This window comes from Halomonas sp. AOP13-D3-9 (assembly GCF_052379125.1).
Taxonomy (GTDB): Bacteria; Pseudomonadota; Gammaproteobacteria; order Pseudomonadales; family Halomonadaceae; genus Vreelandella.
Genome location: NZ_JBQSYH010000012.1, coordinates 1 through 56,731, shown reverse-complemented (window position 1 = coordinate 56,731; position 56,731 = coordinate 1). Strand labels below are relative to the sequence as shown.

Genomic DNA, 56,731 nt, shown 5'->3' with positions numbered 1-56,731 from the left:
ACTTATCTCTTAACAGCCCTATATCGGTACTCAGGTGCAGCGTTAGCTCCAAGAACCGATACATTTTGGTGCTCTTGACCGAGAGGTTCTGGAAAGGCTTGGAGGTAAAGTACGTAACGGGCACAATCAAACGCCGCTCGTCCCAGGACCTAAGCCGGATAAAGGTATAAAAGATGCCTTCTACATAGCACCACTCGCCTTCAAAGATCACCAGATCGCCAATGCGAATGGGCTTGGCAAACGACAGCTGAAACGACGAGAGAATATTGCCAAGCACCGTTTGTCCCGCCACACCGACTAAGACGGCTAATACGCTGGCAGAAGCCAGAATGGACAAGCCTAGCGTTTCGAAGAGCTGCACCTGACTTAATATGTAGATTGATACACCGGTCACGGTGATCAGAATAATGGCTCGACGCAACGCGTAGAGTGACGTCAGTAGCCTGCGCTCATCTCTGGGCTTAGTGTCGTCGATTTCGCCCACAATACGCCGCGTCAAACGCAGCATAATGGTATCCACTAAGCGCAGCGCAATCGTACCGACCCCCCAGGCTAAAATACTGATTAACAACACCCGGAAAGTGGTCGTGGCGACCGCCGAAAACGACACCACATAATCCAGCAACATTTGGGTGACTAACGACATCGCAATCAGCGCTGCGGGCATGCCGATTTGACTGGCAAAAATGCTCGACACGCCTGACGGCAGCCATTTCGACATCAAACCAATTAAACAGTGAACCCCCCACCCCACACCGCCAATGAATACCAGGAAGAGCGGAATAGCAATCCACTCCCAAATCCGCAGAATGCCAAACGACGCTTGAAAACGTTCGGGGATATAGCGCTCCAGCATCGAGGGGCCGTACTGCTCATAAAGCACCGGGATGTACGACACGCTGATCGGCATGATGAGCCAGACAGGCTCCTCTTCACCTACGCGGTAACGGCCCAGCCGAATATCGTAGGTTTCCCCATCGGCTTTCATGGATGATACTTCAATATTACGGCGCGTCTCGCCGACGAGGGGATTTTGGCCTGAGGGGTCTTCAATAACAGCGTCTTCGCGGCCTGGTAAATCCGAAATATTTAACCACTCACCGCGCTGGAGAATCTCGGCCAGTTGCCGAGCCAGTTCACGCCCCTGCTCGCGCTGCTCCGCTTCCGAAAATTCGGAGAGGTTGAGCACATGGGCAGCGGCTGCATACTCCTCCTGATCCGTCAGCTCCAGAAAACTCCTGATCGCCTCTCGCGGAGTTACCCGGTTCACCTCTTCGGGGGGATCACCAAGCCCAGTATTTAACGCATCGACAGTAAACCACCGATCATTTTCGCTCTCTCCTCCTTGAGTTTGCGCCGCGCACAGGCTGGAAAATGTTAGCGCCACTACCAACATTAGCCACGCGGGCCACGAGCCGTTTGCTTTCATATATGCCTTATTCAGTAAAATGGACCAATTTGCTTACCACTGACAGACTCATTGCCGAGCCAGCCCAGCGTTATCACTGGACTATCCATGTCAATAGAGGGACAAAGTACAGCCTACCTTGCTTGAAGGTGCAAGATGTAGCGGCGTTATGGTAGGTAAAGAACTAACAGTAAACCGTGAAAACCAGGCATTACTTAGCTATTTCGCCTAACTGGTTAAGCTCATCATCGTACATAGCCACCAGCAGCGGCTCGCTCTGGTCATTCACCCTAAACTGCCCATAACGGGCGGCCTCGTAGCGTTCGCCATGCCCCTCCTGGAAGAAGAACGCATCGGTGGCGAAGCGCACTTGGCCACTGCGCAGGCGGTATTTCAGCCGCCGTTCGTCATTGGCTAACGCGCTCCCATCATCCAAGTGTTGAAAGTGCGCGATACGCTGTTCGTCCAAGCGTACAACCACATAGCCATTGCTTGCTTTCTGAGGCTCATCTTGCAGAGCATCGTCTTGTCGAAACAGCGCGCGGTGAATTTGGTTGGCGAGTGCGAAGTTGAGTGCCATATAGTCGCCCTGCATTAACGAACGCGGGTCGACTGGAGCAAGCTCCAGGTAAACGATTTCACCCTCCGCCAAGTGATGCTCCTTCTGCCAAATCGCACCGTTCACCACCGCCAGCACGACAACGGTGGCTAAGAGCACGATCCAGCGACTGTGCTTGGCTTTCAGCCTCATTGTCCGTGCCCTCCCTCAGCAGGCGACGGCATACTTTCCCCTATGCTCAACCATTTGTGTAGCGCTAAACGCAGCGTAAGCAGCACGCCACCGATAATCAGCAGGGTTAGCGCCTTGGTTAACAGCGTCGCGTCCAGCCAGTAGGAATAGCTGCCAATGCCCATCAGCAGCGACAATACCCCAAGCCCCATCACCAGGCGATGGCCCATCGCAAACCCTAACAACACAACGACCAGGCCCTGGCCGACACCAGGCGCAAAGAAACTGATCAACAGCATCGCGATTGGGCTTAGATAGAGCGCCCAATGGGGTTTGGATTGCGCAACGTTATACAACAGCAGCGCCAAAGAGAGCGCTACCAGCACGGCGTTCAAGGGGGCGGACCATGCCAAACTGCTGGGGCTATGGACGTCAAACCAGAAGACGAACGACGGGTGGCTATGCGCTAATCCTTGCATCACCAACAGGCCTAATAACAACCCATAGCCCCACGCCTGTACGACCCGAATACGCCCAGGGCAACGCAACTCATTTAGCCAGAGTAACGTCATCGCCAACAACACGAGCCCACTCGCCACTAACGCCATCGCGCTCATCGCTAGCGCCATATAAAGCGCCAAGCTGGCGGCAGAGGCGGAAAACGTGCGGTGCAGCAGGCTCGGCATTACCAGCGCCAGAGCACTCTGCAAACCAAATAGCGACCACGCCACCAGCGCCCATAATGAAGCCGCAGATTCCCCCCAAAACGCTACCGCGGCCCAAGCGATTAGTAATTGCCCGGCCAAGCTAACCGCCAGCGCCAGGTGTTCAAGCACATCACTGCGTGCGTTGCGAAATAGCCCATAAGCCGCGCCGATCATCGCCAGCCCCAAGCCTAACGACGCCGCCGGGCTCTCCACCACAAACACCACGCCCATGGCGATAAAGCCGAGCAGAAACAGCGCCGCCAACCAGCCGGAAAACGCCTGCAGCACGCGCACAAACCAGGGGGGTTGCAGCGGCGCAGGGGTTACTGGCGCGTTTAACACAATGCCCGCTTGGCTCAGCCTGGCTTTTAAATCGTTAATGCTGTTCATGACTGGGACATCTCCTGATGCAACCGCTTCAGCCAAACCACCGCTCCCGCGCCCATCGCCAGCACCGCGATGGCGATCAGCATCAGACTTCCCTCCTGCCAATCACCCTCCCAGAGCAACAGCCTGGCAAGCAGTAGCGTGGCCACGGTTAATAGCGAAATACAGCCCCCTGCGATCATAAACAGATCAGGCCGCCAGTAACGATAAACGCCATACAGCACTGCCAACCAGATTGGGTAAATCGCCAGCACAGGCGACCACGAGAGACCTACATCAACGATCAACGTCATCATTAACAGCGTTATCGGCACCCCGCTCCCTAGTGCCAGCAAGCGTACGGCCCACTGCCATGGCCAGTCCCGGTAATGAGCGCCCCACTCCCAGACTGCCAAGACCAGGGTATTGAGTGCAAACAGCCCCCATTGAGCGGCCTCACTACTGGCCAAAACGCCAAATGGCCCGCCCCAAGTACGGAAATAGAGCCCAATGGCCAGGTTCAGCAACCCCAGCCACAGCACCCAGAGCAGCTCAAAACGCGCCACCCACACCCAGGGCAGCGTAAGCACCGCCCAGCTAAAAAACAGCTGCCAGGGGTCAGCCCCGGTTTGATACACCTGGCCAAATAGCGCCAAAAGTGCGCCCACCAGCAGCGAAGCAGCCGTTAGTGCTACCCGCTTAACCGTTGGGCTGGCCTTGCCCCAAACAGCAACTCCCACGGCCAGTACCAGCGCAGCCTGCACCACGCCAAAGCGCAACCAGCGGCCCATCTCGGCCCAGTTGTAAGCCACAAAAAACAGCACCGCGAAGCCCAACGCCAGCCCACCCAGCCACAGCAGCAGGCGATCAATAAACACTACCCAGTCACGGGGCGAAGGGCGTAGCCCGGCAGCCTGCACGGCGTGCGCCACCTGGTCAGGTGGAATTACGCCCTGCTCAATCAAGGCCACTAACTCATGGCGTGCTGCAGCCATCGCATTTACTCCAGTTTAGTGAAACGCAGTCGAGCAATCCGAGCAGGCGGCAGGAAAGAGTCTGATCGGGCATCTTCCCAATAGTGCTTGAATACCGTGTGCTCGCACTTTGCATTAAGCAGTTCATTGGGTTTTAAGAAAGTGAATATCTGATCGTAGGACTGAATCTCGTTTTCCGAGACACGTCGGATAATGTGCTCGGGCCCCAGCTCGCTAGGGTGGCTAAGCCCTGCGGCGCCCAGCATTTCCGCCAGCGCTTTTAAGGTATTACGATGGAAGTGGTATACCCGCGCTGTTTTATCGGCAATATCCAAATGGCGGCTGCGGTTGGGGTCTTGAGTAGCTACGCCGCTGGGGCACTTGTCGGAGTGGCAATTAAGCGCCTGAATACACCCCAGTGAAAACATAAAGCCCCTGGCCGAATTGCACCAATCAGCCCCTAGCGCCAGGGTTCGGGCAATGTGAAAGCCGGACATGACCTTGCCCGCCGCACCAATACGAATCTCCTCGCGCAACCCGGCTCCCACCAGGGTGTTATGCACCAGCGTGACGGCTTCGGTTAATGGCACCCCCATACGATTAATAAACTCCAGCGGCGCCGCACCGGTTCCCCCTTCGCCCCCGTCCACCACTATAAAATCAGGCCGCTCACCGCTTTCCAGCATGGCTTTAACGATCGCAAACCACTCCCAGGGGTGACCAATCGCCAGCTTAAAGCCAACCGGTTTACCACCCGAAAGCGAACGCAGGCGGGCAATAAACGCCATCAGTTCCAGCGGCGTCGAAAAGGCCGAGTGAGCAGCAGGGGAAATCACGTCCTGCCCCATGGGCACTTCCCGCGCTTCGGCAATTTCTGCGGTGACCTTGGCCGCTGGCAGTATGCCGCCATGCCCCGGTTTGGCGCCCTGGGAAAGCTTAATTTCGATCATCTTCACCTGATCGTCACTGGCGTTGGCAGCAAAGCGCTCCTCGTTAAACGAGCCATCGTCGTGACGACAACCAAAGTAGCCAGAACCTATTTCCCAGACCAAGTCACCACCGTGCCTGCGATGGTAACGGGAAATAGAGCCTTCCCCGGTATCATGATAAAAACCGCCCTTACACGCCCCCGCGTTGAGCGCCTCAATAGCATTGCCCGAAAGCGAACCAAAGCTCATCGCAGAAATATTCAATACGCTTGCCAGGTAAGGTTGACTGCAATGACTGCCGCCCACGCGAACACGGAAGTCTTCGTTTTCAATAGCGCAGGGGAGGAGCGAGTGGTTGATCCATTCATGCCCCGGCTGATACATATCCAGCAGGGAGCCAAAGGGCTTTTTATCGCTCTCATTTTTAGAACGCTGATACACCACCGCACGCTGCTCGCGGGAAAAAGGCCGTTCATCGAGATCCGATTGAATAAAGTACTGGCGTATTTCAGGCCCGATAGACTCCAAGACATACCGTATATGAGCCAAGATCGGGTAGTTACGGCTGACCGTTCGCCGCGTTTGGCAAAGATCATAAACCCCCAGCCCAGCCAGCATGCCAAAGATCGCCACGCCCCACAGCCACGTTAATGAGAACCCCAACCCCACCAGCGAAACCGCCAGCAGGATCAGGCAGACGACAAAGACAGTATTACGCAGAGGAATACGGGTTAACCCCCGAGCTTCGATCATCAGTACACGAGCTCCTTCTTAACACGCCGCCACAGAGGAAGGCCCTTCAACCGGCGCTATTTAAACGTAATGGATTTGTGTAAGTTCTGGCGAACTTACGACACCCATTGATATCGAATGCAGCATTCACCCCGTATGCTACCCGTACAGGCTCTAGTGGAGACACCTAATGCTAATAAAGATTGCCAAACCGAGTGATTTACACGAATCCGATGTCACGCCGGAATCCATCTACCTCTCCCGGCGGCGCTTTATGGGCGGTATGGCAGGCCTAGGCGCGGGACTCGCCCTATCCGGTCATGCCCATGCCAACGCTGACTACTCGGACGTGCCTGAAGGCGATGCGCCCGCGTGGCTAAAGGAGAAAATCAGCGACACTCAATGGAGGGCCATTACCCCTAGCGACCCAGACAAAGATAAAATCGCCCCCTTTGATGATGCCAGTGGCTACAACAACTTTTTCGAATTCGGCACTGACAAGGGCGACCCCGCCCGCCATGCGGGTAGCCTGGAAACCCAGCCCTGGAGCGTGGTGGTCGATGGCGAAGTCAATAACGGCGGGCGTTTTGCCCTGGAGGACTTCGCCAAGCCCTCACAGTTTGAAGAGCGCATTTACCGCCTGCGCTGCGTCGAGGCGTGGTCGATGGTGATTCCCTGGCTGGGTATTCCGCTGGCGGAAATCATCAAGCGCGCCGACCCCACCAGCAAAGCCAAGTACGTGCGCTTTGAAACCCTGGTAGATCCCGAGCAGATGCGCGGCCAGCGCTCCTCGTTCTCAATCATCGACTGGCCCTACGTGGAAGGCCTACGTTTAGACGAAGCCATGCACCCGCTAACGCTGCTGGCCATGGGCATGTACGGTCGCGAGCTGCCCAACCAAAATGGCGCGCCCCTACGGCTGGTAGTGCCCTGGAAGTACGGCTTTAAGAGTATCAAATCGATTGTGCGCATCTCGCTGGTAGAAGAGCAGCCGGTCAACTCCTGGCAGCAGATTGCCGCCGATGAGTACGGCTTTTATGCCAACGTTAACCCAGAGGTAGACCACCCCCGCTGGAGCCAAGCCACCGAGCGGCGTTTACCCAACAGCCTGTTCAACCCCAACACCATCGATACCCTGATGTTTAACGGCTACGCCGACGAAGTCGCCGAGATGTATGCGGGGTTAGATTTGAGGAAGAACTACTGATGACAACGCAGCACAAATGGCTAGCCTGGCGCGTCGCGGTATTTCTGGCGGCGCTAGCACCGCTGCTGTTTTGGAGCTGGCAGGTGGCGAATAACGCCGCAGGCCCCGAACCGGGGCGCTACCTGCTACTGAATATCGGCATTGGCGCGCTGTGGTTGCTGCTATTCACCCTTAGCCTTACCCCACTGACCAAGCTCACCCGCTGGAAAGGCTTTGCGCTGATCCGCCGCCAGTTGGGGCTCTGGACGCTGGCCTACGCCACCCTACATATGCTTAGTTACGCGCTGTTTATTCTGGGGCTTAACTGGGCACTGTTGGGTAGTGAGATCGTCAAGCGCCCGTATATTATTGTCGGTATGATCGCGCTGATCGGCCTTGCCGTGCTGGGGGCGACGTCCAACAAGTGGTCGATGAAGCGCCTAGGCAAACGCTGGAAGCCGCTGCACAAATTCTCCTACGCCATTTTGGGGCTGGTGCTGCTGCACTTCTTCTGGGTAGTGCGCGCCGATATGCAAGAGTGGGCCATGTATGCCGCCATTGCGGCGCTGATTATGGCCACCCGCCTGCCGCCTGTTGCCCGCTCCCTGCCTAAACTGCGTTATCGTTTTAGCCGTTAAAGCCTCAATAGATACCCTCTCGTACCAAACGGGTTCATGTTCTGTTCAGCTAATGCGTTTATGCTACGTGCAGTCAATTGGATACCGTTTGGAGTAGGGATATGGCAGTAACCTGTTTAGGCGCTGGTCGGCTGGTTTCGGCACTGGCATTAATGTTGATCGGATTTTTGATCGGATCTACCGCGGTTGCTGAGCAGTCTGCAAACGAAGAACAGCCTTTGCGCATCGAGCAACTGCAGCGCTGTGGCAATCTACTGCAATTGGATATGCAAGAGTTCTGTCTTCGCGTCAGTGGGCTTGAGAACAACGACTTTCAGATAAAGCTGAACGGCACAGCGCTTCAGCCAGATGACATCACTCACGATAATGATCGGGTGCGTGTACGCATCAGCAGCGCTGATGCGCAAAGCGGCCCACTGTGGTTTGAGCAGCGTGAGCAGTCCAGCAACCCGGTTTGGCTCAGTCTTAACGGCAGCCACGTAGTAGCCGCCACCGATCAAGAGGTGGCGAAGAACATGGATGACATCACCACCTACGTGGATCTGATCAGCCTGATTATTGAAGAGAGCCACGACGGCGCCGAGGAGGCCCAGCGTTTGGCAGAGAAGTACGACGCCGAAGTCGTCGGTATGATTCCACCGCTCAATACCTATCAGTTGCGCTTGCCCGCCAGCAACCTGGAAGAGCGCGACGCGCTGGTACTTAGGCTAGGCAGCGAAGTGAGCGTGGATGCGGTGGTGGTCGAAGAGTCGGGGGCAGAAGAGAGCATTGAGAGCGAAACGGAAAAGCCGCCCGCTGCGGATAATCAGGAGTGGGCATCGAATCGTTTTCTGGATGCCGTGAACTATTACCAGCGACGCTTATCACGCCAGGGCCACGGCGGGGATATCGAGACGCAGCCCATACGTATTGGTGTCATCGAGCGAGAGGTGGACTTCGACGCGCCGGATTTTACCGATTACCTGGGTGACTGCCGCACTGATTCGTCTAGAACCTGCGTGTACGCCCGCGATGCGGCTAAGCCCGATGGGCATGGCACAACGGTCGCTGGGGTATTTGCCGCGGCCTGGAACGAAGGCGGCAATAGCGGTTTTTTACGCGGGTTGGACGATGTGGGCCCTGGCTTCGACGTGATTGTGGATCGCAACTCAGATGCAGGCATAACGGCTAATGTTGCTGCTTCCGTCAATCTGGTAGAGGACGGAGTACGCGTACTCAACTGGAGTTGGGGCATTCACCGAGTAGGGGCAATCGACATTAACGGGAAAGAAATCGATTCGCTGGTGCGTTCCGGCATCGCCATGAGCGGTTACGAAGAACTGCTCGAAGAGTTCTTCTTATGGCTGCGCCGCGAACACCCCGATGTAGTGGTCGTGAATTCAGCAGGCAACGCGTCGTCATTTTCAGGAAGTGACGATTATCGCCTGCCCTCTTCTTTTATTACCGACCAACTGTTTGTCGTGGGTGGGCATGAACGCAGCGATGAGGATGTGCAGGTTGAAGATCCTCGCTATGTGGTCAAACGGAATGCGTCCAATATCGATATGCGGGTGGATATAACCGCAGCGGCCTGTGTACGAGGCTCTTCCCTGGTAGAGGGTGAGCAAGGCGAAGCCCATTGCGGAACGTCCTATGCAACGCCTCTGGTAGCCGGCCTGTTGGCGGCAATGATGTCGATTGACCCCGAGCTTACCCCGGCGCAATTACGCATGCTGCTTCGCCGCAGCGCCATGACGATCGGTGAAGAGTACGATTTCGAGCCGACAGATGCGGATGATCTAACTGCGCCGATATTGCCATCGGAACGTGCCAACGAGCTGAATCACCCAGATATTGGTCTGTCCGCCCGCCTGGATATGTACAAGGCGCTGGATCTGACGGTGCAAAGCTTGGATCGGGATCGCTAAGTCAGACAAACCGGTCAAACAAAGCCCACTTCGCGAAGTGGGCTTGTCCGAATCAACTACGTTAAGCCCAATACTTTAGCCAAGTGCGTTAGCCAAGTACTTTGCGAAGATGGGCACGATAAGCCGCTTTGTCGCGATCGACATCCGGCATTTTCATCACATCGTTGGCGATAAAGGTCGGCAATGCCTCTAAGCCGATAAACGCCTGCGATTTGTGGAAGGGGAAGTAAACACCATCCACACCACGCCCTTCAAAGAAATTGTCCGGCTCGTCGAAGGCCTCCAAAGGGGCATTCCAGGTCAGCGACAGCATGTAGCGACGCCCTTGCAGCAAGCCGCCACTGCCATACTGTTTAGTCGGGTCTTGCCGCGAGCGGCCATCGCTGGCGTAAAGCGAACCATGGCCTTCTGTGAACACCTCATCGATGTAGCGCTTAACGATCCAGGGCGTTCCCATCCACCAACCCGGCATCTGATACACAATGGTGTCCGCCCATAGGTAGTTCTGCACTTCGGTCTCAAGATTGTAGCCTTGATCAACCACCGTCTCGCGCACCTCATACCCCATTTCCTGCAACGTATTCACTGCCACGCCGTGCAGGGTATTGTTGAGTTCACCGCCAGAGTGGGCAAACGCCTTGCCACCGTTAATCAGTAGAATCTTCATCTAACGCTTTCTCCCAAAGAGGTTCATCATCAAAACTAACCGAATAGGTTTGACGTTAATGGCGCGTATTGTGGGAGTAACAGCGCGGAAAAAGAAGCGACGTAACAGCAAGACTCTTTTGATTTTAAATCAACAATGTTAAACACTCACTAAGGCAAACGGCAGCGCTATGAAAAGCAATTTATGAAAAGCACCCTTGAAGAACAACAAGCCTTTGTGACGGTCGTGGATAGCGGTTCCATCACCGGCGCCGCTGAGCGGCTTGGCATGACCGTTTCCGGGGTTAGCCGTACGCTTAACCGTCTGGAGCAAAAACTTGGCGCCACGCTATTACGTCGCACAACGCGCCGCTTGGAGCTTACCGAAGAAGGCGAAACGTTTCTGGGCCACTGCCGAGCTATTCTTGCCGCCGTGGAGATAGCAGAAGAAGCAATGCTGGATCGCCATAACCAGCCTCAAGGCAGGCTGCGAGTTAACGCCGCCCCCAGTTTTATGCAGTTCGTGATTGTGCCGGTGATTGGCGAGTTCCGCGCCCGTTACCCGGGTATTACGCTGGAGCTGGATACCCATGATCGCTTTGTCGACCTGCTCGAACAGCGGGTTGATCTGGCCATTCGCATCGGCAGCCTGGAAGACTCATCCCTGCACGCACGCTTACTCGGCCATAGCCCGCTGCGCCTTCTTGCCAGCCCCACCTATCTTGAACGCAACGGCGTACCGCAAAATATTGAAGACCTTCAACAGCACAGTTTACTGGGGTTTAACCAGCTAGATCATCTCAATCAATGGCCCCTACTCCGCGCCGACGGCCAACTATTACATATCACGCCATCGCTGGCGGCCTCCAGCGGCAGCACGCTGATAGAGCTGGCCATTGCGGGAGAAGGTATTGTTTGCTTGGCCGACTTTATGACTATTGCACCCCGCCAAAAAGGCACCCTCGTGGACGTACTGCCCGACCACATTGAACCGCAAACCCAAGCCGTAAACGCCGTGTACTACCGCCAAACGACACTTTCCCAGCGCACACGGCTGTTTATGGAGTTTTTGGCCGAACGGCTGCCAGGGAAGTACTTGATCGCTTAAATCACGCAGTCAGCCACCCCGAGTACCCAGAAGCTGTTTGAGAACCCGCGACTCAAGTACAAACGGAATCGACATATGATCTTCGCCCTCTACGCGGTAAAAGCTACTACGCAAACCGTATGCCGAAAGATCTTCAAGCCGCTGATAGAACTGACGAGCATCCTGCTGGTTCTGCAGGGAGTCGTTGTCGGCCACGATCAATGACAAGCTGTGATGAATAACACTGGTCTCTCCGGTTTCAACCTGCTGCCTGAAGTCGCGTTCATGTTTCAACAGGTAGCTATCGTTCCACCACAGGCTGGGGCTGGCAGCGACGATGTGGTTGAAAAGATCCGGCCGGGTAAACAGAGCATAGATTGCAAACATGCCACCAAAAGAGTGACCGTAGAGACTTTGGTGGTGAGCATCCACAGGAAATCGCTCGGCGACGGCTGGCATCAGGCTCTGCTCGATAAAATCCAACAGCTCATCCTGCCCGCCCTGAGGTGGCGTGTTTTGCTCCTCGGCCACCGGCGGTGATAAATCGTAAGAGCGCCGCAGGAAGTTATGCGGCGCTTCGCCGGGATAAGCAATACCCACAATAATGGCCTGGCGGAACGACGCTTGCGCACGCTTGGCCTCATGCAAGGAAGCGAAATAAGCGTTGCCATCCAACACATAGATCACCGGGTAACCGCCGCTGTCGGGCACCTCGCCTTCCGGTTTGCTGATAAGAATACGGTAGGTGGCACCCTGATCGTTTTGCATCGTCCATTCCAGCGTCTGATCAAGGGTCACTTGACGTTCAGCCGTTAAGCTTGGCTCATCTGCGTGCGCTGCCCCTGAGCCTGCCATTAAAGCCAACCCAGCAAACACTAAACTACTCACAAACAGTTTCATGACTCGTTGCCCTCGCGACGCTGTCGCTTCATCACCATTGGTAAGCGATGCTACCAATCAGACTGCGACCGGCACCGCGATAGCAATAGATGCCCTCACAGGAGATATGCTCTTCATCCGTTACGTTAGTGGCGTTGAGGCTGGCACGAACTCCCTGTAAAGAGCCCGCGAAATCATAGTGTGCCGCCATATCAATTAGGCTGTATGCAGAGTTTTTATTGCTGTTGGCATTATCAATGTACTCACTACCGATGTAGCGCACCCCACCGGCAAGATGCAGTCGTTCCAAAGCAGGAACGCGATAGTCCACCCAAAGGGACGCCAGATGGCGCGGGGTATTCGCCAGGTCACTGCCCTCGTTGCCATCATTATCCGCGGTGATTTCGCTGCGGTTGTAGTTGTAGCTTGCAGTCATGCGCAGGTCGTCGGTGACATTCCCGACGGCCTCAAGCTCCAGACCACGGGTACGCACTTCTCCGGTTTGTACTTGAAATAGCGGGTTCTCGAGATCAGTGGTTTTACGATTGGCTTCATCGATCTGGTAGATCGCCGCAGTCAGCATCGCGTCACTGCCCGCTGGCTGATATTTCAGCCCCAGCTCAAACTGCTCACCTTCGGTAGGATCGAAGTCATTGCCGCTGACATCGGTACCGCTCTCAGGCAGAAACGATTGCGCATAGCTGAAGTACGGCGACAGCCCCGAATCAAATGCGTAGAGTGCGCCGAAGCGCCAAGTGTTTTTCTCATCCCGGCTTTCGCTGGCAGTACCGGTGAGGTTGTTGCGAGTCTCGTCACGCGCCCAGTCGCGGCGGATTCCTGCGGTCAAACGCCAGTTATCGAGCTTGACCTGATCCTGTAAATAAAGACCTCTGCGGTGGGCTTTCCCACTGTCGTTTGTCCACACGTTACTCGGCTGGGCTACAGGCTGACTGTAATCCGGGTTATCGATATCGATCGACGGTGCGCTACCACCCGCATAAATAACATCGTTCTCGAGATAGGCGTAGTCGGCGCCTAACATCACCTGGTGCTCCACCTTGCCCTGATCAAATGTCGCCATCAGCCGGGTGTCCGTGCTAAGCGACTCCATCTCTTCGTAAAGGCCGACACTGCTCCGGCTCAGCGTTGTACCGGATAAGGTGCCTGCTGAGAGGTACTGGTTGGTGGTATCCACCTGGCCGTAGCGCACATTTTGCTGCAGTTGCAGTTGGTCACTCCAGCGGTGGTTAAATTCATAACCCAGTGCCCACTGCTCTTGATCCAACTTGTCAAAGTCTTCATCGCTGGACCAAAAATGAGTCAGGTTATCGCCGTCCTGATAAGGACGCGGTGAAGCAGAGGTCTGGCGTTCCTGATACTGGGTAATAAAGGTAATGTCGGTACGATCGCTCATCTGCCAATGGAGGGTTGGCGCTAGTAGGGTGACGTCATTATCCACCTGTTCAATGTCCGTTTGCGCATCGCGCATAACGCCCACTAGGCGGTACTGCACATCGCTGCCCATCTCACCACCCACATCGAACTGGCCTTGCAGATGGTCATGGCTGCCCACCTGCAGTTGCACTTCCTGTGGTGCATCAGCACTAGGACGTTTGCTAACCCGGTTCACCAGCCCACCCGGTGATAGCTGACCATAGCGCATCGAATCAGGGCCTTTGACTATCTCAATACGTTCCAGATTATAGGGCACGGTGGAGTAGTAGGAGAGCCACCCGCTATTGGGTTGGCGCAAGCCATCCAGGAAATCGCCATGATATACCGTCGGATACCCCCTCACCGATATCAAGTCAAAGCGCGGATCCATCCCCGCTGCTTCAACCCGAACCCCAGCCGTATAAGCCACCGCCTGCTCTACTGACGACGGCTGCCGGTCACGAAGCTGCTCTTCGGTGACCACACTGATACTTTGCGCAAGCTCTATCAGCGGTGTATCGGTTTTGCTGCCCGCTGAGGTGCTGTAAGCCAAATAACCGTCACTACTGATTCGGCTGCCTACCACTGCCACGGTATCCAATACCATGTTTTCTGCAGTACCTGCTTTTTCCATTACATAGTCCGCGGCCCCCCGCTTGACCACTCTCAAACCACTGCCCTGAAGCAACTGCTCAAACCCCTCCTCCACGCTATAACGCCCATTCAATCCAGCGCTTTGCAGGTCATCAGTGAGATCAGCGGGGAAGGACAACACAATGCCCGCATGGCTGGCGAACTGGCTCAATACACTGCCCAGCGATCCCGGCTCGATGCTGTATGCCTGCTGGCTAGCAGCCTGTTGCGCCTGCCCGTCCGTTGTTTGCGCCTGCGCTGCCTGTAGGGGCAACAGTGCCATCGAACTCATCAGGGCACAGCCCAATGCGATACCACCAAGCGCACACGTGGGTTTGCCATGGTGGTATCGGAGGGATATGAGTGTCTGCTTGGGGTTAAAGGGTTTGGTCATCTTTATCTCGTTAATTCCAGAATCGGTTGCTTTATCTCTGGGTCGAACGAGATCGAAAAAGGGACAATAAATAATCCAACTTTTTATTCGCTAGATTTGAGGGTTACCCAGTATTGGGTCAGTCGGTCGACGCTAACCGGCAGCGCATTGGCAATGGCTTGCAGCGCCCGGTCGGTATCATCAATAGGGAAAGCGCCTGATACCCTCAGCCCGGCAATGTCGGGATCACAACGCAGCACGCCTGTCCGGTAACGGCTCAACTCTGCTACCAAACGGCTCAACGGCCAGTCCACCGCTACCAGCAGACCGCGTGTCCAGCTATCCGCCTGGGCGGTGGCGGTGGCAACCTCTACAGAGCGTGAGCTCATCTGCGCCTGCTCTCCAGCAACAAGGCGCTGGGTCTTGCCACCAGCCAACTGCGGAATCAACTCGACCTCATCCTCCAGCACGGTGACTTGGGTAGACGTGCCCTGCTTGCGCACGGTAAACACGGTGCCCAACGGCACAACAGTGCCTTGCTCGGTATGCACCTGCAGCGCTTTAGCGGCGGCAACGCCTTTCGCCCCTTGGCCCGTGCGAATAAAGATTTCGCCTTCATAGAGGCGAATCAACCGCGTGGTCGAGGTTTCCACTACATCCAGCGCGGTGGCCGTGTTAAGTACCAATTGCGTACCGTCGGCCAGGGTATATTCGCGGCGCTCGCCCCGTGCGGTGCGGTGACTGGCCATCCAGCTTTCTATTGGCGCCTGCTGCCAGGCCAACGAGCCCAGCGCGCTTCCTGCTGCCAATAAAGCAAAACCACGCAGTACTGCTCGTCGGCTATGCCCCTGGTGCTGTTTGATCTGCAACGCATCGAGCGAAGGGGCACCAGGAATCTCCTGCAGTTGCTGACGCAGTTTTTCTACCTGCTGCCAAGCCCGAGCGTGGGCCGGATCCTCCGCTAACCACGCATCATGGGCGTTTTTTTGCTGTTCGGTAACCTCTTCCGAGCACAGCAGCGCATACCAGCGGGCGGCAGATCTGAGGATATCTTTGCGGGCTACCCGGGTATCGCTCATAGCGGTTCATCGCACATCAGTAGCAGGCAGTGCTCGGTGGCTTTGGCTATGTATTTTTTTACCGAACTGACAGAGACCCCCAAACGCTCGGCGATTTCGGCATAACGAAGACCTTCCAGGTGGCAAAGCAGAAACGCCTGGCTGACCTTTTTGCCCAGCCCTTCCAACATTTCATCGACCTGAAACAGCGTCTCCAGAATCAGGGCCTGCTCTTCCGGCGAGATAAACACCGGCTCGGGTTGCTGCTTCAGGGCTTCCAGCCAGGCTTTTTCCAAGGCATCCCGACGCACAAAATCCACCCACACCCGGCGGGCAATGGTGGTCAGAAAGTTACGCGGTTCATGGAGTTTGCTAATTTTGTCGGCGTTACTCGGAGAGGTGAGAATGCGCAGAAAGGTATCCTGAGCCAGATCAGCCGCCTGCCAGCTACAGCCCGTTTTGCGCTGCAACCAGTGCTGCAACCAGCCATGGTGAGCACTGTACATCTCAGCCAGCGGCGTACTTTTAGCTGAACCCGGCATTCTCCCCCCCCAAACGATCAGCAAACGGAGGGTAATTCTAATAACAGCATTCAGTTAATACAAATCATTATTATTTTCTTTACACTAACTATTGCTCTCGCTAGTGGTGACCGACTTATTGAGTGCCAGTGTTTCGGCGATGGCGGCCATACACTGCCTAAACGTCACCATCAGTTGAGTCGATGAACATAATTCTCGCTTATGCGAGATCTTAAGCCTCGGTGAGAACCAGACGAATATTCATAGAATCACTTCCTTTCAACTGCTGTTCCCAGGAACCTTTTGGTTTAAAAACTAATAAAACTTTATATTTATTTACCTTTTACCGACGCCATGATCCTTCCGGCATATCAATGTTGCGTTGCGCCTCATCAAGTGCCTGGCGCAATCCCTCTCGATCGTACGGTATGCAATAAGCTGGCTTGGCGCGCTCAAAACGCCAGCCTTCCGACAGCGGCCCGGCATCAACAACATCGAAGCCCAACTGGAGCACCAAGCTTGCGACGATCTCCTTAATCGCGTCATCATCCCCCGCGATAGGCAAGGCGCGCCGGTTTCCCGAAGGCAGCGTCTGCCCGCCCTTCTCCAGATCGGAGGCCAGGATCGCGTTGAATGCCTTCACGAGACGGGAGCCTGTCAAATGCTGCGCCAGCAGTCCACTCGTCGTCGCCCGACGCTCATCCAGTTCCAGGATCGTTCCATCCCGATCTGGATAGTAGTTATTGGCGTCCAACACGATCTTGTCGCGTAGCGACTCAACGGGAAGATTCGCGTATTGATGAAAAGGAATGGCGATCAGGATAATGTCGCCGAAGCCGATGGCCTCATGCACGGTACCGATCTGGGCGCCAATTTTCGCCGGGATGCTGCTGAGTGTCTGCGGCCCCCGCGAGTTACTGATCATGACGTCATGGCCCGCCGCAATCGCCAGGCGTGCAAACGCTTGCCCGATAAAACCTGCACCAATAATACCGATCCGCATATCTTTCTCCTGGCAGTTTTAAGATGAACAGCACTTTATCCTGCCACTCAAGCGTGATAAACATCACCTTATTCACTTAACTATCTACTGGGAGTTGATAATGCTGGATCGGCTAACGAGCATGGCTGTTTTTGTGCGGGCTGCCGATCTTGGCTCCTTCACGGCCGCCGCCGCAGAATTCGGCTTATCGACGCAGATGGTTTCCAAACACGTTATGGCCCTGGAACAGCAGCTTGGGGCGCGGCTATTGCACCGCACCACACGCAAACAGAGCCTGACCGAGATCGGGTATCTCTATCATGAGCGTTGCCAAACGATCCTCGCTGAAGTCGAGGCGGCCGAAGCGCTGACGGAACAAGCCAGGGCCCTTCCACGAGGCCGCCTCAGAATCAACGCGCCCGTCACCTTTGGCAGTCAAAGCCTGGTTCCACTGGTTACCCGCTATCTTCGTGAGTACCCAGAAGTAGAGGTCGATCTCACCTTGTCGGATCGTCTGGTCGACCCTATCGAGGAAGGTTACGAAGCCGTCATTCGCCTTGGGCCAATCACCGACAGCACTACATTGGTGGCACGTCCGCTTGCCCCCTATCGGCTTATCGCCTGTGCCTCACCAGCTTATTTAGCTGAGCATGGTGAGCCTGAGACACCGGCGGATCTGCTGGAGCATGAGTGCTTGGGTTTCACCTATTGGTTCGGCACTTTGGGCAGAACGTGGCGCTTCAGTCGCGACAACTGCCTATATGACGCCCCCGTGAGCGGGCGGCTGCAAATCAATGACTGGAAAGGGCTGCTTCGCGCAGCATTGGAGGGGTTCGGTATTATATTGGGCTATGAAGCCGCATTGGCTGAGGCGTTATCCGCCGGGCGGCTGGTGCGCATCTTGCCAGACTATGAGGGGCCTTCAAGACCCATGCACCTGCTCTACGCCACCGATCAGCGCATGACGCCGAAGCTACGTCATTTTATAGACGACGTTGTGGCCACGTTTGCTTAAATTCCACCCTTACCTCGCGCCTTTGTCGTCACTCACCCAGTGGGTAAAAGCAGCACTCTGAGGATCCGCCTCCTTTACGGCATAATAAACCAACCGTAGGTGGCGCTCTTCATCAACGGTGAGCGTGGTGTGTTCAAACGCGATAGCGCCGATCCCATCCAGATAAAGATGGCGCACGCCCTGGCAAGGCGCGTTGACCTCCTGATTTTTCCACCATGCCTTAAACTCGGGCGCCACTTTGGTTAACTCTTCAACCAATCCATCGATAGCGGGATCCTCAGACGCACGGGCAAAGTCGCGTCGGAAGCTGGATAGCATTTGGCAAACCTGCTCCTCCCAGGGTGATAACCGCTGGCGCATGGCAGGGTCGGTAAATAACAACCACAGCATATTGCGGCGTTCAGGTGCATGGGCAGAGAAGTTGAACAGCTTATCAGCGGCAGCGTTCCAGGCCAGCACGTCCCAGCGTAGGTTCAGGATATAGGCGGGCCGTGTGGGCAGGTCGTCCATCAAGGTTTGCACCAGCGGCGGCACGCTGCACCAGGTTTTGCCTAGCTCAGAGGGTAGCCGCTGATGGGCAAGCAAGAACAGATGGCGGCGTTCAGCCGCATCCAGCTTGAGCACTTTGGATAAGTTATCCAGAAACGTCGCCGATACGCTAATATCGCGACCCTGCTCCAACCAGGTATACCAAGTCAGCCCCACGCCCGCTAAAGCGGCGACCTCTTCGCGCCTTAACCCTGGCGTGCGCCGCCGCCTTCCACGAGGCAACCCCACCTCTTCCGGGGCAATTTTCTCGCGATGCTTGCGTAGAAACGCAGCCAAGTCTTCCCGCGTTCGAGTCAACGTCCGGGCAGCGGTCATTTCATTACCTCTAAATAACGTATCACTTTTAGTAATAGCATAAACAGTTAAATTGTACCCCTTTAAAAGCCTCTCCAGAATAGCCTCTCGCTGGCAGAACTAGCGGTGATTTTTCAATCCTTATCTAACATGGAGAGCGTGATGGCTGATCAGTCTCGTTTATCGGTTTATTTAATCGCCCTGGGGGCGTTTGCGTTGGGAATGGCCTCTTATGTCACTGCGGGGCTTATTCCACTTATTGGCGACGCTTTTAGTGCTTCTGCTGCCAAGGCCGCCCAGTTAGTCACGGCGTTCACATTAGCCTATGGCTTAGGCTCGCCCGTCGTCGTGGCACTACTGCCCGGCCATCATCAACGTTTGGGCTTACTAGTGGCGTTGGCCGTTTTTATTGTGGCCAATATCGCCAGCGCGCTGGCCACTAGCTTTATCGCCCTCGCTATATGGCGAGCAGTCGCTGGCGTGGGCGCCGGGGTTTATCTTGCCATGGGCATTGCCGCCGCAGCCGCCATCACGCCAGAGCCCCAGCGCGGTAAAGCGATTGCGATCATCATGGGCGGCATGGCGAGCGGCACGGTACTGGGGGTGCCTATCAGTCTGCTGCTCGCTGAACGTTTAGGCTGGGCGTCAGCAATGTGGCTTATCGCAGGTCTTGGCTGCATCGCCTACGCCGGACTTCACGCCAAACTCCCTGCACTACCAGCCACGCCAGTGCTTGCTCTTGCCCGCAAGCTGGCTATTTTGAAAAGCCCTCATGCCATGGCCATTCTGGCGGTTTCCTTATTGGCGGCCATTGCCAGCCTGGGCATGTACACCTTTATCGCCCCTTTTATGGCGGCCACTGAGTCAGGCGCTGTTCAGTCGATTACCGGTTATTTGTGGGTATGGGGAATTGGCGGCGTCGTGGGCAGCTTTCTGATTGGCCCATTGGTCGACAAATTTAACGGCCCGGTAATGACCTTGGCGATCATGCTACTGCTCTTTATAGCGCTCATCGCCCTACCTTTTTCGACATCGGTTCATCCTCTGCTGACGTTATTCCCGATCGCGCTTTGGGGCGCCGTGGGCTGGGCGCTGCAAGTGCCACAAAACAACGAGCTCGTTCGCACGCGCCAAGCTCATGGCGACGGCAACTTGGCGGTCGCGCTCAATGAATCGGCGCTCTATTTAGGCAGTGCCATTGGTGCGGCGTGTGGCGGAGTTTTGCTTTCCCTCCATCTTCCCGTTTCGACATTAGCGGTGGGCGCGGGGGCAATCGCCGCAGCAGGGGCATTAGTACAGTTAGCGCTTGTGGTAAATGCCAAACAGTAGTGTCGCAGGCTATCTATTAGCGGAAGGCACTCGGGTAAACAGCAGGCCTGATGCCACTGCAATTCAGTGAGCCATAACCGTGCGACCGGCGAAAGGACGCCACTCCCCGTTAGGCTCTTCTGGCGTCCATCAACTTACTGGCCGTACGCACCGTGATAACAATTGCGCTCAAGGGAACGATCATCAAAACAGCCCCCAGCCCCAGCATTGCCTTGAAACCAAACAAATTGAACAACACAAATCCGATAACACACCCCGTCAGAAATGAAAAAATCGTCGTCAAATGCGTATAGAGTTGCTTTCGGCAAGCACGGCGGTCGGTCGCCTCTCCGCGTGCTACCAAGGATGATAAGAACGAGCCTAACGCGATACCAGCATCCGTTAGTGTGCCGGTCACGTGAGTCGACCTCACCCGACCGTTTGAGAGTTGCGTTGACGTTGCGTTGTGAACTCCCATCAAGAAGCCCAATGCTATCAGCACTTCCTCGTTGAAGCGTGTCGAGTAAAACAGCAGTTCAAACACCGACACTGCAGTCAATGCCACGCCTTCCGCCAAGAGAATCAGGCAGAAGATGGTTCTCAGTTTCTGCCCCACGACCACGGCAACGCGAGCGAGCGTACTGCCTGTCACGAATGCCAAGAGCAGGGCTGCCAGAAACAACAAGCCATAGGTATCGGAGCTGACCACTTCAGTCGACATTTGTGAGGCGTTGCCACTCATATGGGAAGGGAGAAACCCAAAAGCCCCCAACGCCATGGCATTGAGAATACCGGCAGCCGTCGCCAGTACCAGTGCCAGGCAGCGATCCTCGGTATGAGACCGAGCTTTCTTCTTTTTGATCAACAAACGCCTTCTCCTACGACCTAAGAGTTGGCAAGTACGACACTAATACTAAAGCATAGTTCTAATTTAACTAATTGAGATTTATCTGACATATTGGCGCCTGAATTCAAACGTTAAATGCCGAACATCAGCGTTCTGTGTGTAGAAAGCCCCGCCAGTGGAAACAAACGATCATCCTGCATTACCAGTTCAACGCCTTCTGCCTGCTCATTAAGACGTGCCGCTGCGCCATACTCTATGTGAGTGCCACGAGCCTTTAGCTGCGCCAACTGGTCAGCAAAGGCAAACTCTGTTAATTCTCACTATACTGTTGGCTGATTTTTCTCGGCTGGGGTTAAATTTCCGTCCTTATCGTCCACTTAAGGTTGTTATGGGTCTTCAAGAAATCGCCATTGGTGGCATCTACCTTAGCCCACTGCTGATCTACGCGTTGATTGGCTTTATTGCTACGCTGACTGTTCGCTCGCTACTGCATTGGGTGGCCGGCGAGTACGCCCTCTGGTACGAGGCATGGTTCGATATCTCGCTGTTTGTCATCTTCACAGCGGCCACTACCTTCATTTTTACTGTGTTGCTTCAAAGCCCTTGAGACAGCCCTTGAGAGAATCGCTGATGCGCCCTTCGCTTCGTATTTTGCTCACTTTAATTATTGTCGCTATCGCCATTGCTGCCGGTGCTTGGCTTTGGCGCTACTACCTTTACACCCCCTGGACCCGCGACGCCCGAGTGCATGCTGAGGTTGTTACCATTGCCCCGGACGTCTCCGGCTGGGTGCGCACCTTGAACGTCGCCGACACCGACCATGTTGTTCAGGGCGACACACTGTTTGCGATCGACGACACTCGCTATCAGGCAGCGGTCGACAGCGCTCAGGCCACGGTTGAGCACCGCCAGGCCACCCTGGAACTAAGCCGCGCCGAGGAGAGTCGACGTAACCAGTTGAGCAACAATCGTGCGATTAGCGCAGAAAACCAGCAGATCGCCCAGATCAACTCCCGGATTGCAGCCGCCGATTTACAGCAGGCCCAGGCGGAGCTGGCCAGTGCCCAGCTTGATTTAGCGCGCACCCAAGTAACCGCACCAGCGAGCGGCCACATACTCAATGTGCAGCTCACCGCTGGCACGTATGCCAACCGCGGCTCTCCCGTCATGGCGCTGATTGCGGATAACTCCTTCTATGTAGTGGGCTATTTTGAGGAGACCAAAATGGACTCAATCAAGGTTGGTGACCCGGTAGAGGTGATTCTGATGAACGGCGACACTCACCTGAATGGGCGAGTGGCAGGTATTGGCCGGGGCATCGCCGACAGCAACACAACCCTTAACCAGCAGTTGCTGCCCCAGGTGGATCCAACCTTTAACTGGGTGCGCTTGGCGCAGCGCATTCCGGTGCGTATTTCACTCGCTGAGGTTCCTGATGACACGCTGCTGAGTGTCGGCATGACAGCGACCGTGCGTGTCCGCCCTGCCGAACAGCCTGAATGACCTATGTCACCCTTTATTAGCACCTACCTGACGCCCAACGCCACGGCGGTCAAGTTTGCCATCAAGACCACCCTGGCGATGATGCTCGCCCTTTATGTTGCGCTCTGGCTTGACGTGGAGCGCCCCTACTGGGCGCTGATGTCGGCGGCGTTTCTGCAGATTCGCCCCATGAGCGGTATGGTGGTAGAGAAAGGCATCTGCCAGCTTGTCGGCACTTTGCTTGGCGCCGTGGCGGGCATCGCGATCATGGCGCTCTTCGCCCAGGCCCGCGTACCGGCACTTATCGTACTGACCACCTGGATTATGCTATGCACCTACGTGGGCTCGCTGTGGCGTAATAACTACACTTACGGCTGCCTGATGGCCTCCGTCACGGCCATGCTGATCGTGGTCATCTCCAGCGGCAGCGCGCCCGCTGGGATCTTCGATATCGCCGTGGCGCGCCTTACCGAGCTCGGGCTGGGCGCCATCTGCGCCATGCTGGTCAGCTCGCTGCTCTGGCCATCCCATGTGGGCACCCACCTTGCCACCCAGGCCGACAACGTCATCAACCAAGCCTTCGAGCATGCCGCCCTGCGCTTAGAAGCCAGCGACGATATCCCGGCGATGCAGAAAGCCCTGCGTAGTAGCCTCGGGCCGTTAACCCTGCTGGAAACCGATAGCCAGGCCGCCCGTTTTGAAGGCCCGGCAGGTTCTGGCCGGGTGCGAGCCACCCACGTACTAACCCGCCGCACGCTGCGCTTTTTCGCCAATCTTCAGGCGCTTCATCAACTGATGCACGACCACGCCGACCGCCTCGCCCCGCAAAGTATCGAACTGGCGGGGCAGGTCGCTCAAGGCTTTCGCGATGCTGAACACGTTAAAGGCGTGGTTGAGGCCAGAAAAGCTCTTCAGGCGTTACGCCAGCAGGTTCACGAAAACGAGGAGGAGAGCCGCTTAGCCCCGCTTGACCGGCGCCTGCGCTTGGGGCTACGTGAATCGATCGGGCACGCCATGATCATGCTCGATGCCCGGGAAGCGATTGCCTCTCCGGAGAGCCATAAACTGCGTTCATCGCCGCTGGCCTGGCACCGCGACCACCTCGCCGCGAGTATCAACGCTATACGCTCGGGCCTGGTATTCTCGCTACTGGCGACTTTTTGGATTATCACCGCCTGGCAGAGCGCCATGATTGCGATGATGCTCGGCACGCTGTTTTCCGCCTTCTTCGCCAGCCGTGACAACCCTATCGCGATCACCATGATGTTCTACAAAGGCATGCTGGCGGCGATTCCCAGCGCCTTTCTATTCGGCCATGTGCTGCTTTCCCAGGCCAATGGCTTTCCTTTGCTTGCATTGATTTTCGGTACGCCGCTGTTTTTGGGATTATTGGGCGCCACCAATCCAGCCACGATGGGGTACTGCCTGGCGTTTACGATTTTCAATATTCTGCTGACCATGCCCGGCAACGGCATGGATTTCTCATTCGATAGTTTCGCCAACCGCGTGGTGGCCGTGGTCATTGGGCTTAGCTGCGTGGTAATGGGCTTTCGTCTGCTGCCGGGGCTAGGCACGCGCCTTAGACGACGGCGACTGATCAGCGCCATTTCCACAGACATTCATGAGCTAACGCGGCGCTCGATTCGCGACGCCGAAACCCGCTTCAGCGGCCATATGGCGGATCGGATTCTTCAGTTGGCCCAGCACGACGACATGCTGCCTGAAGACCAGCGCCACCTGTTTATTCTTGGCTTAACCGGGCTGGATGTGGGCACCGCGACGCTGCGCCTGCGTGACCGGCTTGATGATGCACCGCATCCGCGAATCCGCGAGGCGCACCACCACCTGCTGCGCACGCTGGCGAGCGGATTTGAAGAGAGCGCCAACGGGCGCCAGCCCCAAGGGATTCGCCAAGCGGGCCAGCAGTTGGAAGAAGCGATAGAGGCTTACGGCGACGTGCCCGCTGACCGCCGGGTACTGCTGGAAGGCTTGGTCGAACGGCTCGAACTGGCCCTAGAGCGCCTAGCGCGCATTATGTCGGAGCGGCCACATCATAAGCCCGCCGCAGATAGGGGGGCAGAGACATCAGCTACGCTCCAGAAATAAGCTATTCCTCACCACTTTCTGGCATCTTATGTGCTTTCTGGAAGGCATCACTAAACGCCGCCGCCAAGATCCCAGTGGGCATAGCGATGATGCCTATGCCTGCCACCGCGGTTAGGCCAGCAAAAAGTTTGCCGATTGCCGTTACCGGCGTGACATCGCCATAGCCAACGGTGGTTAACGTAGCGATACTCCACCACAACGCCCGAGGCACACTGCCAAACGCCTCCGGCTGCGTTGACGCTTCTGCTACGTATAGACAGCAGGATGAAAACAGTAACAATAACCCGGCAACGCCCGCGCTTAACCATAGCTCATGAGATCGCGAGTGTAGGGCAATTGCTAGTGCCGCCCAAGCTTGGCTAAATCTCCCCAAACGGGCAAGTCGTAACATACGCAACAAGCGCAATAGACGTACTAAAAAGGCATTATTATGAGCCAGGAAACCCAGAAAATAGGGCAAAATAGCGATCAGATCGACTAACGCCCAAAACGAAAAGATATAGCGAAGACGGCCACTCAACCCACGATACCGCGGGTCTTCCCCTATCGAATAAAGCCGCAGTAGATACTCAATAATGAACACCACCACGAATATCGTTTCGAGCGTAGGGAAAAGCCATGGCGCGCTTGCGCGAAGGGTAGGCTCCGTCTCCAAAATAGCCGTTAACGATGCCAACAAAATAAGCACACCAATCACTTGATTGAGTATTGAAAGCCCATTCTGCTGACGTGCTTCCGGCGCTAACTGCCGATAGAGCGCGGCTTTATGCCTTGTTAGATTCACGCCTCCCTCACCCATTTTTCAATTCCATTCATGGCCTAACACTTTTAAGAAAACATAGACATGTTAACTCAAGCATAGAGATTGCTGACATATAGCCCTACTTTAATAGCAATAAAGACCACTCCCGGCGAGCTTGAAACCAAGCATGCATGACTAAACGGCTTCACTGCGGCAACATATCAACCGCTGCCCCTGGAAGACGTAAATATCAGCGTTTATAGCCCGTCCGATTATCGCCAAGCGTATTTTGAGCCATCAACTCCACGACCCAATCGATAAATACGCGCAGCTTGGCGCTTACATGCCTATTCGGTGGAAAGGCGACGTACATCGGCATGGGATCGAGGTGCCAGTCATCAAACAAGCGCACCAGCTCACCACGCGTTACGTGCTCTCTGGCCATGTAATCCGGGAGCCAAATGATGCCGAGCCCCGCCAGACCTGCTGCAAGCCCAGCGTTCCCATCGTCGACCGAGATCACATAGCGCCCCTGCACGGTGACACGCTCTGCATTGCGGTGCAGGGCGTAGGGAAAAGCCAAACCAGAACGTGCCCATCTGAAACCGACAATGTAGTGCGGGGGAAGTGAGAGCTCTTGCGGGTGCGAAGGGAGACCGGTACTTTCCAGATAGCTTGGCGCGGCAAAAAACCCAAGCGTCAGATCACCTACGCGACGTGCCACCAAATACAAATCGGTGAGCTCCCCACCGCGCACTACACAGTCCACGCTTTCCCCAATTAAATCCACCATTCGATCGCTCACCCCCATATCGAGTTGAATATCGGGATAACGGGCGTGGAACGCGGGCAGGGCTGGAATCAGGATCATACGTGCAAAAGGACTGGGCACGTCTACTCTTAGTAGGCCGCGAGGCAGCACAGAAGCATTGGAAAGGCTGGTTTCGGCATCATCCATATCAGCCAGAAGCTTGATAACGCGCTCGTAGTAGGCCGCGCCGTCCGCCGTAACGTTAACCTTCCGGGTGGTGCGGTTGAGCAGCTTGACGCGCAGCCGTGCCTCTAGCTGTTGCACCAGTTGCGTCACGCTGGTCTTGCTCATATGAAGGGTTTCAGCGGCCTTGGTAAAGCTGCCCGTCTCCACGACTCGAGCAAAAGCCTGCATTGCGTTAAAACGATCCATGAGGGTGCCAAACACCTTTGATTGTTTGAAATATACAAACAATGTTGAACAGAATTCGCCGTTTATCCACCTCTAGTGACGGCTTAAAGTGACGCCATCGTAGATAAAGGGTCGGCTTCGACCTATTGATGGAGATACACATGGCTAAACGTGACGTTGTTTTCCCCCCAGGCCGCCAAGCGCTTTATGAACAGAACGCCTACTCCGCGGCCATTCGCTCCGGCGATCTACTGTTTGTTTCGGGCCAGGTTGGCAGCCGTGAAGACGGCTCTCCCGAGCCGGACTTCGCCGCTCAAGTGCAGCTCGCTTTTGACAACCTACAGAGTGTCCTGGAAGCAGCGGGCGCAAGCTTCGAGGATATCGTCGACGTGACGACTTTCCATACTGACCCAGAAGCTCAGTTCGCCGCAGTCATGGAAGCCAAGGCGCGCGCGTTCCCGGAAAAACCCTACCCGAACTGGACGGCGGTCGGCGTGACCTGGCTGGCGGGATTCGACTTTGAAATCAAGGTCATTGCAAGGCTTCCCGAGTAATCAAACCGTACTGCTCAGCGCCGAATTGTTGCGCCCCCCGCAGGATCAGGCAAGTTTTGCGCAAGGGTTGGCAAGCCCAGCAGTCGTGGAATTGTTAAAAAGTAAAGGTCAGCGCAGCCGCTCCGTCTCTTCGGCGATGAAGCGATCCGAGCGGCGCGACTATCGACATTATTAGCATTGAATTCTAACGATAGGCGGAGGGTAAAGCAGTGAAAACATCAGGAAATACCCTTCTCATCACCGGCGGCGGCTCCGGGATTGGTCGTGAGCTAGCCTTACGCTTTAAAGCGCTTGGCAACACCGTGATCGTCGCAGGACGGCGAATGGAAACGCTGGAGGAAACCATTGCTGACCAGCGCGACATGCACGCGATGGTTGTCGATGTTGAGGATCCAGAGGAGATCACCGCCTTTGCTGAGCGTGCCATCGCCGAGCATCCCAACCTCAATGTGCTGATCAACAATGCGGGCATTATGCGGCGTGAGGATTTGTCCTGCACTCGAGACCTGAGCGATGCCGAGCAGACGGTCGTCACCAACCTGCTCGGGCCCATCCGGCTGACAAACGCACTGACCGACCACCTGGTCAACCAACCGGACGCCGCCATCGTGAATGTCTCCTCAGGGTTGGCGTTTGTACCGTTAAGCGGCACGCCCACCTATAACGCCACCAAGGCAGCTATCCACTCCTACACAATCTCCCTTCGCGAACAGCTTAAGGGCAAGGTCGAGCTCATTGAGCTGGCTCCCCCGCCGTACAGACAGAGCTGACGCCAGGCCAATCGACCCGTGAAGGCTACATGCCACTCAACGACTATATCGAAGAGGTTATGACGCTGTTTAGCCAGCAACCGACACCCAAGGAAATTCTGGTTGAGAAAGTGAACTTTCTGCGCTGGGCAGAGCGTGATGGACACTTCGATCAAGCGGTCGAGTTGCTCAACAAGATGTGAGTTCTTCGTATTTCATCACGAGCAGGTAATAATTGACGATGTAAAATGATCGTTTTACACTGCTCACATGGATACCAAAACAAAGCTTATTTCAGCAGCAGAGCAGCTTTTCGACCGGCACGGCTTTACCGCCACCGGGATGGACAAGCTAACCAAGACGGCTGGCATGTCGAGCCGAACGCTCTACAAGCATGCGGGTAGTAAAACAGCGCTGATAACGGAGGTGCTCAAAGAGCGCCATCGACGGTTCCAGCCGCTCATCGAAGTGGAGAGCGTTGATGCGCTCTTCGACGCGCTGAAAGAATGGATAAGGAGCGAGAGCGCAAGAGGATGCCTTTTTCTGCGGGCTTACGGCGAAACTGGCGGTGACACGCCGGAAATCACCGACGCCGTGCTGGCCCACAAGGCAAGGCTTTATGACAAGATCCAGGACATTGTCGCGATAGAAACCGATGGCCAGGAGATGCCGGAACTCGCCGAGCAGATCCTTATCCTGTACGAAGGCGCCACCGCAGCCGCGATTTACCGTGGCCCGGAGGCGGTAGTCTCGGCACACAAAGCCGCATTAGCACTGCTCAAGCAGGCACGATCATGAGCCCCAGCGTGTACCTCGGTGCGGCGGGGTTTGGCTTAATCGCAGTGTGCTATGGTTTTGCGCGCTTCGCCTTCGGGCTCTTTCTGCCCCAGATCGACACTGACCTTGCTCTCACGCCCACCTTGAGTGGTTTCATATCGGGCGGTTCATTCCTGGGCTACTGTATCGCCATCATCTTATCGGCCTACCTGACCGAACGCATCGGCGCCCGCGCCATTGCCATTGGGGCGGCGCTGGTCGCGGCAGTCGGCATGGCAGGCATCGCCATGGCGCCCTCCCCACTATTACTCGCCAGCGCGGTCATGCTGGCTGGCTCAAGCACCGGGCTGGCCTCTCCGCCCATGGCTGCAGCGGTGGCCGCCGCCGTGCGGCCAGACCGGCAAAGTGCCACCAACACGATCATTAATGCCGGAACGAGTGCCGGTGTGGTGCTTTCAGGGCCCGTCGCGTTACTAATGGGAGGCCAATGGCGGCTGGCTTTCGCTTTTTTTGCCGTGGCCGCTTTTGTGATGGCGGTAGTCGCCGCGCTCAGCGTACGCAGCGGCACCAAGGCGACCCAGGTCTCGGGCGGCCTGCCGCCCTTTAACAGCGTTATTATGCGCTTGATCGCGGCTGCTTTTCTGATGGGCGCCTCCAGCACCGCTATTTGGTCTTTCGGCGGCAAACTCGTCGCGCTGCAGCTTGGGTGGGGCAATACCGGCGCGGGGCTGCTTTGGATCGCCATCGGTGCAGCCGGTATTGTGGGCGCAGGCGCAGGCACATTAGTGGCGCGTTTCGGGATCGACCGCGTGCATTGGCTGTTTCTGGGTGCAATGGCGGCAGGCATTCTTTTGGTTGGTAACAGCGCCACCACTCCCTTACTGGCAATCGTCGGTGGCATGCTGTTCGGCGCGGCTTACATCACGGTGACAGGTGTCTACCTGGTATGGGGTGTCACCGCGCTGCCCGACCGGCCCGCTACAGGTCTGATGATCGGCTTTCTGACCATCGCGATCGGCCAGACGGCTGGCGCCCCACTCTTTGGCTTTTTGATGGATCGGCTGACACCCGACTACGCTGTGCTGGTCTTCGCATGCCTTGCCTTTACCGCTGGGCTGGCAAGGGCAGGCAACGCCATACTCAAGCCTGCCCCAAAAGTCACCTAGTCAGCACAAGGGGGAAGTCATCTAATAGCGGGGGTTATTGGCCATACAGCGGCAATGGTGCGTGGTAACTGCAGCGAAGCTGAAGCGGCCCAGACGTCGCTGCGCTTATTCAGGAGGTTGCACTATATAGAGACTACGCTCGCAAATCTCGCAGCAGGTTGATAAAAGCCCGCAGGCTGGGCGGCACATGCCGGTTATTGGGGTAGTAAAGACACAGCCCAGGGATGCGGGGGCACCACTCATCTAGCACGGTGACCAGCCTCCCATCGTCCAAATAGGTGTGTGCATATGACTCTGGCACGTAGGCAATCCCCAACCCATCCGCTGCGGCTTCCACCATCAGTTGGCTACTGTCCAAGGTCAGCGCGCCGGGCACATCTACCGCCACATCCTGGCCGTGCTGCTGAAACTCCCAGCGGTAGAGTTTACCGCTCGGCAGCCTTTGCCTTATGCACTGGTGGGAAGTCAGATCGTCCGGTGCCTTTGGTGCCACCCGGCCACATAGATAGTCAGGAGAGGCAACAGCAAGAAAACGCAGCTCATGACCCACAGGGATGGCAATCATATCCTGGGGAACTGCCTCTCTAAGCCTTACGCCTGCATCAAAACCCTGCTCAACAATATCAACCAGCCGTCCCTCGGCCACGAGATCCAGCTCAACGCCATCATGAAGGGTGAGGAAACGCGGTACTACGGTTTGCAACAACAGCCGCACAGCCCCTTCACTGCCATTGATACGCAGTCGGCCTGTGACCTTTCCCTCGACGCTCGATACATCCTCCAAGACCGATTCCAGATCACTCAGTAGCGGGCTCAAACGCAAGAGCAACCGCTCGCCGCTCTCGGTCAGGGAGACGCTACGTGTGGTTCGGTGCAGCAGCCTGGTTCCAAGCCTTTGTTCCAGCGTACGCACGGTGTGGCTAAGTGAAGAACGGCTAACCCCCATAAGGTCGGCTGCTCGGCGAAAACTGCGGTGTTCTGCCACGGCCTGAAACGCCTTCAAGTCGGTTAACGTTGGCTTGCCCATTGGTGAATTACTTTCACCTCCTCGTGCCAATTGATGAGTATTCTCTTACTAGTGTTACTGCCCTAGCCTTTGTCTTGCAACACTTGATGAATGACTTAGGAGATATCTCATGGCTAAAACCTGGCTTATTACAGGCACCTCAACCGGCCTCGGCCGTCTACTTACTGAACGGCTGCTTGAACGCGGCGACCGCGTTATAGCAACGCTACGCCGGAAGGGTTCGTTGGACGACTTGCTCGCTTTACACGGAGATCGCTTGCAGATACTTACCTTTGATGTGACTGATACGCAGACGATGAGAGATGCCGTTTCGCAAGCGTTCGCAACACTTGGTCGAATCGATGTGGTGGTCAGCAATGCGGGGTATGGACTCTTTGGCGCTGCAGAAGAAGCCAGTGACGAACAGATTGAGCGGCAAATCGCGACCAATCTCACAGGCTCTATCCAGTTCCTGCGCGCCGTACTGCCCCATTTACGCGAGCAAGGGGGTGGCCGGATTGTTCAAGTATCGTCAGAGGGCGGCCAGATCGCCTATCCCAGCTTCAGCCTTTACCACGCCACGAAGTGGGGCATCGAGGGGTTTGTAGAATCCGTGGCACAAGAGGTCGCGCCTTTTGGTATTGATTTCATTATCGCCGAGCCGGGCCCCACTGCCACCCACTTTGGCGAGGGGTTAGATCGCACACAGACGATGCCCGCCTATGAAGACACCCCAGCGGGAGAGGTTCGTCGCGCTTTGGCATCTGGAGCTTTCGCCATTAAAGGCGATGCAGGCAACACCGTTGATGCCATCATTAAAACAGCGGATATGCCGAACCCGCCATTACGCCTTACATTGGGCAGCACTGCCTATGACTCCATTAGCAATGCGCTTAAAGAGCGCCTTAAGTCGCTCGAAGCGTACAAGGAGGTAGCCTTATCTGCGGACAGCGATGAGCCGAGCTGATGTGCATTGTCCTACAAGGATTGAGCAGATCGTCTCGGCCAACGAGATTAGAAAGACCAAGGGAGCCTCTGATGCTTTTACTTAGGCCTCAATATTTTTAATTATCCTGGCTGGATTACCGCCTACCACCACATTCTCTGGCACATCTTTAATAACGACAGCTCCTGAGGCTATAACAACGTTATTGCCAACCCTAACGCCTGGATTAATGATTGCCCCACCACCAATCCAGACGTTATTGCCAAACGTAATCGGCTTTGCGTACTCTTTGCCAGCATTACGCTCATGGGGATTAAGGGGGTGCGTGGCCGTATAAATCTGTACATTTGGCCCGAGCATGCAGTTATCGCCAAACCGGATTTCACAAACATCCAGCAGAGTACAGTCGAAGTTGGCGAAAAAGTTTTCGCCAACATGAATGTTATACCCGTAATCCAAGCGTAAATTAGGTTCTATATAGAGATATTCCCCCGTCGATCCGAACAACGCTTTCAAGGCTTTTAAGCGCTGGGCGTCAGTTTCCAATACGTGATTGTAGAGCCTCACTTGTCGCCTTGTTTCTTCACGCTCTTTTAGCAGTAGCGGATCAGCAGGGTTATAGAGCTCCCCTGCTAGCATCTTGTCTTTTTCTGAACGCATTAGTTGTTTTCCTTGCTAAAACCCATCGTTAATCAACGCTAGCCGTTATTATCCTGACGCTGCTTCGTCGTAACATAACGCAGCTGGTTGACGAGCAAGCATCGAGGTCATCAGTCCCTGAACACGGCTAAGGCCATAGGAACGCTAAAGCTTGGATCGATGATCGCGCGCCCCAGCGATTCAGGCCGTGATCTTTCCGCGCCCAGAGATTATTCCTGAACGACAAATGATCCACTGGGGTAATAGTTGCAGATGAAATCCACAAAGGCCCGGACTTTGGGGCTCTGTAAGCGTCGGGAGGTATGCAGAACCCAAAGCTCGACTTCGTTGCCAGCGGCGCCCCACGACACCAGCTCGCCTCTTTCCAGCAGGCCTCCGATGATGGATTGCGGCAGCATGGCCGCCCCTGCACCCGCTACAGCGGCATCTCGAACTGTCGCGTTCTGTACGTCAATGTGCCGCACTTTGCCGACAAGTATAGTGTGGAGCACATGATCGAGCAGATGGGCTTTAACGCCACCATCCTGCGGCGCAGCCAATTCACTATGCCACTACACTTGTTGTTCCTGGTCATTGAAACCGCCGAGCCTTCAACGCCGCACGGGGTTCGGGGTCGAAGATCTGCACCTTGTCGGGTTACCCATTGGCCTGCTCAACAGATGGTTATAGGCATTGAGGTCATGGCTGATTCACTCTGTATGCTGAAGCGGGCAATGCTGCAACCTTGGTGTCTTAGCGATAGAACCTCGACAGCGCCCTGAGTACCTCGTTCGCCACCCGGGCATGGAGCTTGGTATTGTCGAGTTCGTTCATACGGTAGTCATAGATGTCGAAGGCCCCTGTGGGGTGCACGGCCACCTGATAGTCGGGCATCAGGATGCCATAACCCATGTAGCTGCCTGAAAGCATCCAGTCGCGATGGGGTTCGTCGTCCAACAGGCTTTGCCCCAGGGTGTAATATTGAGGCGCCGATTCACAGGCTAGCAGTTCCTCGAGCAGCGTCGGTGCGATATCGGCATGGTGCGTTCGCCGCTCCAGCGTACCACCGGACCGCCCTGGCAAATGCATCACCAGCGGGACCTGGACCTGCTCCGGCGTGTAGTTGCTGCCATGCCCCCAGTAGTTCTTGTCATGTTCGTTGAAAGACTCCCCGTGGTCGGAAGTAATCACTATCGCAGTATCCTCAAGCTGCCCACGGCGCTCCAGGTCATCGAGTACACGTCCCAATTGCTGATCCACATAGCGCGCTGCCGTGCGATAGCGGTTCCAGTAAGGTTCGGGATCAAAGTCAGGGCCCAGGTTCATGTGGTTGATATGTTCCCAATAGGGCGTGAACCGCGGGAAGTCTGGCGGATGGCTGTAGCCGTGCACGGCGTCATAGAACAGAAAACCAAAAAACGGGCGCTCATCTGACCTTGCCTCTTCTTTGTCCATCCAGGCTAGCCAGTTATCGGTGATCTGCTGGTCGCGCTCCCAGGGCTCGCCCTGTGCTGGCTCCAGCGAGATATCCTTGAGACCGGCAAAAACGTTACGGTCAAAGGCAGGGCTCACCAGCGTCGCCGAAGAGAGAACCTGAAAGCGGTAATCGGCCGCCTTGAATCGCTCCATCAGCACCGGGGGCGTCTGGCTGGCAGTAAATGCATCCCAGTAGGTGACTGGCAGGCCATAGAAGAGGCTGAAGACGCCGGCCTTGGTGGAGTTGCCGCCACTGATATGCTCACGCGCCCTGAACCAACCGGGTTGATTGGCGTACCGGTAAAGATTCGGCATCACTTCAGGAGTCAGCATGTCGTGACGCAGGGTATCCAGCAGCACCAGCAACAGGTTGTCGGAAGACACCGACGGCGAGCAGCTCAGCGGCGCGGAGGGGTAGACCAGGTCCTGCACCTCGCCATCCGTCGCCTCGAGATCCACCCGATCGCGCACCGCCTGGGGGTCGACCCACCCCTTTTCGACGAAAAAGCGCTTGGCAGTGGCCGGATAGAAGACCGGCACATGACGCGTCATGCCGGTGATGTCGCGGTCGTAGTGGGCATCCGCCCAGGCATGCCAACCGTGTACCCCCAGCAGGGCCAACAAGCTCACTACCAGCATTGCGCCCACAGGCCGTGACGGTGGACGCCGCCTGACCAGCAGCCCGAGACCACCCTGCACTGCCAACATGCCCAGCACGCCACCGACGGCCATTGCCCAGGCGACCCATGAGAAGCTGAACACGTCGCCCCCGGCGTTGAGCAGCAAGTCGAGGATGAAGCCGCTCAGGTGGAAGCGATACTGAGCGTAGACAAAAGTATCAAGCAGCAGCAACAGCTGCAGGCCACTCGCCCACAGGGTCGTCATCAGCCATAGTCCGATGCCGCGTAAAAGCGTGGCCAGCAGGAACATCGGCAGAGCGGCCAGCCATACCAGCAGCGAGAGATGGCCGAGGAAAACCATCAGCAGGTAGCCCCACTGCTCGGCCCCCTCGGGCTGGATATAGCCGACATAGCGCAGCGAGATCATCCAGGTTAGCAGCAGGTTGGCCAGGGTCCAGGCGCCAAGCCAGCGCCACCGGTGCAGGAGTCGATAGAGCATGCGCGAAGTCTCCAAAGACCAGAGGCCCTTCAGTCAACGTTGGGTGGAAAGCGTGTTGACTGTCGCAGCCGCTGACTTACTGAAAACTTACGCAATACTTCTTGATCGTTCCGATCCCCGGTAAGACTTCTGAAAGACGCATTACCGGATAGTCTCGACGAGGATCAATCCATGCGAGAGCGGGAGTCCGACTAAAAGGTCAGACACGCTGCCGAATAAGCCGGCACCGTCCTATTCGCATTTGTTATTGTCACTAGATTGTCGCTTTCACATTTCAGCGACGTTTTAGTCACATCGGCTTTGCTAACTTGTCAGAGTTTAATCAAGGCAGCGAGGCCGAGCCACTACTGGGTCTGCAACTGGGTTATGCCTGAAAAGGGAGATCAGCTGATGGGAAACGTGCTTGGAGCGGCACCGGTTAGAGTGCTGATTGTCGAAGACAACCGCGACATTTGCGAGAACATCGCTGCGTATCTTGAAAAGCATAGCTATGTTGTGGATTTTGCCTATGACGGTATCAGCGCTATGTACTTGGCGTTGACGAATCCGTTCGACGTTATAGTTCTGGACCTGATGCTTCCAGGGATGGATGGCCTAAGTTTCTGCAAGAAGCTGCGGGCTGATGCCAAAGTAGAAACGCCTGTGCTCATGCTAACGGCGAGAGACACGCTTGACGATAAGCTTAAGGGGTTCGAGGCGGGAGCCGATGACTATTTGGTCAAGCCATTCGCATTACAAGAGCTACATGTGCGTCTGCAGGCGCTGTGCAAACGTAGTCACGGAAAGACCGACAATCTGTTAACGGTTGGTGATCTGACGATGAACAGATCCACGCTGCAAGTGCATCGTGCGGGGCTGCGCATCGATCTCACCCCTACCGGCATGAGACTACTTCAACGATTGATGGAAGAGGCGCCGTCTGTTGTGGCTCGCGATGATCTCGAAACCTTGTTGTGGGCTGACGAGCGCCCCGATGGCGATGCGCTTCGCTCGCACTTGTACAAGCTGCGTCAGGCTATCGATAGGCCGTTTGATTGCCCGTTAATTCATACCGTGCATCGCATCGGGTACCGAATTGCAGAGGATGCTCAGTAATGTACCGGCACAGTTTACGCACGCGTGTCGCCATTGCATTTGCGGTGTGCGTTGCTGTATTGAGCGTGGCCTGGGGGCTCGCTTTCTTCGCGGCGATCAGGTTTACCGAAGACAGAGTGCTCCAGCATCAGCTGCAGCGTGCCGCAGAGAGCTACCCATATATGCCGATGAACCTTCGCGGATACGATGAGATCAGTAGCTTGCCTGAATCACTGAGGGAATGGGCCCAAACCAATCCCGGTGAAGGATTGTACGAATTCGAAGAAAAAGAACTGCATGTCGCGGTAGTAGCTACCGACAATGAACAGCAACACGGCTTTGTGGTGTTCGATGTTGCCGGGATTGAAGCTGCGTCTTCAGAGGATTGGTGGTGGCTGCTCTTTATCACCGGTGCCGTGGGTGCGCTCGCTACTCTGGGTTTCGCGCTGGGCGTGGTTGTTATGCGCAAAGCTGTCGCCCCTGTGGCACAACTCGCCAAAGCAGTCGCGAACATCGACCCGGAACAACTATCGGCCGAAGATCATAAACGCATAGAGGCCAGCCGTTTCGGCGATGATGAAGTTGGCGTGCTGGCGAGAACCATCGAAAAGACGCTTGAGCGTATCAGCGCATTTGTTGAGAGGGAACGATATTTTACCAGTTCAGCCAGTCATGAGTTACGGACGCCGATCACGGTGATAACAGGCGCACTTGAGCTGCTTGAACAAAGTGATTTGTCAGCGGCCGATGTGAAGGTGGTAGATAGAGTGAGGCGCGCTACGCTCGATATGAAAACCACGATTGAAATGTTCTTGTGCCTCGCTCGCGAAACCGACGACGGGTTGTATGACGAGCAGTTTTTAGTGATGCCGCTGGTGAGCAAAGCGATAGATCAGCAGCGCTACCTGCTGACCCGCAAATTCGTCGATGTTGATATCGACGAACTCGCAAAACCCAGAGTCAACGGTCATCCACAGGCTTTTTCTATTGCGGTCAATAATCTGGTGCGAAATGCGTTCGAGCATACGCTCCACGCGCACGGTCCGATCACGATTCGTATTAAAGAGCATGAGCTCTTAGTCACCAATCAGGTGAGCAGTGACGCTGATAAGCGGCACACACAGACTGAGGTGACATCGTCGCGGGGGTATGGTCTTGGTCTGGGTATCGTGCAACGGCTGTGTGAGCGCAATGGCTGGTCGTTTTCACTAATCGCTGATGAGAAGCGTGTCGTCGCCCGTCTTTCATGGTGACCCAAAAGACCAGGCTAATACAATTCTTCAAATTGCGGTTCAAGGAAGTCAGCTCTGACTTTATTACGGCCGCATAGGTAGGCAACTGGGGGTACAGGGTGACCTTTACACGCAAGCCGCAAGCGTCCGCCGCAGAGTCCGCGCCTGTCGCGTCTCAAGGTAGAAAGAGACAAGTTCCAATGACTCCACCGATGGATGTTGTCCATCTAAAGAGCATGGTAAACGCAACCTTGCTGGAGCTTATGCCAGCTCAGGAAACATCGCCCACGCATCTGCATCAAGGCATGCATTACGCCTTGCTGGGTTCAGGCAAGCGATTGCGCCCGCTTCTTACGCTTCTAGCTGCGAATGTGGCCACTGACAGTCACACCCTCCGTATGGCCTGCGTATCGGAACTAGTGCATACCGCTTCGCTGATTCTCGACGACCTGCCCTGCATGGACGATGCGACTATGCGCCGCGACCGCCCCTGCACGCATATACGCTTTTCCGAAAGCACCGCCATTCTTGCCTCAACCAACTTACTCAACCTCGCGTACGGGGTTATCGCCGATTGCCCCAGCGTGGATGCTTCCACCAAAGTCGCCGTTAGCGCTCATCTCAGTCATGTTATTGGTTCTATGGGATTAGTGGGCGGGCAGATCGCTGATTTACAAAATCACCCCGTGGCCTCCAAGAGCGCCATTGAGCAACTCTACCACCAGAAAACAGGTTGCCTGTTTGAGTTTGCTGTCGTCACCGGTGCACGACTTAGGGGGCTGGATGCAGAAGTGATAGACGCATTGACGCGCTTTGCCCGTGCCTTTGGTCTGCTGTTTCAGCTTTACGATGATATGTTGGATCACAGTACCTTTGTGCAGGAGACCGGTAAGGACGTGCAGCAGGATGCGGCGAAAACCACCTTGCTTTCTCTTTACACACCGGAAGAAGTTCGCAGCGCATTGAGCAATGCACAAGCAATGGCAAGAGAGCAATTAAGTAGAGCAGGATACGATGGATCCTTACTCGCAGCACTCGTGGAACAACAGTTCGTTACCTTTAACGGTGCGGCGCAAAGGCTTGGGGTTTAGACCTTGCGAATGACGACTGCAGCACTCACCATTGATCAACTACGGGTTGTCTACGGCAGCCACAGCGCCTTAGACGACGTTTCTTTACAGGTACGTCCAGGCGAAATACTCGGCATCCTCGGGCCTAACGGTGCCGGAAAATCGACATTATTGCGCGCCATTACCGGCAAGCTGCGCCCCACCTCTGGGCAAATATTCATTGCAGGAAAAGCGCTTTCTCCGGGTAAGGCCTATCAGCATTCCATCGGTTTCACCCCCCAGTTCCTGGGTTTATACCGGCACCTGACGGGACGGGAGAACCTGGCGTTTTTCGCGCGCTGCGCAGGCGTCAGCCGACACCAGGTGCCCACGCGGGTCAGCCAAGCGCTGGAAGAAATCGAGTTAACAGACAAAGCCCATGTGCGAGTGGATCACTTGTCCGGCGGTATGCAACGACGCTTACACCTGGCAGCCACCCTGGTCTCGCACCCTTCTCTACTCGTGCTGGACGAACCCACGGCAGGGGTCGACCTGGATGTGCGCATGTCAATCCACGGCCTTATTCGCCGCCGCGCCGAGCAAGGTGCGGCCGTGGTCGTAGTGACTCATGAGTTAGATGAAGCTGAAGTGCTATCCCACCGCGTAGCCCTTCTACATCAAGGCCAACTACAAGCCTTGGCCGAGCCCCAGACGTTAATACAGGAAACCTTCGGCAACCGTCAGCTATTCGTTGTGCGTACGGTTCACACGCCCTCCCCGGCACTCTGTGAGGGGCTGCAGGAGATCGGCTTTCGCCCTCGCAGTGATGAGAGTAGTTATGAGAGCACTGAATGGTTGCTGCAAAGTGACCTGCCGCTGGATCAGTTGATTGATCACCTCTACCGCGACCTGGGCGAAGCACGTGATGCCATTGCCGAGGTTTCGGTGCGTCGGCCTGGATTAAAAAACGTGATGCAGCACTTTACCGGTGCTCGAACCGACTCTGCAGCGGAGACGGTGCCATGAGGGCAATTTTTCGGGTGATGGCTCTGGGCTTATGGCGTGACCGCGGCGCGTTACTCCTGGCATTTGCTTTGCCCAGCTTGGTATTCGCCATATTCGCCAGTATCTTCTCCGGCGCCACGGAAGGCGACTTGCACTTGCGGGTCGGTCTTGTGGTGGAAACCGAAGATCAACAGATGCAAGAGTTTGCGCAGTACCTGACGCAGACCGAAGAGCTGGAGATTACGGCTCTGCCCAATTCGAGCCGTGCTCAACTACTGGAAGAGGTGCGGCAAGGCAATTTCGACACGGGGGTGATCGTTCACGGGCAACCGGACACGGACAACGATCCGCTGTTTACTATTGTCAGCGAGCCCACCCGTGAAATTGCCGCTCTGTCTCTACAAGGCTGGCTGCGCCAACGCCTGTTCTCCCAGCAACCGCAGGTTCTTGTGCAACGCCTTGCGCAAACCACAGAAGCTCTGGTTGAGGGTTTCTCGCCCGAACAACAAGCGCGCCTGGACGCCGCTCTGGAAGCCATGGCCAGGGACCCGGGCGAGGCAGCGGTCGAAGACTCGCTTATCGAGCTGGAACCCGTCTATGGCAAGGCGCCGGCGTCAATATCTGGGCTTAGCGGTATTGCTTACTATGCGGGTGCCACCACTATTCTGTTCTTGTTATTGTCCGCCGTGAACGCGGGCATGGTCAGTTTGGAAGAGCGCCAAAACGGTATATCCGAACGCCTTCTACTGAGCAAAGCTGCGCATTCACGGTTACTGCTGGGGCGGTTTCTGTTTTTGTTAAGTCTGGGATTCTTGCAGGCTAGCGCTATATTCCTGGTCGCAAGGGTCGGTTTTGGACTACAGATAGAGAGCGCTTTGGCGAAAGTCATTGTCATGGCACTTGCCTGCGCCGCCGCTAGTGCTGGGTTGGCACTTTTACTCCTGTCGCTGTGTCGAACAACGCAACAGGCGACAACCTTTTCTTCTTTTTTTGTGCTCATTATTTCCAGCGTCGGCGGCTCAATGGTGCCACGTTTTATGATGCCTGACTGGTTGCAGACGGTAAGCCTGTTCACGCCGAATGCCTGGGCTATTGAAGGTTTTTACGGGGCGTTGATTCGTGGCGACAGCTGGGCTCAGCTAGCCCAGCCCGGCGGCATCTTGGCTGCCGTGGCGCTGGTGAGCCTGCTTTTAGCTGCCCTCCCCTTATTCAAGACGCCGGCCTAAGAGAGGTTGTAAAACATGATGGACTGGTTCTGGACGCTCATGCTTGTGATAGCGGCTTTCCTGAGCATGGAAGTATTCGCCTGGTACGCCCATAAGTACATTATGCACGGCTGGGGCTGGCGCTGGCACAAATCCCATCACGAACCCACTGAGGGCGTATTCGAGAAAAACGACCTGTATGTTGTTGTGTTTTCGCTGGTGGTGGTCGGCATGTTTGCTGTGGGGGATCTTTACTGGAAGCCACTCATGGCAATCGCGTCAGGCATTACGCTGTACGGCGTCGCTTACTCTCTGTTTCACGACGGTATGGTTCATCAACGCTGGCCGATTCGCTGGCAGCCGAAGAGCGGCTACTTGAAGCGTCTGGTTCAAGCTCACCGCATACATCATGCCGTACGTACTCGAGAGGGTGCTGTGTCCTTCGGCTTCCTTTACGCGCCAGATGTCAGAAAACTCAAAAAACGCCTACAGCATAAACGGGCTGCACCGCCAGCGGGAGCGCGACATGACCGATGACAGTATGGTGAAACGCAAGAATGATCATCTCGACATCGTACTGGACGCTCGTCGGGCTTACACATCGACCCTTACGGGATTCGCCGACTATCGCTTCGCCCATTGCGCCCTGCCACAGCTGCACCTGGACGAGATTGATCTGAGCGCTCGACTTTTCGATAAACCCATGAAGGCGCCGCTGTTGATCAGTTCCATGACCGGCGGCGCCGAACGGGCCAAAACGATCAATCATCACCTGGCAGAAGCCGCCCAACACCTGGGTATCGCCCTGGCCATCGGCTCCCAACGAGTCGCCCTGCAGTCTGGCAACGATCATGGCCTGACCAGGCAGTTACGCCGCATCGCCCCGGATATTCCACTGCTTGGCAATATCGGCGCGGGTCAGCTTCGGGAGCCCCAGGGGATCGACTGGGCGCGCCGGGCGGTGGAGATGATCGAGGCGGATGCATTGATCGTCCACCTCAACCCCCTGCAGGAGGCCGTGCAACAGGGCGGCGACCGCGACTGGTGTGGCGTACTTCAGGCCATCGGCACGCTGGTCACGTCGCTCGAAGTGCCGGTGGTGGTCAAGGAAGTCGGCGCGGGTATCTCCCCCGAGGTGGCCCGGGCGCTGGTGGAAGAAGGTGTGGCGATGATCGACGTGGCCGGCGCCGGCGGCACCAGTTGGGCGGCGGTGGAGGCGGAACGCGCAACAAATGAGCACCAGCGCCGGGTCGCCATGGCCTTCGCCGGCTGGGGCACCCCCACCGCCCAGGCCATTCGAGCGGTGCGCCAGACCCTGCCGAAGACGCCTTTGATCGCTTCCGGCGGCATTCGCGATGGAGTGGACGCCGCCAAGGCCATACGCCTGGGCGCGGATCTGGTGGGCCAGGCCGCCGCAGTGCTCGAGAGTGCCACCGAATCGAGTCAGGCGGTGATCGAGCACTTCGAGGTGATCATCCAGCAGTTGCGCATCGCCTGTTTCTGTACCGGCAGCGCCGACCTGCATGCCCTGCGTACGGCGGTGCTGCTGGATGATCGCGGCGTCCCTCTGGAAGCGCCCCATGGCTAGGTATATCGCCGTCATCGCCCCTATCCTGCCGCGCCGGTCACTGGCGACGAGGTATGATTCATGAACGCGCCAGGATATGACCTGATACTGGTGGGGGGCGGTCTGGCCAACGGCCTGATCGCCCTGCGCTTGATACAGGCGCAGCCAGAGTTGCGCCTGCTGATGCTGGAAAGCGAAAGTCGCCCCGGTGGTCATCACACCTGGTCGTTTCACGATGGCGATCTCTCCGCAGACCAACATGCCTGGCTGGCGCCCATAGTGGGTCGTCGCTGGCCGCGGCACCGTGTGATCTTCCCGCACCGCGAGCGCCTGTTGAACGGGGGCTACGCCAGTATCTTCTCCCGGGATTTCGCCTGCGTTCTGGAAGAGGCCCTGGGCGACAACTTGTGGGTCGACACGCGCGTGGCCCGCCTTTCCACGGATAGCGTGGAGCTCGAGGATGGCCGGGTGCTGCACGCAAACGCGGTCATCGACGGCCGGGGTCCCACCGACAGCGCTCAACTGACCCTGGGCTACCAGGCCTTTCTCGGCCAGGAAGTCCGCCTGGACACGCCCCACGGCCTGGAAGAACCGATCCTCATGGACGCCAGCGTGCCCCAGCAGGACGGCTACCGGTTCGTCTACGTGCTGCCGTTCAGCCACGATACCCTGCTGATCGAGGATACCCACTATGTGGACCGCCCGGAGGCGGACGCGGCCCAACTGCGTGAGCATATTGGCGCCTACGCGCGGGATCGCGACTGGCGGATCGTCGAAACCCTGCGGGAAGAGAGCGGCGTGCTGCCGATCATCCTGGCGGGTGAGTTCGATGCCTTCTGGCAGAACGCCCAGGGCCAACCACGAAGCGGCCTGCGCGCCGGTCTGTTCCACCCCACCACCGGGTACTCCCTGCCCCAGGCGATGGGTCTGGCAGAACGCATCGCCGAGCTTGGCAAGCTCGATGCGGCGTCGCTGTTCCAGGCCATCCATGCCTTCGCCTCCCGGGAATGGCAACACCAGGGCTACTTCCGCCTGCTCAATCGCATGCTGTTCCTGGCGGGCCGCCCGGCGCGGCGCTGGCAGGTCATGCAACGTTTCTACGGCCTGCCAGAACCGCTGATCGAACGCTTCTACGCCGGACGCCTGACCCGTGCCGACAAAGTGCGCATCCTGATGGGCAAGCCGCCGGTGCCGCTTGGCGAAGCGCTCAAGGCAGTGCGGGCGAATTCCCCACAAAAGATTTCATCCACCTTCTTCGGAATACGCTCATGACCCAGCCTCAACGTGCCCTGGTGATCGGCGCCGGCTTCGGCGGCCTGGCCCTGGCGATTCGCCTGCAGTCCGGCGGCTACCAGACTACCCTGCTGGAAAAGCGCGACAAGCCCGGTGGCCGCGCCTATGTCTATGAAGACCAGGGGTTCACCTTCGATGCCGGTCCGACGGTGATTACCGACCCCTCCGCCCTGGAAGAACTCTTTCGTCTGGCGGACAAACACATGGCAGATTATGTCGAACTGCTGCCGGTCACGCCCTTCTACCGGCTATGCTGGGAAGATGCCCCTGCCTTCGATTACGTCAACGATCAGGCCGCCCTGGAGCGACAGATCGCCGAGCGCAACCCCCGTGACGTGGAGGGCTATCGGCACTTCCTGAGCTATTCCCAGGCAGTGTTCGAGGAGGGCTATCGCAAGCTCGGCGCCGTGCCCTTTCTGGCCTTTCGCGACATGCTCGCCGCCGGGCCGCAGCTGGCGAAGCTTCAGGCCTGGCGCAGCGTCTACTCCATGGTCTCGAAATTCATCGAGGATCCGCACCTGCGCCAGGTCTTCTCCTTTCATTCCCTGCTGGTGGGGGGCAACCCATTCGCCACTTCCTCCATTTATACCCTGATCCATGCCCTGGAGCGGGAGTGGGGCGTATGGTTTCCCCGGGGCGGCACCGGCGCCCTGGTACAGGGTATGGTCCAGCTGTTCAAGGATCTCGGCGGCACCCTCGAACTGAACGCGGAAGTGGCAAACATCGAAACCGCAGGGGATCAGGTAAGCGGCGTCATCCTGACGGATGGCCGGCATTTTCCGACGGATGCACTGGCCTCCAACGCAGACGTGATGCATACCTACAGCAGGCTCTTGAGCGGGCATTCCCGCGGCACCCGCCAGGCCAAGTCTCTGGGCCGCAAGCGCTTCAGCATGTCACTGTTCGTGATCTATTTCGGCCTGGACAGGCCACCGCAAGGCCTGGAGCACCATACGGTGTGCTTCGGCCCCCGCTACAAGGAATTGATCGACGAGATCTTCAACGCGGACACCCTGGCGGAGGATTTTTCCCTCTACCTGCACTCCCCCTGTGTCACCGACCCGAGCCTGGCACCGGAAGGCTGTAGCGCTCATTATGTCCTGGCACCGGTGCCGCACCTGGGCAAGGCGAACATCGACTGGGAAACCCAGGGTCCGATATACCGCGACCGCATCCTCGACTATCTGGAGCGCCACTATATCCCCGGGCTTCGGGAGCACCTGGTGACCTGTCGACACTTCACGCCCCTGGATTTTCGTGAGGAGCTCAACGCCCACCTGGGTTCCGCCTTTTCCCTGGAGCCGATTCTCACTCAGAGTGCCTGGTTCCGGCCTCACAACCGGGATGCCAAGATCGACAACCTTTATCTGGTAGGGGCGGGCACCCATCCCGGCGCAGGAGTGCCCGGAGTGATCGGTTCCGCCAAGGCCACTGCTGGCCTGATGCTGGAGCGACTCAATGACCGATAAGCTAGGACAGCATGCCGCGCAGACAATTGCCGTGGGCTCCAAGAGTTTTGCCACCGCCGCCAAGCTGTTCGATCCGGCCACTCGGCGCAGTGCCCTGATGCTTTATGCCTGGTGTCGCCACTGCGACGACGTGATCGACGACCAGCAGTTGGGCTTTCGTGCTCAGGAAACCACGGGCAAAAGCAGCGAAACGCGCCTGAACGAGCTGCGACACCTGACACGTCGCGCCTATGCCGGGGAGCCCATGCAAAACCCGGCCTTCGCCGCATTTCAGGAGGTGGCGCTCGGTCACGGGATTTCTGAGCGCTATCCCCTGACTCACCTGGACGGCTTCGCAATGGATGTGGCACAGCGGCGCTATGTCACCCTCGACGACACCCTGGACTACTGCTATCACGTTGCAGGCGTAGTGGGCATCATGATGGCCTGGATTATGGGCGCCAAGGATAAGGCGACCCTGGATCGGGCCTGCGACCTGGGGATGGCCTTTCAGCTGACCAATATCGCCCGGGACATCATCGAGGATGCACAGATTGATCGCTGCTATCTGCCGGCACAGTGGCTGGAAGAAGCCGGCATTCCACGCCAGGAGATGACCGCGCCAAGGCATCGTGAGGCCCTGGCGGGCCTGGCCCGACAACTGATTGATCTATCGGAACCCTACTATGACTCCGCCCGTGGTGGATTGACGGCCTTGACACCTCGCTGTGCCTGGGCCATCGGCACCGCCCACGGCGTCTATCGGGAAATCGGGATCAAGGTGAAAGCGCACGGTGCTCGGGCCTGGGACACACGCATCTCGACCAGCAAGGCGGACAAAACGCGCCTGCTGGGCCTGGGACTCGCTCAGGCAATAGCATCCCGCTGGCAAAGGCCGGCGCCAAGGCCTAGCGGCCTCTGGAAGCGTCCAGCGTAGCGGCTTTCTTCTTAGGCCCCCCGTGCTTCTCCCACCGTTGACGCTTCAAGGTACTGATGGGGGGCCCCAGAAAACCGCAGGCTGCGGCTTCATTTTTAGTCCGACCTATTACGCGGCCTCACGCCCATGAGAATGTGTCAGACCTTTATTCCGAACAGCTTTTCTGCATTTCGGAATGCAATTTTTTCCTTGGCGTCACGGGGCAGATCCACCGCCCGAAACCAGTCGGTTCCTTGCTTCATGTCTGCAAACGGGTAATCCGTTCCAAACATCACTCGATCCACACTGATGTACCTCAGCAAAAGATGAAGCAGTTCATCCTGGAAGAATGCGCTGGTTGTGTACCAGAAATTGTCACTAAAATATTGCCCGATAGGCTTGTTCAGCGAGTCTTCAGTCGACTCGCTCATATCTCCCACGATACGCTCGTAGTAGAACGGCAGGCCTTCTCCCATATGGCCGATAATCATCTGCAGTTTAGGAAATTTATCGAACACCCCAGTGATGATCAGTCGAAGACATTGAGTCAGCACCTCCTGGTGCCATCCATATCCTGAACCGCTGAAAATGTAGTTCTGGAACAATTGGTCATACCCTGGCCGCATGGTGTTGTAATAAATATTGAACACGTCTTCCGGGGGGAAGCCTGGATGCAGGTAGATCGGCACATCAAGCGCCTCGGCGCGCGCCAGAATGGGCTCGAAATCCGGGTGGTCGAGGAATTTGTTGCCAATGAATCCATTGGTCATGGCCCCCAGAAAGCCATCTTCCCGAACGGCGCGTTCCAGTTCGTCCGCTGATGCTTCCGGGGTCTGCAGAGGCAAGGTTGCATAGGCCTGGTACCGCCCCGGATGGGTGGTCATCGGGCCATCGGCAATCATCTTGTTGAGACGATAGGCAAAATCGATGCCTTCCTGACCGGGGACATTCTGCACACCCGGCGTATGTGCGGAGAGGATTTGAACATTGATCCCCGCCTTGTCCATTGCGCCGATGCGGCCAGGGCCGAGTTCGGCAAGACCCGTTTCCCTGAGGTACTCTACGTGTTCATCGTTAATCGCGTTCAGCGCGATCAGTTCCTCGGTGGTATAGGTCTCTTCCGTGGCGATAAAGGGCAGATCCTGGTCTCGCAACGCGATGACCGACCTCTCTGTCGCGGCAGCACTGGAGATAATGGCAGGCGCGGACAACCCGGCACCCACACCAAGTGCAGCCGCGCCCGTTAGAAAACTACGGCGTCCCATTGTCAGGCTCTCTAGGGTTTTTTCGATCTGTTTCATGACAATTTCTACTCCGATGTTTGCGTTGCGTGGTTTGGGAGCAGCTTGAACCGCCCCAGGATATTGCCGATGTCATCCACGTAGCTGTACACCACCGGGATAACCAGCAAGCTCAGAAGCGTTGAAGTGAGTAGCCCGCCAATGACAACAAAGGCCATGGGGGCCCGGAAGCTGGGATCACCAGCCCATCCTAGAGCGATCGGCATCATGCCCGCCCCCATGGCAATGGTGGTCATCACGATGGGCCGAACACGTTTTTTGCAGGCATCAAGAATGGCGTCCACACGTTCCAACCCATGCACCCGGCGGGCGATGATGACGTAGTCCACCAACAGGATTGAGTTCTTGGTGGCGATGCCCATCAGCATGATCAATCCGATCATGGCGGGCAGCGACACGGGCGTCTGCGTGAGGAACAGCGCCAGGAAAGCCCCAGGGATGGAGAGTACCAGTGCCACCAGAATGGTGATCGGCTGCATGAAATCCTTGAGCAGCAGCACCAGTACCATGTAGATACACAGCACGCCGGTCAGCATGGCAATCCCGAAGCTTGAGGCAAGCTCCGCCATTTCCTCTGCATCGCCTTCTGCTGCCTGAAACACGCCGCGCGGCAACTGACGTAAACTGGGCAGTGCCTGCACGGCCTGTTCGATTTCTCCCAAAGCCTGCCCTTGCAGGCTTACCTCGAAATTGACGTTGCGCAGACGGTCATGCCGGGTGATTTCCGAAGGGCCGCTGCTCCACTCAAAGTTAGCCACACTCTCCAGCGGCACTGGCCCGTTCGCACCAGGCACTGGTAGCCGTTTAAGGGTCGCCATATCCTCCCGAGCGGCATCCGCCAGTCGGACCATCACCGGCACCTGACGCGAGCTGAAGTTCAACTTAGGAAGGTCCTCAGCGTTATCGCCCACTGTCGCGATGCGCAGCGTATCGGCGATGGCCTGAGCCGAGACCCCAAGGTCGGCGGCGCGAGCAAAATCAGGGCGTACGAGGAGCTCAGGCCTGACCAGGCTGGCCGTCGAACTCACCGCACCGATGCCGGGAATGGCGCGCATTTCCCGCTCGACTTGGCGGGCATGCAGTTCAAGCACTCGGCTATCCTCACCGGCGAGCACCAGCTCATAGCCATCCCCCTCGTCGCCTACGCGAGTTCGCACGCCGGGAAGTGTGGCGAGTGCAACGCGTAACTGCTGCTCTATGTCTTGCTGCGTAACGCCCGCGCGGGTTGCGCGATCCGACAAACCAACGGTCAGCTCAACCGAGGTCACATCAGAGTCACTGCTGCCAGAGCCCCCACCGACAGCCGCGAAAACGCTAACGACATGCCGTTGCGTCACCAGGCGTGAGCGTGCCTGCTCGGCAAGCGCTTCTGCTTCAGAAAAGGTGCTACCGGGCGGCAGGGTGAGCGTCGCCTGCGTCTGGGAATCATCATCGGGGGGTATGAAGGTACCCGGCAGGGTCGAGGCCAGCCAGATACCTCCTGCAAAGCAGGCCGCCGCTGCGACGAGCGTTGTCTTACGGTGGCGCAGGCACCCGTTAGCAACGATCAAATAGTAGCTAATCCACGTTGGATCGCGCGAGGGATGTTGGGGTTTGCGCAGCAGATACGCAGCCAGCATGGGCGTCAGCAGGCGCGCCACCAGCAGCGAAAACAGCACCGCTACCGAGGCCGTCCAACCGAACTGAACGAAGAATTGCCCGACGGTGCCGCTCATAAAGGCCGTGGGCAGAAAAACGGCAATCAACGTAAAGGTGGTGGCGACAACGGCCAAGCCGATTTCTGCCGCAGCATCCATAGCAGCCTGGCGCGGGGGCTTGTCCATTAGCAGGTGCCGTTCGATATTCTCAATCTCGACAATGGCATCATCCACCAGCACCCCGATCACCAGCGAGAGCGCCAGCAACGTCACCGTATTGAGTGAGAAGCCCATCAGGTGCATGAAAGCGAAGGTGGGGATGATCGACAGCGGAAGCGTAACCGCCGCAATCAGTGTGGCACGCCAATTGCGCAGGAAGCAGAACACCACCAGCACCGCCAGCGCCATGCCCTCGAATAACATATGCATGGAGCCCTGGTAGTTCTCCACCACCTCCCCAACGAAATTAAAGGCTTCTTCGATCTCTATATGAGGATATTGCGCCTGCAATTCCGCGAGCGCAGACTGCACGCCCTCGGCCACATCCACCTCGCCGTATCCCTCGGCACGGGTCATCTCGAAGCCGACGACGGGCACACCATCCAAGAGTGCCATTGAGCGCCGCTCAGCCACGGTATCGGTAACCGTCGCCACTTCATCAAGGCGAATGCGCCGACCGTCGCTGAGTGCCAGCTCCATCTTCGCCAGCTCGGCTGCGGATTCAGCGTTGGCGATGATGCGCACGGCCTGTTCGGCTCCGCCGACATCCACGCGGCCACCGGGCGCCTCCAACTGCGCTTGGCGCAGCTGGCGGGAGATATCCAGCGCTGTCGTGTTCATCGCCAGAAGGCGATCCGGATCCAATGCCACGCGGACTTCGCGGTCAACGCCACCGATGCGCCGAACCGAACCAACACCGGGCACCGCCAATACGGCCTTGGTCATTTTGTCATCGACGAACCAGGAGAGTGCCTCCTCGTCTAGATCGGAGGAGGTCACCGTGTAGCGTACAATCGGCTCACTGGAAAACTCACCTTTCCGAATCACTGGATCACGCAGGTCGGCGGGTAGGTCCGAGCGGATGCGAGCAACAGCGTCGCGCACGTCTTCAATAGCCTCTTGCAAGGACTTTTCCAGCCGGAATTCGATAGCGATATCGGCATTGCCATCCGTCAGCGTTGTAGAGATATTTTTGACGCCGGAGACGGTAGCGATGGAGTCCTCGATCTTGCGGGCAACCTCGTTCTCCATTAAGGCGGGAGCCGCCCCCGGCAACGAGGCGGAGACCTCCACGAGGGGCAACTGGACATCCGGCAAGTCCTGAATAAACAAGCCTCGGAAGGAGATAAGCCCCCAGAAGGTCAATAGAATGAAGAGCAGAACAACCGGAATAGGATTGCGAATCGCCCAGGATGAGGTATTAAGCGTCATACCCCCTCCTCGGCGTCGGTATCGTCCGTTTGGGGTGAATGAGCCGGCTCTCCTTCAATCACCCGAACCCGGTCACCGTTACCCAGAAAAGCACCGCCCGAGGCGACCACTCGGGCATCGGGTTCAAGCCCGTCGCGAATTTCGATGCGATCATCCGTTTGCTGACCAAGGGCAACTTTCTGCTCCGTTATCTGGCCTTCATCGCTGACGCGATGGACATAGCCAAAGCCATCGCGTAGTTGCACCGCGGAACGGGGTAGCGTCATTACTTGGCGGCTGCCCAGTTCAAACTCTCCCCGTGCAAACATTCCGGCCCGTGCGATGTCGCTTACTGGAAGATCGACGTAGACCAGGCCATTTCGTGTAGCGGTGCTCACTAGCGGCGCAGTCGTGCGTATACGGCCTTCGAGTGCGTATCCTCCAGGCAGGCTTATCCTGGCCATCTGGCCGGGGTGCAGGTTAACCAGATCGGACGCGGCGACCTCGGCCCGCCACTCCAGCCTGCCGTGGCGCGTCAATCGGAACAGTTCCTGATCAGCGCCGCTGACAGCGCCCACCGTAGCTGTACGGGAGGTAACTAAGCCGTCGTCTGGGGCGACCACCTCCGTCTGAGCCAAGCGTAGCGCTTGAGCTTCATTCTCGGCTTGTGCAACATCTAGCCGCGCCCGTGCGGTGAGTTCGGCGGTTTCGTATTGCTGGATCTGCTGTTCTGAAAGCGATCCTGTGGTTTTCAAACCGCGGGCACGCTGGGCGTTGGCCGCTGCTTCCGCAAGCGTTGCTTCGGCTTCCGCCACGGCGGCGCGGCTTCTCGCAAGTTCTGCACGCACTGTCGTATCGTTATAAACGGCCAGCACCTGCCCTTCCGTGACCTCATCACCCACGTCTACCTTGACATCTACCAGCCTCAGGCCACCGATTTCGGTACCGATAATGATCTCCTGCCACGCAGCGATATCACCATTGGCCGCAATCGTCGTCGGCAGCGTCTGAGGTTCTAATGTCGTCACGTTGACTGATAGTGAGGGCTGCGCCGTCGGCTCGGCGACGGCATCGCCTTCAGCCGACACCGCCTGCATAAATGCCAGCGCGGCTGCGCTTGCGATCACGACAATCATAATGCCGAGATACATTTTTCTGGTCGGAGATGACATAATTCAGGCCTGTTTCAAGTTGTGCAGTTTGTTGACGAGAAACGACATCAAGCATTTCTGTTGAACAACTATCGGCCTGTATTCCTTTCTCGTTTCTTACTGACGTAGCGCTTGATCAAATCCGTTTTCAGTAAGAAACGCGTAAGACAATCCTCCTGATGATGGCACTTCCATAACGCTCTCACTTACACACAATGCTAGGAGTGCAACCATGAGTTCTCATCAGTCGCTATTGCTGGACGGCCGTCTCACCACTATAAGATTGGCGACAGCCGCATTTATCGGTGGTCTTGTTATTGCCTCTCCGTTGGCGTTCGCCGACGAAGAGTATTCAGACGAAACCACTTGGGGATTGGGCGTAGGTGCAATGAGCGAACAGGATCCCTATGCCGGTATCGACAGGGAAACCACCCCATTTCCCTTGCTCCTGATCGAAAACCGGTACATTAGTGTCTTCGGACCGGAAATCGAATTTAAACTGCCGAGTCTTGTCATCAGCGACTCACAACAGCTCAATTTCGGTATCGTCGCCCAGTACGATGAGAGCGGCTACGAGCAAGGAGATGCCCGGATTCTCAACGGCATGAGTGAGCGCGAGGGCGGCTTCTGGGCGGGGGCAAAAGTGGAGTGGGAAAGCGAGCTGTTCGAGGTCAGCGCCGAATGGCTCACCGACGTCTCCGGCAACAGCGACGGGCAGCGCGTCGATCTTGGCCTGGAGAGAACGTGGGAATTCGGCGAACATATAATGCTAACCCCATACGTTGGGGCATCCTGGCAGGACGACAAGAACGTCGATTACTACTTCGGCGTTCGCGATAATGAGGTTCGCTTCGATCGCCCCGCCTATAAGGGAGAGTCGGCTACCAATATCGAGGCGGGGGTGCGCGGCGTGTATCAGTTTGACCAGCATCACTCTGTGCTGGTAGGTGTTGAGGTCACGAGCTTGGCGGACGAAATCAAAGATAGCCCGCTGGTGGATCGCTCGACCCAAAACGCCGTGTTAGTTGGCTATCTTTACACCTTCTGATGAGCCGGATACTGCTGATCGAGGATCACGATCGCCTAGCCCAGCTAATGCACCAAGGGCTGGTGAACGCTGGCATCGCCGTGGATGTGGTTGACCGCATTGATGCAGCATGGGCTGCCGTTCAGCAGATATCCTACCAGGCACTGGTGCTCGATCGCGGCTTGCCGGATGGGGACGGGCTGCTATTGCTCAAGAAGTTGCGCAACGCGGGCCTTAGCGTGCCCTGCCTGGTGTTAACGGCGCGCGATGCGCTGCATGACCGGGTAGAAGGACTCGAAGCCGGCGCCGACGACTACCTGCCCAAACCGTTTGCCATGGATGAGATGGTGGCACGTGTCCGTGCCTTGCTACGCCGCCCTGTGGAATTCCATTCAATCGACCCCATTCACGGCGACCTGAGACTGCATACGGAAAGCGGCGTTCTGTTTAGCGGGAACGAGAGTATTACCCTTGCCCCGGCGGAGCTGCACATTATGCAGTTGCTGTTATACAAGCATGATGAGGTCGTACGCCGCAGCGCGCTGGAAGCGGCGGCCTGGGGCCTAAGCGAGGCGGTAACACCTAACGCCCTGGATGTCGCCCTGCACCGTTTACGCCGCAAGCTGCGGGCCATCGGTTCGCGCCAGCGGATCGCCAACGTCAGAGGAATGGGGTATGCGCTTCGTCAAGCGGATGACGCTAAATAGCCTGAGGTTGAAAGTGCTACTGGCCTATGTGGCGGGCATGGTGCTGAGTATCACGCTGCTGGTAATTGCTGCTGCAGTGGTGCTTAAGAGCGATCTACTGGCTCGTATGGATCTGGCCGACGCGGCCGAGGGGCTAGTAGACAATATCGAGTTCGACAGTCGCGGCCGACCCGTCGGCTTCGACTCGAGTCTGGAGGATCGCGCCTGGCTGTACGAGGGTCCGCAGCGCGAAGCGGCTTACCGGATTCTGGATGAAGCCGGAAACGTGGCCATCTTTTCCAGCTCAGGTGAGGAGTTCTGGACGGCCGACGGCGATCTTGTTCGGCTGGCACGCGGCAACTTCACCTTCGAGCATGAGGGAAAGACCTTCTACGGCGCAACGCAGCCCCTTGAGCATGAGGGGCGAAGGTGGTATCTGCAATTCGCGGTCAGTGCGAGGTTCCTGGATGTCGTCTATACCGTGTCCTTTCCGCAGGTGGTCGCTGCCGTGGCAGTGTTCGGACTTGTGCTGTTCGTCGCCTTCGGGTTATGCGCCTATATTACCCTGCGCTACACCCTCAAGCCATTGCGAGACGTGTCGGAGTCCGCGGCGGCCATCTCGCCGCGCTCCATCAACGCCCGGCTGAATACGGACGCGGTGCCTGCGGAGATTGCACCACTAGTGGATAGCTTCAACCACACCCTGGAACGCCTTGAGCGGGGTTATCGTCTCCAGCAGGAGTTTCTCGGCCATGCAGCGCACGAGTTAAAAACACCACTGGCGTTGATTCGTGCACAGATTGAATTGATCGCAGATGGTAACAATGATCGTGAGGCGCTATTGAGCGATGTCGAGTACATGACGCGCCAAGTGCAACAACTGCTACTGCTGGCCGAAGCGAGCGAGGCACACAGCTACCAGTTTACCGTTGTTCGGATGCAGGACATCGCCCACGAAGCTTCTACCTACTTACAGCGCATGGCAGAGTCCGCCGACGTGCATTTAACGGTGCTTGCCCCGGATCAAGGAGTGACATGGAAGGCTGATCGCGGGGCATGCTTCACCCTGCTCAAGAACTTGCTGGAGAACGCCATCCAGCATGCCCCCGCGGAGACTCTCGTCAGCATGGAGATCCAGGAAAACAGGATAACCGTGCGAGACCGGGGGCCTGGCGTCGAGCCAGAACAGCTGTCGCTGCTGTTTTCTCGCTTTTGGCGAGGTGCGCATCGACGCGACCACGGCGCCGGTTTGGGGCTGGCGATCTGCCAGGAGATTGCCATGGCACACGGCTGGGAGCTTTCGGCCCACAATGCCCACCCCGGGTTGATCATGACGCTCTGTAGAGACAGCGGTGTCCTTAAAAACAGTAACGGGGACAACTGCGCCTTTGAAAACAGGGCCCATAAAAACAGTCAGCAGGGCATTCAGCAAAATTAATTGAGGGATCGTCATCGCACGCAACTTACCATTGAGGTGGTCATGCAAATTTTAAGACGCAAACCGTTAAACCCGTCCAACCTGCCTGACACACTCGCTGAAGGCCACAGTCAGGCTGTGTTGGTACAGGGCGGCACCCGGGTGCTGATGTCAAGCCAAGTGGGCGTCGACACCGCGGGCCATTTAGCGGGCCCAGAGTTGCCCGAGCAAACCCAGGCAGCACTCGACAATGTCGAACGGTTACTAACAAGTCTTGGGGGCGATCTCACGCGGGTGGTAATGCTACGAATCTACTTAGCCGAATCCGTGCGGTATGAACAGCAGGTGGTGATGGAAGCGTTAAAGCACCGATTCCCTATCGCGCCACCAGCTGCCACCTGGTTAATTGTGTACGGTCTTGCCGAACCGGAGTGGTTAATCGCTATTGAGGCCGAGGCAGTGCTGCCGGGGTTTGCCTTAAACGGCTAAATGACCGTAACAGTCAAAATAATCACGCTGCGCGTTAAACACTACACAGCCCGCCTGCCCAATCATTCTAAGTAAGGGGAGCACATTGGTGACTCTCTGTCAGAGGCAAGCAACTACAGAGAGGCTTTCATGATTCGTCGGCTTAGCGTTCTACTTTTGACACTTTTCTTGCTGACCTCCTGCGCCGTGCCGCCGGATTCCCCACGCTTTCAATCCTCAGGCAACCTGCCTCCCTACGACCAGGAGAGTTTCGATCAATATGTGCGCGAAACACGTGCATGGATTGCCGATAACCGCGCCTTCATCAGTGAAGACCGCGACCTTGAAATAGAGCTCAACACGCCGTTTGAACTCCGTCCTGATAAACCGGCGAAACGCGGTATCCTGTTAGCCCACGGACTGGGCGCCAGCCCATGGTATTTTATGGATATCGCCACGGCTATGGCGAATGACGGCTGGCTGGTTCGCTCCATTCTTTTGCCTGGTCACGGCACACGCCCTGCCGATCTGATGCTAGCTGATAATGAGGATTGGGAAAAAATCATTGCCCATCACGCCGAACTGCTAGCAGCCGAGGTCGATGAACTTTGGCTGGGTGGTTTTTCAACGGGCGGCAATCTGGTCACTTCTCATGCGTTCAACGACGACAATGTCGATGGTCTGCTGCTGTTTTCTCCTGGATTTTACCCCGATACCCACTATCTATTTCTCGCCCCGGCCATTGCCTATTTATGGGACTGGCTCGACATCGATGAAGAAGACAATATTGCCACTTATCGGTCACTTCCTGCGCGCGGGGCATCTCTCTATTATCGCTCGGTCAATGCCGTACAAAAAAATCTCAAAACCAAACGCTTTGATAAACCCGTACTCATAACGATGAGCCAGCATGATAGCGTCCTTGACCCCAATGCGACGCTCACCGCCTTTCAAAACCGCTTTCCCAATCGTAAATCACGCTTCGTATGGTACGGGGACACACCGCAAAACCTTAACGATCCACGCGTCACCGCCTTTACCAGCCACCTACCCGATCAGCGCATTAGCACCTTCTCTCATATGAATGTGCTGTTTGCGCCCGAGAATCCCTATTACGGTCAAGCGGGTAGCTACCTCATGCTGGAAAACGGCCAGGACGGCCTCACGCCACCTGATGACACCAACACCCTTTGGTTCGGCGCATGGGGCCAGAGCGACCCGGAAAAATACCACGCACGCCTGACCTGGAATCCTTATTTTGACGACCTCCTTGAGGATATCCGCGAAGTCACAGGAGACTGAGCTTTTCGGGGCTCTTGGAGAATAGGTGCAATAAAATGGTTATATCTAAATCCTCACTAACCAAGTATTTTTCTCTAACGCTATGCACGGAAGATAAGACGTTATTCTCAAATGTCTGGCTACCGAAAACGCCCGGAATGTTAAGTCATACACAGCGCTTTGCTTTAAGCATCATAATAATGTTAACTGTTTTTTTAGCTTTACCCATGATGCTTTTTAATGCAGGGTCAATTGAAATCGTCATTGCCTTCTTCAGCGTTGAATCTAGCACTACAGCCTTAATTTTTTCTACAATCAAGTCAAAAAACACTACAGCTTGGCTACTGAGCGATATTGAGGATGAGATAATAGAGTTCACCAATACCATAGGAATGGCAGGAGCAGGAACATTAGTCGTTATATATTTTTTAACCTGAT

General features: G+C 56.6%; 53 protein-coding genes (1 of these 53 cut by a window edge). 30 read left to right on the top strand and 23 right to left on the bottom strand.

Features of this window, described 5'->3' with window-relative positions; all coding sequences use genetic code 11:
* From ACT3UM_RS14485 to ACT3UM_RS14465, 5 genes are all read right to left on the bottom strand, one after another.
* A protein-coding gene (locus ACT3UM_RS14485; protein WP_498899914.1) for a mechanosensitive ion channel family protein crosses the window boundary here: on the bottom strand, positions 1-1,429 show its 5' portion. The gene continues 299 nt to the left of window position 1, outside the view; only the first 1,429 of its 1,728 coding nucleotides appear in the window; it begins with the start codon at positions 1,427-1,429; its stop codon lies off the left edge, out of view.
* Positions 1,430-1,619: 190 nt separating this feature from the next.
* Positions 1,620-2,159, bottom strand: coding sequence for a GDYXXLXY domain-containing protein (locus tag ACT3UM_RS14480; RefSeq protein ID WP_498899912.1), 540 nt, complete (start codon positions 2,157-2,159; stop codon positions 1,620-1,622).
* Positions 2,156-3,235, bottom strand: a complete 1,080-nt coding sequence (locus tag ACT3UM_RS14475; RefSeq protein WP_498899910.1) for a DUF4401 domain-containing protein — start codon at positions 3,233-3,235, stop codon at positions 2,156-2,158. The genes ACT3UM_RS14480 and ACT3UM_RS14475 overlap by 4 nt, the downstream gene beginning before the upstream one ends.
* Positions 3,232-4,206: a DUF2157 domain-containing protein gene (locus ACT3UM_RS14470; RefSeq protein WP_498899908.1), complete on the bottom strand. Its 975-nt coding sequence runs from the start codon at positions 4,204-4,206 to the stop codon at positions 3,232-3,234. The genes ACT3UM_RS14475 and ACT3UM_RS14470 overlap by 4 nt, the downstream gene beginning before the upstream one ends.
* A 5-nt stretch (positions 4,207-4,211) precedes the next feature.
* Positions 4,212-5,867 carry an FMN-binding glutamate synthase family protein gene (locus ACT3UM_RS14465; RefSeq protein WP_498899906.1) on the bottom strand — a complete coding sequence of 552 codons (1,656 nt, stop codon included), beginning with the start codon at positions 5,865-5,867 and terminating at the stop codon, positions 4,212-4,214.
* 169 nt (positions 5,868-6,036) lie between these two features.
* Between ACT3UM_RS14465 and msrP the strand changes: the two genes are divergently transcribed.
* The 3 genes from msrP to ACT3UM_RS14450 all read left to right on the top strand — a co-directional run bounded on the left by msrP (position 6,037) and on the right by ACT3UM_RS14450 (position 9,577).
* Complete coding sequence (gene msrP / locus ACT3UM_RS14460; protein WP_498899904.1) at positions 6,037-7,053, top strand: protein-methionine-sulfoxide reductase catalytic subunit MsrP; 1,017 nt, start codon at positions 6,037-6,039, stop codon at positions 7,051-7,053.
* Positions 7,053-7,670 carry a protein-methionine-sulfoxide reductase heme-binding subunit MsrQ gene (gene msrQ / locus ACT3UM_RS14455; RefSeq protein ID WP_498899902.1) on the top strand — a complete coding sequence of 206 codons (618 nt, stop codon included), beginning with the start codon at positions 7,053-7,055 and terminating at the stop codon, positions 7,668-7,670. Before msrP ends, msrQ begins: the two co-directional genes overlap by 1 nt.
* 101 nt (positions 7,671-7,771) lie before the next feature.
* Positions 7,772-9,577, top strand: a complete 1,806-nt coding sequence (locus ACT3UM_RS14450) for a S8/S53 family peptidase (protein ID WP_498899900.1) — start codon at positions 7,772-7,774, stop codon at positions 9,575-9,577.
* An 88-nt stretch (positions 9,578-9,665) separates the two neighbouring features.
* On the opposite strand, the gene ACT3UM_RS14445 is transcribed toward ACT3UM_RS14450, so the two are convergent.
* A complete protein-coding gene (locus tag ACT3UM_RS14445; protein WP_498899898.1) occupies positions 9,666-10,244 on the bottom strand; it encodes an NAD(P)H-dependent oxidoreductase in 579 nt (192 codons plus the stop codon).
* 183 nt (positions 10,245-10,427) lie between these two features.
* Between ACT3UM_RS14445 and ACT3UM_RS14440 the strand changes: the two genes are divergently transcribed.
* Complete coding sequence (locus ACT3UM_RS14440; protein WP_498899896.1) at positions 10,428-11,330, top strand: LysR substrate-binding domain-containing protein; 903 nt, start codon at positions 10,428-10,430, stop codon at positions 11,328-11,330.
* Between the two features lie 9 nt (positions 11,331-11,339).
* Here the strand turns inward: ACT3UM_RS14440 and ACT3UM_RS14435 are convergent, their stop codons facing one another.
* From ACT3UM_RS14435 to ACT3UM_RS14415, 5 genes are all read right to left on the bottom strand, one after another.
* Positions 11,340-12,209: an alpha/beta hydrolase gene (locus ACT3UM_RS14435; RefSeq protein WP_498899894.1), complete on the bottom strand. Its 870-nt coding sequence runs from the start codon at positions 12,207-12,209 to the stop codon at positions 11,340-11,342.
* A 31-nt stretch (positions 12,210-12,240) separates the two neighbouring features.
* Entirely contained in the window at positions 12,241-14,538 is a 2,298-nt protein-coding gene (locus ACT3UM_RS14430; protein WP_498899892.1) for a TonB-dependent siderophore receptor, read from the bottom strand.
* 194 nt (positions 14,539-14,732) lie between these two features.
* Complete coding sequence (locus ACT3UM_RS14425; RefSeq protein ID WP_498899890.1) at positions 14,733-15,707, bottom strand: FecR domain-containing protein; 975 nt, start codon at positions 15,705-15,707, stop codon at positions 14,733-14,735.
* Positions 15,704-16,228 carry a sigma-70 family RNA polymerase sigma factor gene (locus ACT3UM_RS14420; RefSeq protein ID WP_498899888.1) on the bottom strand — a complete coding sequence of 175 codons (525 nt, stop codon included), beginning with the start codon at positions 16,226-16,228 and terminating at the stop codon, positions 15,704-15,706. Before ACT3UM_RS14420 ends, ACT3UM_RS14425 begins: the two co-directional genes overlap by 4 nt.
* Before the next feature lie 322 nt (positions 16,229-16,550).
* Positions 16,551-17,210 carry an NADPH-dependent F420 reductase gene (locus ACT3UM_RS14415; protein WP_498899886.1) on the bottom strand — a complete coding sequence of 220 codons (660 nt, stop codon included), beginning with the start codon at positions 17,208-17,210 and terminating at the stop codon, positions 16,551-16,553.
* Positions 17,211-17,310: 100 nt separating this feature from the next.
* On the opposite strand from ACT3UM_RS14415, the gene ACT3UM_RS14410 reads away from it, so the two are divergent.
* Positions 17,311-18,204: a LysR substrate-binding domain-containing protein gene (locus ACT3UM_RS14410; protein ID WP_498899884.1), complete on the top strand. Its 894-nt coding sequence runs from the start codon at positions 17,311-17,313 to the stop codon at positions 18,202-18,204.
* 9 nt (positions 18,205-18,213) lie between these two features.
* Here ACT3UM_RS14410 and ACT3UM_RS14405 read toward each other — a convergent pair whose 3' ends face one another.
* The gene (locus ACT3UM_RS14405) at positions 18,214-19,068 is read right to left on the bottom strand and encodes a helix-turn-helix transcriptional regulator (protein WP_498899882.1); all 855 of its coding nucleotides are present in this window, start codon (positions 19,066-19,068) and stop codon (positions 18,214-18,216) included.
* Positions 19,069-19,209: 141 nt separating this feature from the next.
* On the opposite strand from ACT3UM_RS14405, the gene ACT3UM_RS14400 reads away from it, so the two are divergent.
* Complete coding sequence (locus ACT3UM_RS14400; protein WP_498899880.1) at positions 19,210-20,376, top strand: MFS transporter; 1,167 nt, start codon at positions 19,210-19,212, stop codon at positions 20,374-20,376.
* Positions 20,377-20,485: 109 nt separating this feature from the next.
* On the opposite strand, the gene ACT3UM_RS14395 is transcribed toward ACT3UM_RS14400, so the two are convergent.
* Complete coding sequence (locus tag ACT3UM_RS14395) at positions 20,486-21,223, bottom strand: YoaK family protein (RefSeq protein ID WP_498899878.1); 738 nt, start codon at positions 21,221-21,223, stop codon at positions 20,486-20,488.
* Positions 21,224-21,590: 367 nt separating this feature from the next.
* Between ACT3UM_RS14395 and ACT3UM_RS14390 the strand changes: the two genes are divergently transcribed.
* The 3 genes from ACT3UM_RS14390 to ACT3UM_RS14380 are packed head-to-tail and all read left to right on the top strand — an operon-like array spanning position 21,591 to position 24,790.
* Positions 21,591-21,809 (top strand): DUF1656 domain-containing protein, encoded by a 219-nt coding sequence (locus ACT3UM_RS14390; protein WP_498899876.1) that lies wholly within the window; start codon positions 21,591-21,593, stop codon positions 21,807-21,809.
* Between the two features lie 23 nt (positions 21,810-21,832).
* Positions 21,833-22,705 (top strand): efflux RND transporter periplasmic adaptor subunit, encoded by an 873-nt coding sequence (locus ACT3UM_RS14385; RefSeq protein WP_498899874.1) that lies wholly within the window; start codon positions 21,833-21,835, stop codon positions 22,703-22,705.
* A 3-nt stretch (positions 22,706-22,708) separates the two neighbouring features.
* Positions 22,709-24,790, top strand: coding sequence for an FUSC family protein (locus ACT3UM_RS14380; RefSeq protein ID WP_498899872.1), 2,082 nt, complete (start codon positions 22,709-22,711; stop codon positions 24,788-24,790).
* A 1-nt stretch (position 24,791) separates the two neighbouring features.
* Here the strand turns inward: ACT3UM_RS14380 and ACT3UM_RS14375 are convergent, their stop codons facing one another.
* Both ACT3UM_RS14375 and ACT3UM_RS14370 read right to left on the bottom strand, forming a co-directional pair.
* On the bottom strand, positions 24,792-25,589 hold the full coding sequence (locus ACT3UM_RS14375) for an ion transporter (protein ID WP_498899870.1): 798 nt from the start codon (positions 25,587-25,589) through the stop codon (positions 24,792-24,794).
* 193 nt (positions 25,590-25,782) lie between these two features.
* Positions 25,783-26,715, bottom strand: a complete 933-nt coding sequence (locus ACT3UM_RS14370; protein WP_498899868.1) for a LysR family transcriptional regulator — start codon at positions 26,713-26,715, stop codon at positions 25,783-25,785.
* A gap of 140 nt (positions 26,716-26,855) precedes the next feature.
* On the opposite strand from ACT3UM_RS14370, the gene ACT3UM_RS14365 reads away from it, so the two are divergent.
* From ACT3UM_RS14365 to ACT3UM_RS14345, 5 genes are all read left to right on the top strand, one after another.
* Positions 26,856-27,248, top strand: a complete 393-nt coding sequence (locus ACT3UM_RS14365) for a RidA family protein (RefSeq protein WP_498899866.1) — start codon at positions 26,856-26,858, stop codon at positions 27,246-27,248.
* Between the two features lie 209 nt (positions 27,249-27,457).
* Positions 27,458-28,018 (top strand): SDR family oxidoreductase, encoded by a 561-nt coding sequence (locus ACT3UM_RS14360; RefSeq protein ID WP_498899864.1) that lies wholly within the window; start codon positions 27,458-27,460, stop codon positions 28,016-28,018.
* A gap of 29 nt (positions 28,019-28,047) precedes the next feature.
* Positions 28,048-28,200 (top strand): hypothetical protein, encoded by a 153-nt coding sequence (locus ACT3UM_RS14355; RefSeq protein WP_498899862.1) that lies wholly within the window; start codon positions 28,048-28,050, stop codon positions 28,198-28,200.
* A gap of 67 nt (positions 28,201-28,267) precedes the next feature.
* Complete coding sequence (locus ACT3UM_RS14350; protein ID WP_498899861.1) at positions 28,268-28,795, top strand: TetR/AcrR family transcriptional regulator; 528 nt, start codon at positions 28,268-28,270, stop codon at positions 28,793-28,795.
* Positions 28,792-29,940, top strand: a complete 1,149-nt coding sequence (locus tag ACT3UM_RS14345) for an MFS transporter (RefSeq protein ID WP_498899859.1) — start codon at positions 28,792-28,794, stop codon at positions 29,938-29,940. The genes ACT3UM_RS14350 and ACT3UM_RS14345 overlap by 4 nt, the downstream gene beginning before the upstream one ends.
* Before the next feature lie 133 nt (positions 29,941-30,073).
* On the opposite strand, the gene ACT3UM_RS14340 is transcribed toward ACT3UM_RS14345, so the two are convergent.
* Positions 30,074-30,967, bottom strand: coding sequence for a LysR family transcriptional regulator (locus tag ACT3UM_RS14340; protein ID WP_498899857.1), 894 nt, complete (start codon positions 30,965-30,967; stop codon positions 30,074-30,076).
* A 109-nt stretch (positions 30,968-31,076) separates the two neighbouring features.
* Here ACT3UM_RS14340 and ACT3UM_RS14335 point away from each other — a divergent pair, with 109 nt between their 5' ends.
* Positions 31,077-31,913 carry an SDR family oxidoreductase gene (locus tag ACT3UM_RS14335; RefSeq protein ID WP_498899855.1) on the top strand — a complete coding sequence of 279 codons (837 nt, stop codon included), beginning with the start codon at positions 31,077-31,079 and terminating at the stop codon, positions 31,911-31,913.
* 81 nt (positions 31,914-31,994) lie between these two features.
* Here the strand turns inward: ACT3UM_RS14335 and ACT3UM_RS14330 are convergent, their stop codons facing one another.
* The 3 genes from ACT3UM_RS14330 to ACT3UM_RS14320 all read right to left on the bottom strand — a co-directional run bounded on the left by ACT3UM_RS14330 (position 31,995) and on the right by ACT3UM_RS14320 (position 35,126).
* Positions 31,995-32,552 (bottom strand): sugar O-acetyltransferase, encoded by a 558-nt coding sequence (locus ACT3UM_RS14330; RefSeq protein WP_498899853.1) that lies wholly within the window; start codon positions 32,550-32,552, stop codon positions 31,995-31,997.
* 209 nt (positions 32,553-32,761) lie between these two features.
* Positions 32,762-32,950, bottom strand: a complete 189-nt coding sequence (locus ACT3UM_RS14325; RefSeq protein ID WP_498900068.1) for a hypothetical protein — start codon at positions 32,948-32,950, stop codon at positions 32,762-32,764.
* 334 nt (positions 32,951-33,284) lie between these two features.
* Complete coding sequence (locus ACT3UM_RS14320) at positions 33,285-35,126, bottom strand: DUF3413 domain-containing protein (RefSeq protein WP_498899851.1); 1,842 nt, start codon at positions 35,124-35,126, stop codon at positions 33,285-33,287.
* Between the two features lie 390 nt (positions 35,127-35,516).
* On the opposite strand from ACT3UM_RS14320, the gene ACT3UM_RS14315 reads away from it, so the two are divergent.
* The 10 genes from ACT3UM_RS14315 to crtB all read left to right on the top strand — a co-directional run bounded on the left by ACT3UM_RS14315 (position 35,517) and on the right by crtB (position 45,936).
* Positions 35,517-36,221, top strand: a complete 705-nt coding sequence (locus ACT3UM_RS14315) for a response regulator transcription factor (protein WP_498899849.1) — start codon at positions 35,517-35,519, stop codon at positions 36,219-36,221.
* Positions 36,221-37,453, top strand: coding sequence for a sensor histidine kinase (locus ACT3UM_RS14310; RefSeq protein WP_498899847.1), 1,233 nt, complete (start codon positions 36,221-36,223; stop codon positions 37,451-37,453). Before ACT3UM_RS14315 ends, ACT3UM_RS14310 begins: the two co-directional genes overlap by 1 nt.
* 179 nt (positions 37,454-37,632) lie before the next feature.
* Positions 37,633-38,523 (top strand): polyprenyl synthetase family protein, encoded by an 891-nt coding sequence (locus ACT3UM_RS14305; protein ID WP_498899845.1) that lies wholly within the window; start codon positions 37,633-37,635, stop codon positions 38,521-38,523.
* A gap of 9 nt (positions 38,524-38,532) precedes the next feature.
* Entirely contained in the window at positions 38,533-39,507 is a 975-nt protein-coding gene (gene ccmA, locus ACT3UM_RS14300; protein ID WP_498899843.1) for a heme ABC exporter ATP-binding protein CcmA, read from the top strand.
* The gene (locus ACT3UM_RS14295; RefSeq protein WP_498899841.1) at positions 39,504-40,712 is read left to right on the top strand and encodes an ABC transporter permease; all 1,209 of its coding nucleotides are present in this window, start codon (positions 39,504-39,506) and stop codon (positions 40,710-40,712) included. Before ccmA ends, ACT3UM_RS14295 begins: the two co-directional genes overlap by 4 nt.
* A gap of 15 nt (positions 40,713-40,727) precedes the next feature.
* Entirely contained in the window at positions 40,728-41,228 is a 501-nt protein-coding gene (locus tag ACT3UM_RS14290) for a sterol desaturase family protein (protein ID WP_498899839.1), read from the top strand.
* Positions 41,218-42,279, top strand: coding sequence for a type 2 isopentenyl-diphosphate Delta-isomerase (gene fni, locus ACT3UM_RS14285; RefSeq protein WP_498899837.1), 1,062 nt, complete (start codon positions 41,218-41,220; stop codon positions 42,277-42,279). The genes ACT3UM_RS14290 and fni overlap by 11 nt, the downstream gene beginning before the upstream one ends.
* A 60-nt stretch (positions 42,280-42,339) precedes the next feature.
* Positions 42,340-43,530 carry a lycopene beta-cyclase CrtY gene (gene crtY / locus ACT3UM_RS14280; protein WP_498899835.1) on the top strand — a complete coding sequence of 397 codons (1,191 nt, stop codon included), beginning with the start codon at positions 42,340-42,342 and terminating at the stop codon, positions 43,528-43,530.
* A complete protein-coding gene (locus tag ACT3UM_RS14275) occupies positions 43,527-45,020 on the top strand; it encodes a phytoene desaturase (protein ID WP_498899833.1) in 1,494 nt (497 codons plus the stop codon). Before crtY ends, ACT3UM_RS14275 begins: the two co-directional genes overlap by 4 nt.
* Positions 45,010-45,936, top strand: coding sequence for a 15-cis-phytoene synthase CrtB (crtB, locus tag ACT3UM_RS14270; RefSeq protein WP_498899831.1), 927 nt, complete (start codon positions 45,010-45,012; stop codon positions 45,934-45,936). Before ACT3UM_RS14275 ends, crtB begins: the two co-directional genes overlap by 11 nt.
* Before the next feature lie 137 nt (positions 45,937-46,073).
* Here crtB and ACT3UM_RS14265 read toward each other — a convergent pair whose 3' ends face one another.
* The 3 genes from ACT3UM_RS14265 to ACT3UM_RS14255 are packed head-to-tail and all read right to left on the bottom strand — an operon-like array spanning position 46,074 to position 51,435.
* Entirely contained in the window at positions 46,074-47,216 is a 1,143-nt protein-coding gene (locus ACT3UM_RS14265) for an amidohydrolase family protein (protein ID WP_498899829.1), read from the bottom strand.
* Between the two features lie 8 nt (positions 47,217-47,224).
* Entirely contained in the window at positions 47,225-50,284 is a 3,060-nt protein-coding gene (locus ACT3UM_RS14260; RefSeq protein ID WP_498899827.1) for an efflux RND transporter permease subunit, read from the bottom strand.
* Positions 50,281-51,435, bottom strand: coding sequence for an efflux RND transporter periplasmic adaptor subunit (locus tag ACT3UM_RS14255; RefSeq protein WP_498899825.1), 1,155 nt, complete (start codon positions 51,433-51,435; stop codon positions 50,281-50,283). Before ACT3UM_RS14255 ends, ACT3UM_RS14260 begins: the two co-directional genes overlap by 4 nt.
* A gap of 211 nt (positions 51,436-51,646) precedes the next feature.
* Here ACT3UM_RS14255 and ACT3UM_RS14250 point away from each other — a divergent pair, with 211 nt between their 5' ends.
* The 5 genes from ACT3UM_RS14250 (at position 51,647) to ACT3UM_RS14230 (ending at position 56,314) form a co-directional block, all read left to right on the top strand.
* Positions 51,647-52,462 carry a MipA/OmpV family protein gene (locus ACT3UM_RS14250; protein ID WP_498899823.1) on the top strand — a complete coding sequence of 272 codons (816 nt, stop codon included), beginning with the start codon at positions 51,647-51,649 and terminating at the stop codon, positions 52,460-52,462.
* The gene (locus ACT3UM_RS14245; protein ID WP_088700735.1) at positions 52,462-53,148 is read left to right on the top strand and encodes a response regulator transcription factor; all 687 of its coding nucleotides are present in this window, start codon (positions 52,462-52,464) and stop codon (positions 53,146-53,148) included. Before ACT3UM_RS14250 ends, ACT3UM_RS14245 begins: the two co-directional genes overlap by 1 nt.
* A complete protein-coding gene (locus ACT3UM_RS14240; protein ID WP_498899821.1) occupies positions 53,117-54,565 on the top strand; it encodes a sensor histidine kinase in 1,449 nt (482 codons plus the stop codon). Before ACT3UM_RS14245 ends, ACT3UM_RS14240 begins: the two co-directional genes overlap by 32 nt.
* 42 nt (positions 54,566-54,607) lie before the next feature.
* A complete protein-coding gene (locus tag ACT3UM_RS14235; protein WP_498899819.1) occupies positions 54,608-55,033 on the top strand; it encodes a Rid family hydrolase in 426 nt (141 codons plus the stop codon).
* A 129-nt stretch (positions 55,034-55,162) separates the two neighbouring features.
* Positions 55,163-56,314: an alpha/beta hydrolase gene (locus tag ACT3UM_RS14230; RefSeq protein WP_498899817.1), complete on the top strand. Its 1,152-nt coding sequence runs from the start codon at positions 55,163-55,165 to the stop codon at positions 56,312-56,314.
* A 145-nt stretch (positions 56,315-56,459) separates the two neighbouring features.
* Here ACT3UM_RS14230 and ACT3UM_RS14225 read toward each other — a convergent pair.
* Positions 56,460-56,731, bottom strand: a 272-nt coding sequence (locus tag ACT3UM_RS14225) for a hypothetical protein (protein WP_498899815.1), incomplete at its 5' end; no start/stop codon positions are given.

Bases quoted from the DNA above. Each gene is read 5' to 3' on its own strand.
- ACT3UM_RS14480 (WP_498899912.1), bottom strand. From the start codon at position 2,159: ATGAGGCTGAAAGCCAAGCACAGTCGCTGGATCGTGCTCTTAGCCACC.
- ACT3UM_RS14475 (WP_498899910.1), bottom strand. From the start codon at position 3,235: ATGAACAGCATTAACGATTTAAAAGCCAGGCTGAGCCAAGCGGGCATT.
- ACT3UM_RS14470 (WP_498899908.1), bottom strand. From the start codon at position 4,206: ATGGCTGCAGCACGCCATGAGTTAGTGGCCTTGATTGAGCAGGGCGTA.
- ACT3UM_RS14465 (WP_498899906.1), bottom strand. From the start codon at position 5,867: ATGATCGAAGCTCGGGGGTTAACCCGTATTCCTCTGCGTAATACTGTC.
- msrP (WP_498899904.1), top strand. From the start codon at position 6,037: ATGCTAATAAAGATTGCCAAACCGAGTGATTTACACGAATCCGATGTC.
- msrQ (WP_498899902.1), top strand. From the start codon at position 7,053: ATGACAACGCAGCACAAATGGCTAGCCTGGCGCGTCGCGGTATTTCTG.
- ACT3UM_RS14450 (WP_498899900.1), top strand. From the start codon at position 7,772: ATGGCAGTAACCTGTTTAGGCGCTGGTCGGCTGGTTTCGGCACTGGCA.
- ACT3UM_RS14445 (WP_498899898.1), bottom strand. From the start codon at position 10,244: ATGAAGATTCTACTGATTAACGGTGGCAAGGCGTTTGCCCACTCTGGC.
- ACT3UM_RS14440 (WP_498899896.1), top strand. From the start codon at position 10,428: ATGAAAAGCACCCTTGAAGAACAACAAGCCTTTGTGACGGTCGTGGAT.
- ACT3UM_RS14435 (WP_498899894.1), bottom strand. From the start codon at position 12,209: ATGAAACTGTTTGTGAGTAGTTTAGTGTTTGCTGGGTTGGCTTTAATG.
- ACT3UM_RS14430 (WP_498899892.1), bottom strand. From the start codon at position 14,538: ATGGCACTGTTGCCCCTACAGGCAGCGCAGGCGCAAACAACGGACGGG.
- ACT3UM_RS14425 (WP_498899890.1), bottom strand. From the start codon at position 15,707: ATGAGCGATACCCGGGTAGCCCGCAAAGATATCCTCAGATCTGCCGCC.
- ACT3UM_RS14420 (WP_498899888.1), bottom strand. From the start codon at position 16,228: ATGCCGGGTTCAGCTAAAAGTACGCCGCTGGCTGAGATGTACAGTGCT.
- ACT3UM_RS14415 (WP_498899886.1), bottom strand. From the start codon at position 17,210: ATGCGGATCGGTATTATTGGTGCAGGTTTTATCGGGCAAGCGTTTGCA.
- ACT3UM_RS14410 (WP_498899884.1), top strand. From the start codon at position 17,311: ATGCTGGATCGGCTAACGAGCATGGCTGTTTTTGTGCGGGCTGCCGAT.
- ACT3UM_RS14405 (WP_498899882.1), bottom strand. From the start codon at position 19,068: ATGACCGCTGCCCGGACGTTGACTCGAACGCGGGAAGACTTGGCTGCG.
- ACT3UM_RS14400 (WP_498899880.1), top strand. From the start codon at position 19,210: ATGGCTGATCAGTCTCGTTTATCGGTTTATTTAATCGCCCTGGGGGCG.
- ACT3UM_RS14390 (WP_498899876.1), top strand. From the start codon at position 21,591: ATGGGTCTTCAAGAAATCGCCATTGGTGGCATCTACCTTAGCCCACTG.
- ACT3UM_RS14385 (WP_498899874.1), top strand. From the start codon at position 21,833: ATGCGCCCTTCGCTTCGTATTTTGCTCACTTTAATTATTGTCGCTATC.
- ACT3UM_RS14380 (WP_498899872.1), top strand. From the start codon at position 22,709: ATGTCACCCTTTATTAGCACCTACCTGACGCCCAACGCCACGGCGGTC.
- ACT3UM_RS14375 (WP_498899870.1), bottom strand. From the start codon at position 25,589: ATGGGTGAGGGAGGCGTGAATCTAACAAGGCATAAAGCCGCGCTCTAT.
- ACT3UM_RS14370 (WP_498899868.1), bottom strand. From the start codon at position 26,715: ATGGATCGTTTTAACGCAATGCAGGCTTTTGCTCGAGTCGTGGAGACG.
- ACT3UM_RS14365 (WP_498899866.1), top strand. From the start codon at position 26,856: ATGGCTAAACGTGACGTTGTTTTCCCCCCAGGCCGCCAAGCGCTTTAT.
- ACT3UM_RS14355 (WP_498899862.1), top strand. From the start codon at position 28,048: ATGCCACTCAACGACTATATCGAAGAGGTTATGACGCTGTTTAGCCAG.
- ACT3UM_RS14350 (WP_498899861.1), top strand. From the start codon at position 28,268: ATGGATACCAAAACAAAGCTTATTTCAGCAGCAGAGCAGCTTTTCGAC.
- ACT3UM_RS14345 (WP_498899859.1), top strand. From the start codon at position 28,792: ATGAGCCCCAGCGTGTACCTCGGTGCGGCGGGGTTTGGCTTAATCGCA.
- ACT3UM_RS14340 (WP_498899857.1), bottom strand. From the start codon at position 30,967: ATGGGCAAGCCAACGTTAACCGACTTGAAGGCGTTTCAGGCCGTGGCA.
- ACT3UM_RS14335 (WP_498899855.1), top strand. From the start codon at position 31,077: ATGGCTAAAACCTGGCTTATTACAGGCACCTCAACCGGCCTCGGCCGT.
- ACT3UM_RS14330 (WP_498899853.1), bottom strand. From the start codon at position 32,552: ATGCGTTCAGAAAAAGACAAGATGCTAGCAGGGGAGCTCTATAACCCT.
- ACT3UM_RS14325 (WP_498900068.1), bottom strand. From the start codon at position 32,950: ATGCTGCCGCAATCCATCATCGGAGGCCTGCTGGAAAGAGGCGAGCTG.
- ACT3UM_RS14320 (WP_498899851.1), bottom strand. From the start codon at position 35,126: ATGCTCTATCGACTCCTGCACCGGTGGCGCTGGCTTGGCGCCTGGACC.
- ACT3UM_RS14315 (WP_498899849.1), top strand. From the start codon at position 35,517: ATGGGAAACGTGCTTGGAGCGGCACCGGTTAGAGTGCTGATTGTCGAA.
- ACT3UM_RS14310 (WP_498899847.1), top strand. From the start codon at position 36,221: ATGTACCGGCACAGTTTACGCACGCGTGTCGCCATTGCATTTGCGGTG.
- ACT3UM_RS14305 (WP_498899845.1), top strand. From the start codon at position 37,633: ATGACTCCACCGATGGATGTTGTCCATCTAAAGAGCATGGTAAACGCA.
- ccmA (WP_498899843.1), top strand. From the start codon at position 38,533: ATGACGACTGCAGCACTCACCATTGATCAACTACGGGTTGTCTACGGC.
- ACT3UM_RS14295 (WP_498899841.1), top strand. From the start codon at position 39,504: ATGAGGGCAATTTTTCGGGTGATGGCTCTGGGCTTATGGCGTGACCGC.
- ACT3UM_RS14290 (WP_498899839.1), top strand. From the start codon at position 40,728: ATGATGGACTGGTTCTGGACGCTCATGCTTGTGATAGCGGCTTTCCTG.
- fni (WP_498899837.1), top strand. From the start codon at position 41,218: ATGACCGATGACAGTATGGTGAAACGCAAGAATGATCATCTCGACATC.
- crtY (WP_498899835.1), top strand. From the start codon at position 42,340: ATGAACGCGCCAGGATATGACCTGATACTGGTGGGGGGCGGTCTGGCC.
- ACT3UM_RS14275 (WP_498899833.1), top strand. From the start codon at position 43,527: ATGACCCAGCCTCAACGTGCCCTGGTGATCGGCGCCGGCTTCGGCGGC.
- crtB (WP_498899831.1), top strand. From the start codon at position 45,010: ATGACCGATAAGCTAGGACAGCATGCCGCGCAGACAATTGCCGTGGGC.
- ACT3UM_RS14265 (WP_498899829.1), bottom strand. From the start codon at position 47,216: ATGAAACAGATCGAAAAAACCCTAGAGAGCCTGACAATGGGACGCCGT.
- ACT3UM_RS14260 (WP_498899827.1), bottom strand. From the start codon at position 50,284: ATGACGCTTAATACCTCATCCTGGGCGATTCGCAATCCTATTCCGGTT.
- ACT3UM_RS14255 (WP_498899825.1), bottom strand. From the start codon at position 51,435: ATGTCATCTCCGACCAGAAAAATGTATCTCGGCATTATGATTGTCGTG.
- ACT3UM_RS14250 (WP_498899823.1), top strand. From the start codon at position 51,647: ATGAGTTCTCATCAGTCGCTATTGCTGGACGGCCGTCTCACCACTATA.
- ACT3UM_RS14245 (WP_088700735.1), top strand. From the start codon at position 52,462: ATGAGCCGGATACTGCTGATCGAGGATCACGATCGCCTAGCCCAGCTA.
- ACT3UM_RS14240 (WP_498899821.1), top strand. From the start codon at position 53,117: ATGCGCTTCGTCAAGCGGATGACGCTAAATAGCCTGAGGTTGAAAGTG.
- ACT3UM_RS14235 (WP_498899819.1), top strand. From the start codon at position 54,608: ATGCAAATTTTAAGACGCAAACCGTTAAACCCGTCCAACCTGCCTGAC.
- ACT3UM_RS14230 (WP_498899817.1), top strand. From the start codon at position 55,163: ATGATTCGTCGGCTTAGCGTTCTACTTTTGACACTTTTCTTGCTGACC.